The sequence below is a fragment of the Bradyrhizobium sp. CCBAU 51627 genome (assembly GCF_028128765.1).
Taxonomy (GTDB): domain Bacteria; phylum Pseudomonadota; class Alphaproteobacteria; order Rhizobiales; family Xanthobacteraceae; genus Bradyrhizobium.
In genome coordinates this window covers 1-56,722 of record NZ_LBJG01000083.1, presented here as the reverse complement: position 1 = coordinate 56,722, position 56,722 = coordinate 1, and the positions used below count along the sequence as shown (strand labels likewise).

Sequence of the window (56,722 nt, the reverse complement as noted above, 5' to 3'; positions counted from 1 at the left end):
TGGGCAGCATCCGGCTCTGCCCTGCTCGCGCGAATCAACCGACGAACCAGAAGAAGAATCTCACCGACGACAGAACAATGAAATAGACCCACCCCGCCATTGCGATCAGAGCAACGCTGAAGAAGATTCCTTCGTAGGCTCGCTCTCTTATCTTTGCGAGAGGCATGGCTGACAGCGCTTTTTGAAGCATCTCGATCTTCTGATCTGTTCGTATTGTTTGCGCGATCATAGCCGAACGAATTCGACGAACTCGTGACGCATCCACTCAGGAAATTCTTGCTGCTCGATGCGTGCCGCCACAGCATCATTCTTCAACCGACTTTGAATCCGCCTCTGTATTTCCTTGCCGAGCACGAAGCGGGACCTGGACGTGACGGCAAGCCAATCCCTCGATCGCGGGCCGGTATCGGCCCGGCACGGCCCGCAGAGCAGCAAAACCCCGGACTCATACGGAGCGTTGCGGCCGATTTTGTCCCGGTAAGGTTGAGAGGTTAGCTTAATCCGCGTTGTTTGTTGCGAAGTCTCACCGATCGCATATCCATCTTCGCACCGGGCTCCCCCAAGGCCCGGCCCCACCCGAGCAAAGCCGTCGAGCGACCTGGGTCCGCTGGGCGGCTTTGTTGTTGTGACGATGCGAGAGGATCATTTCGGTTATGGCACGCAAGCCCTGGTCGTTCAAGGAAGACCGCCGGCTCATGGAGCTGGCCAAATCTTCGACGTCAGTCGAAGAAGCGGCAAAACAGCTCGGGCGCTCGCCCGATGCGATCAAGCGCATGGCCCTGCGCCTCGGGCTGTCGCTCAAGTCCCGCGCTTCCAAGAAGAATTAACGCCAGACGCAAGTCTGCCGCGACAATCCGCGGACCTGTGCGCCTCCCGCCGGCAGGGACAGCCAGCTGCCGCGGTACGGCGCATCCGGACGCCTCAACGCTCTCGATCTCGCCACGCGCCGATGTTAAACTATCCGGCGACGATGATTGGACACTGTCCCGCCTTGCGGAGAACGGTCGCACAATTTGCCTCGCTATCCGCGTCATGGCCTGTTGGAGGATTGCACATGTTGTCCCGTGCCCTCGGCGTAGCATTGCTTCTGACTTTGCCCTCGATGGCCTCAGCGCAGGTTCCAGTGCGGTTCGGATTTCCGAACGGAGCGCCGTGGTGCGCATTTGGCTTCGACTGCAGATTCCTGAATTTTCGCGAATGCGCCGACTGGATCTATGATCCGGCGCACAACTGCCTGAAGAATCCGTATTTCGCGGCGCGCTACCCGACCGATGTCGACAAGGGCTGGTCCTACAACCGGCGTTGAACCTCGCGCCTAGCGGACGGCGCAACAGCAAGTCCGGTCAGGCACGAAACCATTTGTCCGGAACGCACCGTTCAGATCTACGCGTTTTAACGATGTTCTCGGCTTTCGGGAGCGGCGCCCTGGCCGAGCAGCTATGATGCCAAGATGCGCCGGAACCATCTCATCGCAGCAGCGGCCGTCTGCCTCGGTCTCATCGTCTATGCCACGCTTGCCAAGCTGGCGGGCAGACCGGTCCTCGTGGGCCATGCCGAGGCGTATTGGGTCGTCGTGATCGAACGATTCAGCGCCTACGCACTGCTGGGATTCCTGCTCTCCTTCCTGCTGCCGGGACGCCTCGGGCTGACTTGCACGCTCGTAGTCGCCGTCGCAGTCAGCCTCGAGCTATTGCAGGCGTTGACGCCCGACCGCGATCCAGCACTCATGGATGTGCTGCAAAAGGCGGCCGGCGGCACCGTCGGAGTCATCCTCGCCCAGACAATTCTGGCCTTTCTTCCGAGGCCGCCGTCCTGACGTGAGCTGCGCCCGATCGCGTCGTCGAGGCGATATGCGGATCAGTCCAACTGCCTACTTCGCCACCTGAGCGCGCAGTTGGCTGCCCGGATTGGCCGCGATGCTCCCGGACATCTGCCGATGGGTTTCGCGGAGAGCCGTGATCGCACGGTCGAGATCGAACTCGGTCTCGCGAAGGGTCTCGTAAAACCGCGCCATCAAGGCGGGATTCAGCTTGACGCGGGTGTTTCCATCGCGGCTCTTGCGGCGATCGAGCGACAGATGCAGGGCCTTCGCCCTGGCTTCAGCGGCGCTACAGCCGCTGAGTGTCGCGAATTCGTCATATGTCATCCAGATCTGAGGCATGTCCCTGTCCGCCTTTTGTTATGGGCCTCAACCTAGATTCCACATCTAAAAGCAAACTTGCCGCAGTGCGGTCGCCACATGCTTTCGCGACAACAGCGTCAACGCAAAGCTAAGGCGCGGGATCATCAGGACGCGGGAGGCCTGGAGGGCGCGAATGGAGGCCGCGGCCGCGAGCGGCCGTCGATCCCCTTGGGCAACTTGTCGGCGTTGAGCCTCACGATCCCGCGTTTGGGGCCGGCTGGAACGACTTCATCTTGGCTGTAGATCAGCGTCGCCTCGAAGCCGATTTCGGGCGCCTGCCTTGCCATGCCCGAGCATATCGCCATTGCGCCGCTGCTTGTGCCGGACAGATCGACCTCGACTTCATCAGGGCCGAACACGCTCGGGCTGCCCTCGGTATGCCGCTTCACGGTGAGGACGGCCGTGAAACGCTGCTGATCGACCTGATAGGAGCCGCCATAGGTGAAGAAGCTGTCGCTGCCAGAGATCCGTCCGTCGACCAACTCCACAAGGCCCGTGCCCTGAGCGCGCGCGGTCCTGAACCAGGCCACGTATTTGCCGTCTCTCAGCATGAAGAATATCCGTCGCAAATTGCAAACCTATTTGCGACCAACTCTGGGGCGCGACAATGACCGATGCGGCGCGCATTCGGCCAAGGTTAACGCCCGGCAAAATCAATTCGTCAAATTGCCGTCGCTGCACCGGCGACTTCGGCGGCAAACTCAAAATAGTTCTATGCCGTCATCCGCCGCCTCGATCGGCTCGACCGGACGCGCGGCAGCGGTCGATGCAAGCCCGAGGGATTGCAGAAATTCCCGATGAACGTTGCGCTCGCGCTCCATCGTGTAGCGCGCAAAGAGATCGTCGAGCAGTGCCTCATCCTGCGCCTGCGGTCGACGCGCGTCTGCACTTGCGGCCTCGAGCCGCGCAGCGACGGCAGGCAAGCTCGCGGAACTCCCATCGAGCGAGCTCATCAGGCCTTGCGCCGAATTCAACAGGCCTTCGAACTCCGCGCCTTCATCGACGAGCCGGTTCATCAACTTGCCGAGTCGCTCGTTGCCGGCCTCGACCTCGCGCAGCGCCTGGAGGATCTGCGGCTCGAGGTTGGCGAGCTGAGCGGGATCGCCCTGGACGCGGAGATGCTTCAATTCGTTGGCGGAGCGCTCGATGTCATCGAGGACCGGCCGCAGGCGTCCGGCGCCGGCCGAGACCTGGTCGGCGGTCGCCTTGAGCTCGTTGGCGATGACGACGAAGGCGCTACCGCGGCTGCCGAGATGGCTCGCCTTGAGGCCTGCGTTCATGCCGATCAGCGTGATATCGACCGTGGCTTCGGCCAGGCCCGCAATGGCCTGGCGGAATTTCGCCAGCGTATCCTCGACGACCGCCAGCGCCTCGTCGACCGAGCGGCCGGCGCTCTCGCAGGTGGCGATCAGGGTCGATGCCTGGGCCAACGTCTGCTTGACGCGATTCAGGAACGATGACGAGGAGCCGTCTTCGCCGCCGAACAGCGAGCGGCCGTGTCCGACGACGTTCCCTGCATCATTCAGGATCGCCGACAGCGCCCGGATGATCTGGCCGATATCGCCGCCGAACTCGCCTTGGGCATCCCTGAGCTGTGCCGCCTGCAGCCGGCGGATCGCATGCGCGCCGTCTTCGCTTGCGAGCGGTCCCGGAACGAGACTCGGCTCCGAGCCGGACGAAAGGCGCAGGCCATGACAGACATGTTCCAGGCGTTGCCGCGCGCTGTCACCGGCCTGCAAGGAAATGATTGCGCCGCCGACCGCCTCGGCGATCTTTCGCGTACTGCCGCTCGCGAGATCGGCGAGGTGGCTGCTCTTGCTGCGCTGGTCGTGCAGGCCGGAATAGGCCGCACCGAGTTCGGCGCTTTGCGCGGCCAGCAGATCGCCGTAGCGGCTCTCGAACTGCTTCTGCCGACCGGATGCGGCAGCGACCGCTTCCGACAGACGCTGCTGATCCCGCGCGCAACCCTCGATCGACGTCTGCACGGCCTTGCCGAGGTCGTAGGCTTCCTGAGTGAAAGCGAGAAAACCCTCGCGATCGCCGTCGAGCGACGCCGCCTCGATCCGCGCGCTGCGCGCGATGATGGTGATCATCTGGATATGCTTGAACAGAGGTTTCAGCAGCGCAGACGCCTCGGTCGTGTTCTTGCCGATCATCGCGAGCAGCGCACTCTCGGCCGGCAGCGCCCGCGCCAGCTCACTCAGCCGCGCCGCGATCTCCTGCAGCGCAGTTGCGGCTCCCTCGATCTCGGCGCCGGAGAGTTCCCTGGAAAGAGACGCAAGACCCTGATTCAGCTCCTTGAAGATGATGTGGCCGCGACCAAGTTCGTGGCCGACGCGCGCAAATACATCCTCGATGCGCGACGAGACGTCCTCGACCGCGGCGATCTCATCACTCAGCATGCTGGCGGGAGTGGCAGCCATCGCGATCAGCCCGCCGCCGCCGCGTGCCCGGCCTGGTACCAGTGCATGATCTCGCGCGGAATGTGATGCAGCGCAACCACCTTCTCGACCCCGCCATGCGCGATGGCTTCCTTGGGCATGCCGAACACCACGCAGCTCTCCTCGTCCTGCGCCCGGGTCGAGGCACCGAGCTTGCGCATCTCCAGCATGCCGCGCGCGCCGTCATCGCCCATGCCCGTCATGATGATCCCGAGCGCGTTGGCGCCGGCATGCTGGGCCGCGGAGCGAAACAGCACGTCGACGGAAGGGCGATGGCGCGAGACCGGCGGGCCATCCTTGATCGCGACCTGATAGCGCAGACCGATGCGCTGGAGCAGCATGTGGCGAGCGCCCGGCGCGATATACGCGCAGCCTGGCAACACCGGCTCACGATCCTCCGCCTCCTTGACGCGGATCTGGCAAATGCTGTCGAGACGCCTGGCGAAAGCGGCCGTGAAGCCCGCCGGCATATGCTGGACGATCAGAATGGGAGGGCAGTTCGCCGGCAGCATCTCCAGAACGTCATTGAGCGCTTCCGTACCGCCGGTCGATGCACCGATGCAGACGATGCCTTCGGTTGCCGGCCGGACCTTACCCTGCACCGGCGGCGGGATGATGGCGTCGGCCGTCAGCTTCTTCTCGATCACCCGTCGTTCCGTGCGCGGCCGTACCCGTGCGCGCGCCGCCGACTTCACGGATTCACGTAGTCGCGTGGAGCATTCGAGCAGCGCCTGCCGCGTATCGATCTTCGGCTTCGGCACGATGTCGACGGCGCCCGCCTCGAACGCCTCGAACATCACGTTCGACCCTTCCTCGGTGAGCGAGGAGCAGATGATCACCGGGATCGGGCGTTGCGCCATGATCTTGCGCAGGAACGTCATTCCGTCCATGCGCGGCATCTCGAGGTCAAGGATCATGACATCAGGGATTTCGTCCTGCAGGCGCCGCGCCGCCACGAACGGATCGGACGCCGTCGCCATCACCTCGATATCAGGATCCTCATTGAGAATGGTCTGAAGGATTTGGCGGACCGAGGCCGAGTCATCCACGATCAGCACCCGAACGTTTTCCTTGGGCATGTTGAGCGTGCCCCCAATCAGACCTGGAAAATGGTTGGCTGAACTTGCTTCAGACCCGGAACGGAGCTGTGAATCATGGATTCCGAGTGCCCAACCAGCAAATAGCCACCCGGTCGCAGATGGTTGCAGAGCTGCTCGACCACCTTCCGCTGCGTCGGCTTGTCGAAATAGATCAGCACGTTGCGGCAGAAGATCATGTCGACGTCCCGATCGACCGGATAGGACGAATCCATCAGGTTCATCCGCATGAAATGCGTCATGCGCCGCAATTCCGGCACCACCCGCACCTCACCGCGCGATTTGTCGCGCGACGACAGGAAATATCTCTTGACGAAATGCTCCGGCACCGGCGCGAGCACGTCACGGCTGTAGATCGCCGTCTTTGCCAGGCGCAGCACCGCGGTCGAGATATCGGTGCCGAGGATGCGGAACTCAAACCGCGACCCGCTTCGCGTCATGTCGTCCAGCACCATGGCCGCGGTATAGGCTTCCATGCCGGTCGAGCTTGCTGAGCTCCAGATCTTCAGGTTGGCGGTCCTGCGCTTGTGCGACTTCAGTAGCGCTGGGACGGCGGCCTCCCTCATGAACTCGAAATGCTGTGGCTCGCGGAAGAAATCGGTCTTGTTGGTCGTCACCACATCGATGAGATGGGTGAGTTCGACGTCGAAATGATCTGCCTCGAACAGATTCTCGACATACTCGTTGAGGTCGGAGAAATTCAACGCGCGCACACGCTTGTGCAGCCGCCCTTCCAGCATCAAGCGCTTGCCTTGCGGCAGCTTGATTCCGACCTGGCCCTCGATCAATTCGGCAATGGTGCGGAAATGACGGTCCGACAGATGCACGGCCATATCCTGAACGGCAGGCGTCATGGCCGCCTACCTGGGCCCGGAGCGACCGCCTGCACTGAATGTCGGGCCATACGGACCATTTCGATTCCTGCGCGTCTGCTGTAACCGAGACGGGTCGGTCTGGCCGAGAGGGCCAGGCCGATCCGTACGCTCCTAGCGCTGAAACTCGGCGTCCCGATCGTCCTCGCGATCGTTCAACTCGAAGGCAAAACCACCACCGCCGGCCGCCTTCGCCGCACGTGCCGGCTTGGCCTGCACCTTCCTGGCCGGACGATCCGCCGCCGCCATCTGCGCTGCCTTGGCGCGGAGCTGGGTCACCGCCCGGTCGGTCGGCGCTGCCGCCTGTTCCTTTCCGCTCTGCTCGATGCGGAAATAGGCGATCGTCGCCTGGAGCTGCTCGGCCTGCGAAGCCAGCTCTTCCGAAGTCGAGGACACCTGCTCGGAGGCGCTGGCGTTCTGCTGGCCGACCTTGTCGAGTTGCTGGATTGCCTGGTTGATCTGGGCCGAGCCGACGTCCTGCTCGCGGCAGGCCGCTGTGATCTCCTCGACCAGCTCCGCGGTCTTCTTGATATCGGGGACGAGCTTGGCCAGCATGGCACCGGCGTCCTGCGCGACCTTGACGGTTTCGCCTGACAGCGTGCCGATCTCGGCAGCGGCGGCCTGGCTTCGCTCGGCCAGCTTGCGGACCTCGGAGGCCACCACGGCAAAACCCTTGCCGTGCTCGCCGGCACGCGCGGCTTCGACGGCTGCGTTGAGCGCAAGCAGGTCGGTCTGCCGCGCGATCTCCTGCACGATGGTGATCTTTTCGGCGATCGTCTGCATCGCATTGACGGCACGTCCCACCGCCGCTCCGCTCGCTTCCGCATCCTTGGCGGATTGCGCGGCGATCTTCTCGGTCTGGTTGGCGTTGTCGGCATTCTGCTTCACGTTGGAGGCCATCTCTTCCATCGAGGAAGAGGCTTCCTCTGCAGACGAGGCCTGCTCCGTCGCTCCCTGCGAGAGCTGCTCGGCACTGGCCGAGAGCTCCTGGCTGCCGGCCGAGACGTTCTGCGCCGCGGTGAGAGCTTCCGAGACGATTTGCCGAAGTTTCTCGACCATGCGCTCGAGCGCGAGACCGAGCGTATCCTTGTCCGACAGTGGCGTGGCCTCGACGGTGAGATTGCCCTGCGCGATCGCATTGGCAACGGCGGCCGTCTTGTTCAAATTGACAGTCATCGCACTCAGCGACTTCAAGAGATCGCCGATCTCGTCGTTGCTGGACGCTTCGATCTTGTGACTGAGATCGCCAAGGGCAACCGCATCCGCCAGGCCGACGGCCTGTGTCAGAGAGCGGCTGATGTTGAGCGCGATCCAGATCGCGGCGACGACGGCAATGACCAGCGACGCAGCAACGAGGGCGAGCAAGGTGATGATCGCCTGGCTGCCTTCGACTTTGGCCGCCTCACTCTCCTCGGCCATCTGCTTCTTCACATAATTGATGTAGTCGTTTGCGGCGTTCAGCGCGGGCGTCGTGGCCGCGAGACCTTCTTTCATCGAGCGTTCGGCTGCCCTCGCCTTGTCCTGCTTGGCCGTCCTGAGCGTTTCGTCCTGCACCGTATTCGAATGGGCGTAGGCCGACGCGAATGCATCGATCATCTTCTTGCCGGCCTCACTCGCGCCGACATAGGCTTCGTCCTTGACCTTCAAGGCGCGTTCACGAAGCTGCCCGATCTGGCCAATAAAGTTGTTTTGATCGGCCTCAGTCGCCGCCAGGATCGCATTCTTCTCGGCTCGCACCTGGAGCAGAACGCTCTCCTGAAGCTCGGCGACTTTGGCAAGACGAGCCGCCCGCGCCGACAAGTGCCCCGTGGTGCCCACCGTGTCGTTGAGCTTCAGATAAGCAACGCCGCCGGCGACCATGGAAAGTAGGATGACGATGCCGAAGGCGCTCGCGAGTTTGGCTTTGACGGTAAATCTCATCTTGATCTCGTTGATTCGAATTGAGTTTGCTTGGGCCTGACCGCGCGTTATTCTTGTCGACTCAGGCGGCGCGCGATGTATCGGCGCCGCGCCCTTCCGGTATCTCGTCGTGGGCCATCAGCTTGGCCAGATCGAAGATGACGACGAACTTCTCGCCCTTGCGACCGATTCCGGCGGCATAGTCGGACTGCCATTGGCCGCCCACATCGGGCACGGGCTCGATCGCCTGCTCGTCGATATCGGTCACTTCGAACACGCAATCGGCGACGAAGCCGACGCCGACCAGACGGTCCTGCATCGGTACGTCGAGAATGATGATGCGCGTCGCTTCGGTCGCCGCCACATTTGGCAGCCCGAGCTTGGTCCTGAGGTCGACGATCGGATAGCCCGCGCCGCGCACGTCGATCATCCCGAGCAGGAAGCTCGGCGCGTGGGGAAGCCGCGAGATCGGCCGCATGTCGAGGATCTCGCGGACATTGCGGATGCTGATGCCGAAGGTCTCGCCGGCGAGCCCGAGCGTCAGATATTGAGAGGTTGCGGCCATTGCCAAGTCCCGGGTCAGTTGGGTTAAGCGGTGCTCAGCGTTGAAACTCGGCGTCGCGGTCGTCTTCGCCGTCATCCAGGTCGAAGGCAAAGCCGCCTCCTGCGCCCGCGACCTTCATCGCGCGCGCCGGCTTGCGCGCAGGCACGGGCTTCTTCGCGCCACGGTCGGCCGCCTGCATCTGTCCCGCCTTGTTGCGGAGCTGGGTGACTGCACGGTCGATCGGCGCGGAGGCAGCGCTCTCGCCACGGCCGGCTTGCTCGATTCGGAAGAACGAGATCGTCGACTGGAGTTGCTCGGCCTGAGAGGCGAGTTCTTCCGAGGTCGATGACACCTGCTCGGAAGCGCTGGCGTTCTGCTGGCCGACCTTGTCGAGCTGCTGGATCGCCTGGTTGATCTGGGCCGAACCGACGTCCTGCTCGCGGCAGGCCGCCGTGATTTCCCGGACCAGTTCGGCCGTCTTCTTGATGTCAGGCACCAGCTTCGACAGCATGCTGCCGGCATCCTGCGCGACCTTCACGGTCTCGCTCGACAGCGTGCCGATGTCGGCGGCCGCAGCCTGGCTCCGCTCGGCCAGCTTGCGCACCTCGGAAGCAACCACCGCAAAGCCCTTGCCGTGCTCGCCGGCGCGGGCAGCCTCGACTGCCGCGTTCAGGGCGAGCAGATCGGTCTGACGCGCGATCTCCTGCACGATGGTGATTTTCTCGGCGATGGTCTGCATCGCCTGGACCGCTCGGCCGACGGCGATGCCGCTGACTTCCGCATCCTTGGCCGACTGCGCCGCGATCTTCTCGGTCTGGTTGGCGTTATCGGCGTTCTGCTTCACGTTCGAGGCCATTTCCTCCATCGAGGAGGACGCCTCCTCGGCAGACGAGGCCTGCTCGGTCGCGCCCTGCGAGAGCTGCTCGGCGCTTGCGGAGAGCTCCTGGCTGCCGGCCGAGACGTTCTGCGCGGCAGTGAGCGCCTCCGCGACGATTTGCCGGAGCTTCCCGACCATGCCATTCAGCGACTTGACGAGATCGCCGACCTCGTCATTGCTGGTGACATTGATCGTCTGGCTGAGGTCGCCGCCCGCGACCGCACCAGCGAGGCTGACGGCACGTCCGAGCGCCCGGCTGATCGAGATCGAGATCCACAGCGCCGCGGCGATCGCAGCCGCAAGCGAGATTCCGATCAGGGTCATCAACATGAGCTGAGCCTGGTGGCCTTCTTCCTTCGACTGGACGGCTTGCTCGGCCATCTGCTTCTTGGTGTTTTGCACATAGGCGCCCATTGCTTCGAGCGCGTCCGCGACAACCTTGCGGCCTTCGTTCATCGAACGCTCGGTCGCTTTCGCCTTGTCGGTTCTCGCCAGGTTGATCGTCTCCTCCTGGTAGGCGTTCATCTTGCCGTAGACCGTCGAGAAGCCGTCCAGCAGCTTCTTGCCCGCTTCGCTGGCGAGAGCATAGACTTCATCCCGGCTCTTGATTGCGTCCTCGCGGCGCTTGACGGCGTCGGCGGCGAATTGTTGGGCCTCGGCATCATTGCCCAGAATGGCGTTTTTCTCCGCCCGCAGCTGCAGCAGGATGAGCTTTTCGATCTCGCCCGCCTTCTCCATTCGCTTGGCGCGCAGGACCATGCTGTCGGCAGTCGCCATCATGTCGCCGAGCTTCATGTAGGCGACGCCGCCGGCGACCATGGACAACACGATGACCAAGCCGAACGCGCTGGCCAGCTTTGCCTTGACCGTAAATCTCATCTTTCAGCCCCTGCCCCTAAGCCCCTCGCGGAGCCATGATCTCAATTCAGGATGCGTTCCATGTTGGGAACGATGACGAACTGTTCACGCCACTTCGCGATGAAACGGATGAACTCCGGCTTCCAGTGCATGCCGACGCGCGGCGTCTGCTGCACGTCGGTCTGCGAAATTTCCGTGACCTCGTAGACCTTATCGGCGGTGACGCCGACCAGGACGGGCTCGTTGTCGAGCTCGATCTCAATGACGACGATGCGCGTATCCGCAGAATCTTCGAGCTGCGGCATGCCGAAGCGGATGCGCAGGTCAGCAAGCGGAATGACGTTGCCGCGCACGTTGATCACGCTTGGAACGAAGGACCGGGCGCCCGCAACCTTGGTCACCGGCACAGGATCGATGATCTCGCGGACGAGGCCCGCGTCGAGTGCGAATTTCTCCTCGCCAAGGCCGATCATCACGACCTGCATCGCGTCGGCCTGGTGTTCCGTCGCCAAACCATCGCTCATCACGCCGCCTCGCTGATATGCTGCTTCTCGACTTTCGACTGCGCCAGCGCGATAAGCTGCGCCACGTCCAGGATCAGCGCCGCCGTCCCGTCGCCGAGAATGGTTGCCCCGGAGAAAATCGTGACGTCTGAATGCAGCTTGGAGAGCGACTTGATCACGGTCTGGTGGTTGCCAATGATCTGGTCGGCGACCAGGCCGACGTGAGTTTCGCCGGTCGAAATGATGATCGTCTTCTGGTGCTGATCAGGCGTACCCGAGGACGACATGAGCTCGCGCAGGCGGAGGAAGGGCACGAGGTTGCCACGCACGTTGAGGAAGTTGCGCCCGCGGGACCGCTCGTCCTCGGCAGTCAGCTCGATGCACTCCTCCACGGCCGACAGCGGAATGATGTAACGGCCTTCGCCGACGCGGATCAGAAGGCCCTCGATGATGGCGAGCGTCAGCGGCAGGCGCAGCGTCACCGTGGTGCCCTGCCCCGGTCGGGTCGACAAGTCGATCGAGCCGCGCATGTTCTCGATGGTGCGCTTGACCACGTCCATGCCGACGCCACGACCGGACAGCGCAGAAATGGTCTGCGCGGTCGAGAAGCCCGGATGGAACAGGAATTGGTGGATCTCGTGATCGGACAGCGCAGCACCCGGAGCGATCAGGCCCTGCTCTTCGGCCTTGGCGCGGATGCGGGCGGTATTAAGGCCCCCACCGTTGTCCTTCACGGTGACGAGCACCTGCGCACCGGAATGCACGGCCGCGAGCTCGATGCGGCCCTGCTCGGACTTGCCGTTGGCGGAACGGGTCGCAGTGTCTTCGATACCATGGTCGATGGCGTTGCGGATCAGGTGCACCAGCGGATCGGCCAGGCACTCGATCATGGTCTTGTCGAGCTCGGTATCCTCGCCCGAGGTGACGAATTCAACCGGCTTCGACAGGTCCCGCGACAGATCGTGCACCAAGCGGCGGAAGCGGCCGAACAGCGAGCCGATCGGCACCATGCGGGCGCCCATCGTGGTGTCGCGCAAGGACGAAGCGAGGCGCTCGATCTCTTCCGCGATCATCTTGATCGAGAGATCCGAACCCGCGGATGCGAGCTGGGTCAGGCGCGCTTGCGCGATCACGAGCTCGCCGACCCGGTCCATCAGCTCGTCGAGGCGCTCGGCCTGAACGCGGACGGTGGCGATGCCGCGATCGTCGCGCTTGGCTTCGGCCTTGGGTTCGATCTTAGGTTCGGTCTTGGCTTCGACTTTGACTTCGGGCTGAGCTTGCGGCCCGTGCTCCGCCTTTGCGACGAGCTGCTCGACAACGGGAGCCTCGACGGTCGGTGCCGGCATCTCGGCCGCCAGGGCGGGCTCCTCGTCGAGGAGCTGCAACAGCGGTGCCGGCACGGGTGCTTCGACATGCTCCAGCGGTGAAAGCGTCAGCTTCATCTCGTCCGAGACGAACATGAAGACGTCGTCGATCGCGGCCTTGTCGCAGGCCGCGTGCAGCTTGACGTCCCACTTCAGATAGCAGTCTTCCGGTTCCATCTCGTCGAGGAACGGAACGCCGTCGGTGATCGGCACGACGAAACAGGGGCCGAGCTTACAGAGATCTTCCAGCAGATCGAGCGGGTTCGAGCCGTTGCGCAGGATGTGGGATTCGAATTCCAGGAAGAGGTGCCAGCCAGCCTGCTTGCTCCCGCCGGGGGCCAGCGGCGGAGCCTCGGCGATCTCGACGACCGCCACAGCGGGCTGGTCGGAAGACACGAAGCGCTTGAGGTCGTCGAGGATGGCTTCACCGATGATATCGTCAGTCGACTGCGGATTCTCGATCAGCGCGCGAATATAATCCTTGGCGGCGAGCGCGACCGAGATCAACTCCTGGGTCGGCCTGATCTCGCCCTTGCGGACACGATCGAAGGCAGTCTCGAATTCGTGGGTGAAGGAGGCGACCTTGTCGAAGCCGAACATGGCGCCGGAGCCCTTGATGGTATGCAGGGCGCGAAACGCGGAATCGACCAGTTCGCGGTCGTCGGGACGCTGACCGAGGTCGAGCAGGGCTCCTTCCAGAACCTCGAACAGCTCGCTCGCTTCCTGTCGGAATATCTCGGTCGGGTCCATCGCGCTCATGCGCGCACCAGTTTTGCGACGACGGCGAGCAGTTGCTCGGGCTTGAACGGCTTTGTGATCCAGCCGGTGGCCCCGGCGCTCTTGGCTTCCTGCTTCACCGTGTCGTTGGATTCGGTGGTCAGGAACACGATGGGCATGCCGACGGCGCTCGGCAGCTTGCGAAGCGCCTTGATCAGCTCCAGCCCGTTCATGACGGGCATATTGAGATCAGTGATCACGAGATCGAGCTTGCCGGCCTGCGCCTTGGCGAGGCCCTGCGCCCCGTCACCGGCCTCGATCACGCTATGACCGGCCGGCTCGAGCACGACCTTGATCATCTGCCGGATGCTGGGAGAATCGTCGACGGTGAGGATCGTGGCCATTAGACGCCATCTTTCTTTTGCGGAAAGTGCTGACCAATCATTGCCTCGCTGGCGAAGCCGGCGCGGCGAAGGGTGTTGCGCAGAGACTGGGAGAACGATGTGAGCACCACCGGGCGGCCCCGGGCCTCACCGGTCTTGGCGGTCGACAGCAGAAGTTGAATCGAGGTCACGTCGGCCTTGTCGACGCTTGAGCAATCGATCTCGAGTCGGTCCTGCCGGCCGAAGGCTTCGCGGATCAGGTCGTAGACATTGCGGATCGCAGCGATGCTGCAATCTGCAGGCAGCCGTAGGGACCACTTCGGCTCAGTGACATCAGACGACATTCGCCCCCCAAATTGACTGGAAGCTCCGCTGCCCCCAACGGCGCGAATCCCACACGACGACTATCCGGGTCCGAGAGTATGCAAACCCCTAATGGAATGCTCCGTACAACTACGGGTCACAATCCTTATAACTTCGCGCGTGCATGCAAACGTGCATGACCCGCTCAAATCTCATGCATGGCGTGCAGCGTCGAGGCCGTTTGCCGCGGCGGGACATTTGCTCCGCGTTAAATCGCGCGGGCTATTCATTGGGATCACGCCTCGCCATCCGAACGAGTCCGGTCGCCGATGCTGGCCCAAGCGCTTCTGGTTGATGACAGCCGCTCCGTCCTCAACTTCCTGAAACGTCATATCGAAGCGGAAAGCCTCGTCGAGGCCACCACATTCCTCGACCCGGTCGAGGCGCTGGCTTGCGCGCGCGAGCGCGTATTCGACCTCGTGCTTGTCGACTATGAAATGCCGCACATGGATGGCATCAGCTTCATCCGCGCGCTTCGTACGCTACCGGCCTGCACCGATATTCCGATCGCGATGATCACGTCGCGACAGACCGACGACATCAAGATGGAAGCGCTGCAGGCGGGTGCAACCGATTTCCTGCCCAAGGCACCGCAGAGCATCGAGATGACGGTGCGTTTGCGGAATTTGATTCAGCTTGGTGCAGCCGTACGCAAGCTCAACGATCGCGCTGCGCATCTGGCCAGCGAGGTCGCTGCCGCGACACGGAAACTCGGCGAGCGCGAGGAGGAGATCATCCTGCGGCTCGCGCTCGCGGTCGAGTACCGCGACAACGACACCGGCGAGCACACGCTCCGGGTCGCCCGCTACAGCCGGATCATCGCCGAACAGCTCGGTCTCCCCGCCCGGCTCTGCCGCGACATCTATCTGGCCGCCCCGCTGCACGATGTCGGCAAGGTCGCCATTCCCGACGACATCCTGCTCAAGCCGGGCAAGCTGACCGAGGACGAGATGGCCGTGATTCGCACCCATGCGACGATCGGCGAAAAGATCCTGGCCGATTCCAGCTGCGAGCTGATCCAGCTCGGTGCACAAATTGCCGCGGGCCATCACGAGCGCTGGGACGGCACCGGCTATCCAAACGGCCTTAAGGCGGACGAGATCCCGGTCGCGGCGCGCGTGGTCGCGGTCGCCGACGTGTTCGACGCCCTGACGACGCGACGACCATACAAAGAGCCGATGCCGCTGGAATTGGCGCGTGACCATCTAATCGAGAACCGGGGACGGCAGTTCGATCCGGCCTGCGTCGAGGCCTTTCTGTCGCGCTGGGATGAGGTGCTGGGCATCGCCGCCCGGCCGAGCACGACGCTATTTCAGAAATCAGAGGCTGCCTCGCACTCTCTATAATATGAGGACATAATATGAGGACCGCCGGGAGCCGTCCGGACCAAGGCGGCCCGCCGGAGACCACCGCGGTCTGATATGCGCATGCATTCACGGTTTGCCGAGCCGCCGTTTTCTGCCATCAACGGTTTGAACCTGTTCCTGCTTGGGTGCACCAATACCAAGAGTGATTCTGATCACACTTCCTTGGGCCGTCTTCTGCTAGGCTCGCGCCGGGGCGAGGATCGGTCGCATATCGTTCGAACTGGATAAGAAAATCATGAGAAGCCTGATCGGCGCCATCGTGGGCGTCCTTTGCCTGAGCGCGCCAGCCGTCGCGCAGACACCCGCTGCCATCGTCGAGGATGTGCAGGGCAAGGTCGAGGGCATCGAATTCATGGACTATGTGGCGCCCGGCAAGATCATCAAGCTTGGCCCCAAGGCCGGTATCACGCTCAGCTACCTGAAATCCTGCCTGCGCGAGACCATCACCGAAGGCGTCGTGCTGGTCGGCACGGAGCAGAGCACGGTGCAGCTCGGCAACGTCCAGCGCGTCAAGGTGCCGTGCGATGGCAACGCCGCCCAACTCTCCGAGCGCGAGGCGAACCAGAGCGCAGCAACCACGTTCCGCAGCATGCGAGCCGATACCAACACCAAACTGCCGACGATCTACGGCGTCGCCCCGCTGATCCAGGCCAAGAGCGGCAGCACGCTGGTGATTGAACGCACCGACGGCAAGGAGCCAACGATCACACTTCCGCTCAAGAACGACATCATGGTCGCCAGAAAATTCTACGACCTTTCGAAAGCCGGCAAGTCTCTGACCCCGGGCGGCAGCTATCTCGCGAAGCTCGGAAACAAGCGCTACACCTTCCAGGTCGACGCCAGCGCGACCGCGTCGCCGACCCCGATCGTCGGTCGCCTGCTGCGGCTTGAATAGACCCACGGCAGCAACGATGCGGCGGATCGGCAGACGGGACATCGTTGCGGCGATCCTGATTGCACTCGTCACTGGCGCGGCTCTCACGTCTCCGCCGCTCCAGAGACTGCAGGGTCTCTCGCTGGACATACTCACGGCTTTGCGCTGGGAGCTGGCTGGCGACCGCCGCGACCCCGCGACATCGCCGGTTGTCGTCGTCGCGATTGACGGGGAGACCTACGAGACCCCGCCCTTCAAGGGGTCGCCGACGCAGACCTGGACCCGTGAGATCGGGCGGGTGCTCGGCAGCATCACGGATGGCGGCGCCAAGGTCATCGGATTCGACGTCATCTTTCCGAGCTCGATCGAGCAGTCGGAAATTCCCTTCGGCGATGCGTCATTCGGCAGCCGCGTGAGAGGATTTGACCGGGACTATCTGATCGCACTCAGGCGGCTCTCCGACGGCGGCAAGCTCCTGCTCGGCGAGATTCTCAGCAACGACCATCCGGACAGGCCCGATCGCGCGCAACAGTTGGCGGTGAGGAACAACATCCGCTCCCTCAACGTCCATACCGACGCCGACAACGTGATCCGGCGAATGCCGCTCAGCTTTTCCGTCGAGGGACAGCCGGTGCCCACAATGGCCGTCGAACTCGCGGCACGCTCGCTCGATGCAAGGCCCGAAACCGGACCGAGCGGCGTGACGAAGCTGTCGGACTATGCGATCCCGAGCGCGGTCCCCAACACGCTCACGCTCAACTTCCGCGGCATGGGCCGCGACATCCCGACCTATTCCTTCGCCGATTTGCGCGCCTGCGTCGAAAAAGCAGATATCGACTTCTTCCGCCGCGCCTTCGACGGCAAGATCGTGTTGCTCGGCAGCCTCCTTACCTTCGATGATCGCAAGCTCACCTCAATGCATTTGGGCCGCGGATATGACGGAACGCCGGCGGCGCGATGCGCCCTGCCCGCTCCCGCGCGCGCCGCGCGAGCGGCACGCAGCTCGGTCGCCGGCGTCTTCGTCCATGCCACGGCCATACGAAATCTGCTCGAGCATGATGCCATCACCGAGATCGGCTTCCCGCTGCGGCTTGTTCTGACGATCATGTTCGCGGCCATCATTGCCGCTGTCGCCTGCCTGCTCGCTCCGACCGGCGCGGCGCTCACCTGGCTTGGGCTCACCCTCGTCTACGCCGCTGTGGCTGTCGGCATGTTCGTGCACGCCATCGCACTTCCCCTGGCCGAGCCGGTGCTTGCAGGCCTTGCAGCCCTCGCAATGATGATCGGTTACCGCTTCGTGATCGCCGACCGCGAGGAGCGCTTCCTGCGCAAGAGCTTTGCGTTCTATCTCGCGCCGGAGGTGATCGACAGCATGGTCGCCTCCGGCAAGATGCCCGCGCTCGGCGGCGAGATGCGCAACATCACCATGTTCTTCTCGGACCTCAGCGGCTTTTCCTCGATTGCCGAGAAGATGACGCCGGCCGAACTGGTCGCACTGATGAACGAATATCTCTCCGCCATGACCGACATCATCGAAAGCCATGGTGGCTATGTCGACAAGTATATCGGCGATTCCATCGTCGCGATGTTCGGTGCGCCGGCCGATGATCCCGATCACGCCCGGAACGCGGTCGCCGCCGCGCTGCAATGCCGCGACCGGCTTGACGAGCTCAACGACAGCCATCCCGCGTTTCGGGGCCGCGGCCTTGCCCACCGCATCGGGCTGAACAGCGGCGAAGCCGTGGTCGGCAATATCGGCTCGCGCCGACGCTTCAACTACACCGTCATGAGTGACACCGTAAACCTCGCCTCACGGCTCGAAGGTGCCAACAAATATTTTGGCACCGTGATCCTGGCGTCCGAGATGACCGTGAACCAGAGCGGCGGCGTCTACGCCTGGCGCGAACTGGACCTGGTCAGGGTGCACGGTCGCGACGAGCCGATCAGGGTGTACGAGCCGCTCGCGGAGAAGGACCAGGAGACCCAGGACCAAGGCATCCGCGCGGCGAACTACGCCAAAGGACTTGCGTACTGGCGTGCGCGCGACTTCGCAAAAGCCGCCGAGCAGTTCGAAAGCATCGCCGGCGATGATCCGCCGTCGCGATATTTCGCCAGACGTGCGCGGACACTGACGGCCAATCCACCGCCGTCCGACTGGACGCCGGTAAACACGCTGGAAGGAAAGTAGCCGTCTCGCCTCCTTCCCCGGAGTATCCTTCCCTGGAGGAGCGCGACAGCAAGGCCGCCGTTCAGAACGGCAGCCCCACATAGTTCTCCGCGAGCAACCGCTGTGCCGTCTCGGACGACAACAGGTACTCCAGCTCGGTCTGCTGGAGCCGGTCTTCGTACTCGGAACGGTCGGGGAAGCGATGCAGCATCATCGTCATCCACCACGAGAAGCGCTGCGCCTTCCAGATCCGCGCCAGCGCCTTGGCGGAATAGCCCTTGAGCCCTGAATCGTCGCCTTGCTGATAATGCGCGAGCATCGCGTGATAGAGATAATAGATGTCGGACGCTGCACTGTTCAGCCCGCGCGCGCCGGTCGGCGGCACGATGTGGGCGGCATCGCCGGCGAGGAACAGGCGGCCATAGCTCATCGGCTCGGCGACGAAACTGCGCAGCGGCGCGATGCTCTTTTCGATCGAGGGACCGGTGATCAGTCGCGCGGCGACCTCGTCCGGCAAGCGACGCTTCAGCTCGGCCCAGAACGCATCGTCCGACCAGTCCTCGACCTTGTCGGTGAGGGGCACCTGGACGTAGTACCGGCTCAGCACCTGTGAGCGCAGCGAGCAGAGCGCGAAACCACGTTCGTGCTTCACATAGATCAGCTCCGGAGAGACCGGCTTGGTGCGCGACAGCACGCCTAACCAGCCGAACGGATAGACCTTCTCATATTCGCGCAGCACGTCCTTCGGGATCGATTTGCGGCTGACGCCGTGGAAGCCGTCGGCGCCGACGATGTAGTCGCAATCAATGCGGATGGTCTCGCCGTTTGCCCGATACGTCACGTAGGGCCGATCCGAGGTCAGATCATGCGGTGTCACGTCTTCGGCATTGTGCACCACAGCGCCGCCGAGACGGTCGCGCGCCTCGTAGAGGTCGCGCGTCAACTCGGTCTGGCCATAGACCAGCACCGAATTGCCACCGGAATGCTTGTGCAGATCGATATGGGAGAGCACGCCATCATGAGCGATCTCGAATCCATTGTGGATCTCACCCTCGCGGTCCATCCGCTCGCCGCATTGCGCCTCGCGCATCAGTTCGGCGAAGCCGTGCTCGAGCACGCCGGCACGGATGCGGGCCAGCACGTGGTCGCGGCTGTATTTTTCCAACACGACCGTGTCGATGCCCTTCAGGTGCAAGAGCTGGGACAACAGCAGCCCGGACGGTCCACCACCGATGATACAGACCTGAACTTTCATTTTTCCGTCCTCCCGTCTGCACTTTTTTGCAGATTTCGCAGCTCGGACCGATGGAGGCTTCCGCCATTGTCTTGTACTATTCGAACATGAGAACCACAGCCCCCATTCCGGCCATCCGGGTCTACAATCTGTTCGGCGAGGCCAGCGACCTGCCCGATGTCGTCCATTGCGAGACGATCGCGTCCCGCTCGGTGCTGCATGACTGGAACCTTGCCGTGCACCGGCATGCCCGGCTGCACCAGGTGCTTCTGATCGAGCGCGGCGGCGGCGAAGCGACGCTCGACGGACGCGTCGTGCCCTTGAAACCGATGCAGGTCGTCAACGTGCCGGTTGGCCATGTCCACGGCTTCCGTTTCATTCCAGGAACCCAGGGCTGGGTGCTGACCATCGCTGCGGAAATCCTGGACGAGGCGCTGCTTGCCGCCGAGGGGCTGCGCGGCGTGCTATCTCGATCGGCGGTGGCGCGCGGCACGGCGCAGATCCGCGCCACCATGAAGCAGATCTTCGCCGAGCATGCCGCACGCGATTTCGGCCGTGCGCATGTGCTGCGCGCATTGTCGGCGGCCATGATCGGCCTCGTGGCACGTGCGCTCACGGGCGAGAGCGGCGGCGTCGGCAACGCAGAGTCAAACCTATTCCGTCGTTTCGAGGCCCTGCTCGAACAGCATCATCTGGAGCGCTGGACCGTGGCGGACTACGCGAAGGCGCTCGCGATCACGCCGACGCATCTCAACCGCGTCACGCGCGCGGCGACCGGCGATACCGCCTCGCACCTGATCCTGAACCGGCTGATCCGCGAAGCGCGGCGCAACCTCGTCTATACCAATCTGCCCGTCTCGACGATCGCCTACGCACTCGGCTTCGAGGACCCCGCTTATTTCAGCCGGATCTACTCCGCAGCCACCGGGCTATCGCCGCGCGCCTTTCGCGCACAACTCCATGGCGGGGACTAGCGCGTTACTCTCGTGCCGCCTCACGCCCAGGCTCTGCGGACACATCCTCCGGATGCCTCTTTTCGTAGTGCAGGAACAGATCCAGTAACGCCAGAAACACGATGACGATGCCGAAACCAATGCTCAGATGCATCGCGCGCGTATGCGGAAATCCGAGCAGCCAAGGCGAGACAATCAGCCAGACGCCCATCAGGACGTTGATCCACTCCTCCCAGTCCTGGTAGGCAATGATGGCCGCCAGCGAGAGCACGACGATGATTGCGCTCGTGATCCAGAGGTCGATCTTGCCCTGGCTGTTCGTCAGCTTGAACAGCCACGGCGATATAAAGAGAACCGCAGCGAGAAATAGATTGTAGACGTCAGGGGCGGTTTCGCGCTCTTTCAGCCTGCTCATGATACCCTCCGCGTGGAACCTGTCGAAGCAAAGATCCAGAAGCGATTTGGTTCCCGACCGGCCGAGGTCCCCTGTCTAGACTTTGGTCTCACTCATGCGTCGAAGCGGTGGCGACAACAGAAACGGCCCCGTCGTCGGACGGGGCCGCTTCATTGCAGACGGGATCAATCAGACGTCGAAGAACACCGTCTCCTCCGGCCCCTGCAGATTGATCGTGAAGGAATACACGATCTTGCCGGCACGCTCGCCACGTCTTGCGATCAGGGTCGCCCGTCGTACCGGCTGCTCGATCAGGTTGAGCACCGGGTCGGCGGCGTTGGCGGCTTCTTCATCCGAGAAATAGAGGCGCGTGTTCAATCCGATGTTGATGCCACGCGCAACGATCCAGACGTTGACGTGCGGGGCGCATTTGCGACCCGCCTTGTCGATGATCGCGCCGGGCTTGATTGTCTCGAAAGTCACCAGCCCGCTCTCGAAATCGGAACCCGCGCGGCCCCAGCCGCGGAAGTCCTGGTCCAGCGCGCCGGCTGAGCGATCGGCCGGATGGTTGTAGCGGCCGGCCGCATTGGCCTGCCAGATCTCCAGCAGCACGTCGCGCAGCGGCGTGCCGGTGCCGTCGAGCACCCTGCCTTCGAGCGTGATGCGTTCGCCTTGCGTGTTCGGCGTCACCAGCACATTGGAAAAGTTCTTCTCGAAGATATCGAATCCGGCCATGGCCGGGATCAGGCCGATATGGACATAGGGCCCGGCGGTCTGCGAGGCGGTTTCCTTGAGATAGTTGAGCGGCTGCGGCATGGATCTTAGTTCCCCGCGGTACGATTTTCGAAATAGGTGGAGCGCTGGCCGCGCAGGACGATATCGAAGCGGTAGGCGAGCGAGTCGAACGGCGTCGAGGCGTTGAGGTCGAGTGGCGCCACGAGGCGGTCGAGCGCGTCCTTGTCCGGGATCGTCGTCAGGATCGGGCAGACCGGGATCAGCGGGTCGCCTTCGAAATACATCTGCGTGATCAGCCGCTGCGCGAAGCCCGAGCCGAACACCGAGAAATGGATGTGAGCCGGGCGCCAGCTGTTGACGTAGTTGCGCCAGGGATAAGGCCCCGGCTTCACGGTGCGGAAATAATAGTAGCCGGTGTCGTCCGTCAGCGCGCGGCCGCAGCCGCCGAAATTGGGATCGATCGGCGCAAGATACGTATCCTTCTTGTGCCGGTAGCGGCCGCCGGCATTGGCCTGCCAGAACTCGACCAGCGTGTTCGGCACGCCGCGACCGGTCTCGTCCAGCACACGGCCATGGACGATGATGCGCTCGCCGACGGGATCGCCGTCCTTGGCGTAGTTGCGGATCAGATCATTGTCCAGCGGGCCGAGATCGTTGTGACCGAACACCGGTCCCGTGAACTCGGAGACCGAATTCTCCAGCGACAGCAGCGACTGGCGCGGGGAACGCAGCACTGAGGATTTGTAGCCGGGCGCGTGCGCCGGCGGATGGATCGAGCGGTCGCGCTGGAAGAAGCCGCCGTCGCGCGGCGTGAACGGCTCGGGGCGATTGAGGCGGGGGTCCTGCAAGGCTGGCGCCTGGGCATTCATCGGCGGTGTCTCTCCCTGTGACCGCGACCGGTCCTGGCGCGGCGTGTTGGCGGGATCATGGGCCGGCCTATTCCACAAATAAATAGATCAATTATAATGCATAGCATGAAGGAAATCGATCATTTGGCCCTTGATGGCCATGCCCTCGAACTGTTCCTCGCCGTGCTCGAGGAGGGCTCGGTGACATCGGCCGCCACGCGTCTCGGCCTGACGCAGTCGGCGGTCAGCCACGGACTGAACAAGCTGCGGCGGATCGCCGGCGATCCACTGTTCGCGAAATCCGGCCGCGGCATCGTCGCGACCGCCCATGCCCAGGCGCTGGCCGCGAAGGCGCGCGCGCTGATCGACGAGATGCGCAGCTTCGCCGGCGGCGTCACCTTCGAACCGGCAAGCGCACAGCTTTCGCTGACGATCGCCGCCAACGATTTCCAGCGCGACCTGCTGTTGCCGCGCTTCTTCGGACATGTCGCCGCGCAAGTGAAGAGCCTGAACCTGCGCGTGATTCCATCGCAATCGCCCTCGCCGGCCATGCTGCGCGAGAATCGCTGCGACCTCCTGATCACGCCGCTGCCGCCTGTTGGCATCGACATCGTGCAGAAGCGGCTGCTGAGCGATCATTACGTCTGCTATTTCGACCACAAGGCGCGCGCCGCACCAGCGGGCCGCAGCGCCTACCTCGCCGCGCGTCACATCACCGTGGTCTACACCGATAACGAGCGGCTCGACTTCGACCGCCGGCTTGCTGCGAACGGCCTCCACCGCGACATCGCCATCTCCGTGCCGAGCTTCTCCGGTGTGCCGTCCTTCCTGCGCGGCTCGCAGATGCTGGCGAGCATGCCGAGTCTGCTCGCATCCGCCGTCATGCGTGGCTTCGCACATGCGCGGATTCCGCTGGCCTCACGCACGCGGACGCTGGCCGAACTGCCGATGTTCATGGTCTGGCACCAGCGCTATCAGAAGGACCCTGCGCATCGCTGGATCAGGAGCCAGCTCGAGACGGTCGCAGCGACGGCCGCTGGCGGCTGAACCGGGACTCGGCAAAGGCTGCGGCCGATCCGGCCACACGGGCGATGTCCTGTCCTGCCCGAAACCCACTGGTTGCGCGCGGGCGGCCACGCTAGAATTGGCCTATGACAGTGACCGACATTGCGAGCCGAACCTACAATCACAGCTGGCGGCTGGATCCCATCATCCGCAGCCTGCTCGATACCGACTTCTATAAGCTATTGATGTTGAATATGATTCGGGATGACTATCCGGATCAACAGGTCACCTTTTCGGTCATCAACCGCTCGCGCCATGTCCGCCTCGCCGAGATCATCGACGAGGGCGAGCTCCGCGCCCAGCTCGACCACGCCAGGACCATTCGCTTCTCCAAGAAGGAGCTGATCTGGCTCGCCGGTAACACCTTCTACGGCAAGACCCACATGTTTTCAGCGGACTTCATCCGCTGGCTCGCCGAATTCCGCCTTCCCGAATACGAGCTGCGCAAGGTCGAGGGCCAGTACGAGCTGCATTTCCACGGGCCGTGGACCCACACCACGATGTGGGAGATTCCGGCGCTCGCCATCCTCAACGAATTGCGCTCACGTTCGGCGATGAAGGGCCGCGGCCGCTTCGAGCTCGACGTGCTCTATGCCCGCGCCAAGGCCAAGCTGTGGACCAAGGTGGAGCGGCTGCGCAAACTGGAGAATTTGCGGTTGTCCGACTTCGGCACCCGCCGCCGCCACGGCTTTCTCTGGCAGCGCTGGTGTGTGGAAGCCGTGAAGGAAGGCCTTGGCCCGTCCTTCATCGGCACCTCCAACGTGCTGCTTGCGATGGACAACGATCTCGAAGCGATCGGCACCAATGCGCACGAGCTGCCGATGGTCGCGGCTGCGCTCGCGAGGGACGACGAGGAATTGCGCTGGGCGCCCTATCGCATCCTCGATCAGTGGCGCCAGACCTATGGCGGCAATCTGCTGATCGCGCTGCCGGACGCCTTCGGCACCAAGGCTTTCCTGCGCGATGCGCCGGAATGGGTGGCTGACTGGACCGGCTTCCGCCCCGACAGCGCGCCGCCGATCCAGGCCGGCGAGGAGATCGTTGCCTGGTGGCAAAAGAAAGGTCGCAATCCCAAGGACAAGCTGCTCGTGTTCTCCGACGCGATGGATGTCGGCTCGATCGAACAGACCTACCACCATTTCGCAGGCCGCGTGCGACTCTCGTTCGGCTGGGGGACCAACCTCACCAACGACTTCGTCGGCTGCGCGCCGGACGGCTCGTTCAATCTCGATCCCATCTCGCTGGTCTGCAAGGTGTCGTCGGTCGATGGCCGTCCGGCCGTCAAGCTCTCCGACAATCCGGAGAAGGCGACCGGCATGCCCTCGGAGATCGAGCGGTACTTGCGCGTGTTCGGCGATGCCGGCCGCGTGCGCCAGCCGGTGCTGGTTTAGCCGCAAGCCCAATCCTCTCGATCGCGTAAATCGCAAAGGTCGGATTCGCCGCATGGGCGCGCCGGTTCCGGCTGAGTCGCATTTGCTGCGATCTGCGCGCATCTGCTTCATGGCGCGTTCACCCTGCGCCACGGTCGCTCGACCATCTCTGGTCGAGTTAAGCAGCGTTTCAACCAGGTTCGCGTTATGAGCGGAACGCTCCGCTGGGATCGTTGAGTGATTTGGGGAACGCAGGGTGTTTCGCAGAACAACAACGTCGGCGAAGGAACGCAGCTTCCTTCACGTGATCAAGCTTGTCTCGCCGTTCGTGATGGTCGTCGTGCTCCAGGCGGCGATCGCCGGATTCAGCCTGGAGGTGATGTCATCGGTTCGCGCCTATGTCGCAGGCGAGGCGATGTGGTCGCGCTCACAGAAGAACGCGGTCTACTTCCTCAATCTTTATCTGCATTCGGGCGATGCCAAGCAGTTCGCACGATACCGGACCTCGCTCGCCGTCCCCATCGGCGACGAATATGCAAGATGGGCGCTCGAGGGCGATCCGGTCGACGTCGAGCTCGCCCGCGTCGGCTTCCTGCAAGGCGGCAACCACCCGGACGATGTTCCAGGCCTGATCTGGCTGTTCTGCTATTTCAATCAGGTCAACTTTCTCAAGGAAGCGATTCGGGAGTGGGCTGCCACCGATCCGGTGCTGCTGGAGCTCAGCGTCTTCGGCGAAGTCATCCGGAGTGAACTGAAGGACGGCCCCGTCGGGGACAGCAAGCGCCTGCAACTGCTGTCGTCGCGGCTTTCGGAGCTGAACAGGCAATTCACGGGACATGCCGAGCGGTTCTCGACCGTCCTCGGCGAAGGCTCCCGAACCATCAAACTGACGCTGACATGGCTGAACATCGCGACCGCGGCGACCTTGATCTTGCTCCTGATCTGGCACACACGGCGACTGGTGCTGCAAAGGCTGGCTTTCGAGGACGCGTTGCATGCGGAGAAGGATCGCCTCGCCTTTCAGGCCTCGCATGACTGGCTGACCGGAATCGCCAACCGGCGTGCCTTCGAAGCCCGCCTGCAAATTGAGCTCGATGGTCGCGGTGAAGACTCGCTCGGCCTGATCCTGCTCGACCTCGACCAATTCAAGACCGTCAACGACAGCTGCGGTCATCTCGCCGGCGACCGGCTGCTGCGCGAGGTCGCGCAATTTTTGCAGCAGGACCGGCGGCCGCGCGATCTGGTCGCCCGGCTCGGCGGTGACGAATTCGGCCTGATCCTGCCGCAATGTCCGTCATACGATGCCGTCGATATTGCCGAGCGCCTGCGGCGGTCGCTCGAACTGTTCAGCTTCGCCTGGGACGATCGCTGCTTTGCTGTGACCGGCAGCATCGGCGTCACCTGCATTTCCGACGGCAATATCACACTCGAAGAAGCGATGCGCCGGGCGGATGCCGCCTGCTATCGCGCCAAGGAAAAGGGGCGCAACCGGGTTCAAGTCGACAACGGGAAACCGGACGTCGTTCTCGCCGCCGCAAGGCCGCGCGAAGCCGCCCGCGCGTGACGGCGACGAAATGAATCTCGCTGTCCGCGGTCGAGAGCATTGCGACCGCCCTTTGGCCGCGGGCCGCCTCGGTCGCCGCGTCGATCCCCGACCAGCGCAAGGGCGAGTGCATCGTACTGCTGACGACGGAAAAGAACGCCGAGCGCAGTGTGATGCAAGCCCAAGCCAAATCGATCGGCGTCTCCGAGCTGACCGTGCCCGTAACGATCATCATCGTCGACAAGGTGCCGCTGCTCGGCACCGGCAAGACCGATTGCGTCACGGCAACGGCGATGGCCCGCGAGCAGGCGGCTTCGCCGGAGCGCGAGGTTGGGTAACGGTGAACCAGGCTGTCGCACCGGCGTATACGCACGATGCGGCGGCGTGGAGCTGCTGAGAGTGACCTCAAGAGCCGGCTTCGCCGCGCCGCTCCTGCGCGTACCGAACCAGCGCTGCGAAACGATAGATGCCGTGCACGAACTTGCCGTAGGGCATGGTGATGAACAGCGCGAAGACTGCACCGAGATGCAGCGCCAGCAGCGGCCCCATGATGGCGGTCTCGCGCAAGATGAGAAGCAGCATGCCGGTGAGGCCGGTGAGGAACAGCATGGCGATGAAGCCGACATCCATGCCGTAGCTGATCTCGTCAAGCAGTGCCGGATCGCGTCGCATCTTCGCCACGAACAGGCCGATCGGACCGACCATGAGACCGACGCCGCCGAGCGTGCCAAGCACGACCGGCAGATCCCACCACGGATACGGCGCCTCGCGGCCGAGCAGGTAATGATAGAGCGTAGCCACCGAAGTTGCGGCAAAGCACAGCAGGAATCCGTAGAACGTCAGGTGATGGAAAAGCTTGCGCCTGTCAGTCGGCTTGTCGTCCTCATTGTAACAACCGACGCCGCCGCCATGCAGATAGCGCAGTTCGCCGGCATCGCGGATCGCCTGGAAGATCGAGCCGCCGTCGGCGTGCCCACCGATCGGCGTACCGATGTCACGCCAGAACGCGCGCACGCTCATCACCAGCACGAAGATCGCGTAGAGAAACGCAGCGCTGAACAGCGCAGCCATCGCATTATGCGGCATCAGCTTGTAGAAAGCGCCGGGGCCGGTATGTGCACCCAACAACACGCCACGGTCGTTCAGCGCGGCGAAGCCCAGGATGAAGGCTGCCATGCTGAGCGCGGCGACAATGCTGATGACCAGCCCGTTGCGCGCGAAGGCGCCTGACAGCGCCTTTGGCCAGGCATAGGACGCATACGACTCGGCGCGCGCGACCGCGAGCGTCTTCGGAACATTCACGTTGAATTCGTGAGGCGGCGAGAATTGGCAATCGACGTAACAAGCGCCGCAGGCATGGCAGAGATTGGCGAGATAGTTGAGATCGCCATCGGAGAAAGCGCGACGCATCTCCATGGCCGGAAACACCGCGCAAAGACCCTCGCAATAGCGGCAGGAATTACAGACCGTCATCAGACGGTCGGCTTCGTCGAGGATCCTAGTTCCGTGCATGTTTCGCCGCTTCCCGTCCTGCGATCCGCCCGAACACACTGCCGATGGTCATGCCCATGCCGGCGGCATAGCCCTTGCCGAGCACGTTGCCAGCCATGATCTCGCCGGCCGCGAACATGTTGGCCGATAGCTTGCCGTCCGCCATCAACATCCGCGCTTCCTTGTTCACGCGCGTACCGAGATAGGTAAAGGTGATGCCCGGCCGCACCGGATAGGCCAGATATGGCGGCGTCTCGATCTTGCGCGCCCAGTGCGTCTTCGGCGGCGTGATGCCTTCGGTGCGACAATCGTCGAGGATGGTGTGATCGAACGTGCCCGGCCGTACCGCGGCGTTGAACTCGGTGATGGTCTTTTCCAGGGCCGCCGGATCGAGTTCGAGTTTGCCGGCAAGCTCAGCGATGGTCTGCCCGGCAATCGGCGGAAACAGCGTCGGCATGAAGCTGGTGACGACGGTCGAGTCGAAGATGATGTAGGCGATCTGGTCGGGCTGCGCCGCGACCAGCCGGCCCCAGATCGCATAACGCTTCGGCCAGATATCCTCGCCCTCGTCGTAGAAGCGCTGGGCGTGCTTGTTGACGACGATACCGAACACCACGGAATCGTGGCGCGTGATGATGCCGCCGTCGAATTTCGGCGCGCGGGCGTCGATCGCGACCGCGTGGCACTGGGTCGGGTCGCCGACCTCCTGTACGCCTTTGTCGAGCAGCATCTTTAGGATCGACCCGCGATTATAGGGCGTGCCGCGGATCAGGAAATTGTCGGCAGCCTCGCCCCAATATCGCTTGAGCCATTCGATGTTGGCCTCGAACCCGCCGGCCGCGGCGACCAGCGAAGTCGCGCGAATCTCGGTCTCGCCATTGATCGGCCGCTCGAGTCGCGCGGCGAGGAACATGCCGTTCTCGACAACGAGCTCGGTCACCTTGGCATCGTATTCGACATCCACGCCGAGGCGCTCGGCGGTCAGATACAGCGCATTGAGCATCGCACGGCCGCCGCCGAGGAAGAAGGAGTTGGTGCGGCCGAGACTCAACGTGCCGCCGAGCGAGGGCTGCCAGCGAACGCCCTGCTCCATGATCCAGTTCAGGATCTCCTTGGACTCGCGGATCATGTGGCGGGCAAGCACCTCATCGGTCTGCCCGCCAGTGACGCGGAGCAGGTCCTCCCAGAACTCCTCCTCGGTGTAAGGACCGGTGAGGATTTCGGTGGCGGCGTCATGGGCGCAGCGCATGTTGCGGGTGTGGCGCGTGTTGCCGCCGCGATAGAATTTCGGCGCGCCTTCGAGCACAAGCACTGAAGCGCCGCCCCGTCGGGCGCTGATCGCCGCGCACAGAGCGGCGTTCCCGCCGCCGATCACCAGCACGTCGTATTTGCTTCTCATGCCGTCTGTCCGTTACGACGAAGTCGGAGACATTCTTCCCCGCCAGCGGCCGGCGTCAACCAGCTTCGCTGTTGCGTACTATTGTATACAAAGATATACAGATACGGCGCAAGCGGCATCTCTACATGGGCAGGATGCGTCGAGGGACCATGGCCAGACGTCCGGCAAAGAGAGGCGGATCAATCACTCGCGGCGGCGGTGTCGCGCTGGGCGAGGCGGTGTTTCGCTCGCTCTGCGAGGCGCTTCAGGCCGGCAGCTACCGCGCGGGCGACCGCCTGCGCGAGGAGGAAGTCGCCCAGCGACTGAGGGTCAGCCGCACGCCGGTGCGGGAGGCGCTGGGCCGGCTCGCGGCGCGAGGCTTCGTCGAGCCCGCCGGCGGCCGCGGATTGATCGTCCGCAGCCTCGACATCTCGGAGGTGCTCGAGCTCTATGCGATGCGCGAGATCTTGGAAGGCGCCGCCGCGCGTCTTGCCGCCGAGCATGCCTCTGCCCCCGAGATCGAGGCGCTTGGGGATATCGAACAGGCATTCGCGGAAGCATCCGAGACCGATGCCACCGAGATGGCAAAGCTCAACCGCGCATTCCACGAAACAATCTGCCGTGCCGCCCGCAATCGCTATCTCGACAACGCCTCGAGCGAATTGCAGGACTGGATCGCCCTGCTCGGCCCGACCACCTTCACCGTGACGGGCCGCCCCTTAACCAGCCACGGCGAGCACCATGCCATCATCGAGGCGATCGCCGCGCGCGACGGCGACAAGGCTGAACGACTCGCGCGCGCACACATCCGCGAGGCGCTGCGCTGCCGGCTCAAGCTGCTGCAGAAGCAGTAGGACGTGCGCTCATGAACGTCAACTTCCGCGGGTCAAGCGGAAGTCGCTCCGTTTGGTCGGCATCGACTGCTTATGTGAAGAGTTTCGGATGCCGGCCCAATGATTGAGAGTGCCGCGGGCCGGCGTCCGAAAGCCTCCAAGGGAGGAAACCGCGGGAGGGGATACGTTGGTGGTCACCATGTTCGGACAACTCAAGTACCCGGCATTCGCCTGCCATGCTTATTGGGCGAGCGCGCCGCGCTGCTCCGATGGTCCCGGGTTGAGAATCGCGCCATTGACTTTGCCAACACCGTCGCGAGTAAAGGCAATCCGCGTATGGTCGCCGCCCTGAACGTAGAATTCATCCCTCGAAAGAACCGCCATGGGCGTCGGTTGGCCCCTGTCAAAATCAAGTATCGACCAGCCACCTATTGCTTCAACGACCAATTGGCCATTCGCGAGACGGACTCGGAGCTGGACGCTGTGTGCGGGGACCGCCTCCCGGGTAAAGCTGACGATGAACGGATCACTCCGCTTTTGGCGAATGATCTTGAGCTCGATCCCCGTATAGGCCGGACCTGAAATTCGGTGAAGTGCTGCTTCCAGGGTGACACCCCTGATCGATGCTCCGCCGACAGCCGTGATGAGGTCTCCTGCGAGGACGCCCGCCTTCGCGGCGGGGCCTGCGTCGGCCAATTTGATCACCCTTAGGCCGCCTGTTTCCGCGGTAACGGACTCGAACCCGATCCAGCCGTTACCGTCGGCGACCAAGATCTGCCTATCCAGCGAACTTGTCGACCCGCCGAAATCGTAGCGCCCGACATATTCGGCGAGGTTTTCGGAATTTTCTTGCGCTGACGCGACGGGAATAGAGGCTTCAGGAACCTTCAACGCCGTGTACGGCAGACGCCGGATGGCATTGAAATAGAATCCGTTCTCACTGTACTGGCTTCGCTGCATCATCATGACGAGGATCAGCTTCTGCGCCGGGTCGACCGAGAAGAACGTGCCCCAGCTTCCCTGCCAGTTGAAGCTGCCAACCGCGCCGGGAATCACGCTGAAGTCCGGATCGGTGCGGACAGCGAAACCGAGCCCCCATCCCGTTCCGAAAGCCGGGCCGACCTCGTGTCCTGCGATGTGCATGTCGGGCGGCAGCGAGTTCGTCGTCATCAGCCCGACGGTTTCAGGTTTCAGGATGCGCACGCCGTCAAGTTCGCCGCCGTTGAGCAGCATCTGGCAGAAGCGCAGAAAATCAGGAACCGTGGAGACGATGCCTCCGCCGCCCGAGAAGAACGTCTGCGGCTTGCCGACATCGCCATCCGAAAGGGGTTGGGGCTGCGCGCCCGGCAAGGCGACGAGACGGGCAAGCTTGTCCTGCGGTACCGAGAAGCCGCTATCGACCATGCGCAGCGGCGCGAAGAGGCGGCTTTGGAGAAACTGATCGAAGGGCTGGCCCGACACGACTTCGATGACTCGGCCGAGCACGTCGTAGCCGATGGCATATTCCCAGACTTCGCCCGGCTGGTGCAGAAGCGGGAGTGTGCCGAGGCTCGTGACGAAAGCGCCGACGGGCTTGTCGTGCCGAAGCGGAGCTCTGGCGCCGTAAAGCAAATGTACCGCCGCATTTCCAAATCCGGGATCGGCGTAATCCTCCATGGGGTAAACAAGACCGGACGTGTTGCGCAGAAGGTCCCGGATGGTCATCGCGCGCTTCGCCGGTTCAAAAACCTTCTGCGCAAGATCCAGAAGGATCGGATCGCCGGTGGCCGGATCCTTCTTGACGACCCGCATGTCCTTGAGTTCCGGCAGGTACTGCGCCACGGGAGCATCGAGGTCGAGCTTGCCTTCATCGACCAGCATCATGGTGGCGACGCTGGTGATCTGCTTGGACATCGATCCGATGCGAAAGATCGAATCCGGCCGCATCGGCGTTTTCCTGTCATGGTCCTCGAAGCCGGTGGCCTGCAAATAGGCGAGCTTGCCGCGCCGGGCTAACCCCACGACAAAACCGGAGGGATCGCCTTTTTCGCTCTGCGCCTCGAACCAGGAGGTCATGCGCGCCAAGCGCCGCGCCGAAAAGCCGAGACTGTCGGGATCGCCGACGGTCTGCAAATCGTCGGCGAGCGCAGTACCCGCCAGACAGACCATGATTGCAGCCATGCACGATGCCTGGATTATCTTCATTGGGAGACCCTTCAGACGATCCTAAACCGGGATGATCAGAGCGAAGAGCTCGGACGCACGTCACAACCTGAGGTATAGTCAGACGCTCACGTCAACGCAATGCCACTTCCGGATTGTGCTGTAGCCGACCTTGGTACACTGCCCGCCCACCGTCAGCATTTGTGAACAGGAGCGGACCTCCGCCGAAACACGAGCGACGGTGATACCGGTGCGCGTGAAACATGCGGCCTGCTATTGCAAAAGCCCGGAGGGAGCGGTCAGCGTGGCGATTGCCGGAAATATCGCCAGGCGCCGCACGCCGATCTCTCGCTTTGCCTCAAGGGCCGTCAGGCAATCACGTCCGCCACGACCGCCTTCACGACATCCCGCACATCGGCAGGCTTCATCCGCACCTGCAGGCCCCGCTGGCCGCCATTGAGATAAACCAGCTCATGCGCAAGCGCGCTCTGCTCGATCACGGTGCGGACCAGCTTGCGCTGCGCGAACGGGCTGATGCCGCCGACCTTGTAGCCGGTCAGGCGCTCGGCCTCAGGCGGCTTCATCATCTGTGCCGACTTTCCGCTCGCGGCAGCGGCGAGCTTCTTCATCGAGACCTCCTGGTCGGACGGGACGATCACGCAGACCGGCTTGCCGTCCACGAGCGCCATCAGCGTTTTGAGGACGCGCGCCGGATCTTCGCCGAGGGCCGCCGCCGCCTGCAGGCCGACGCTTTCGGCATCGGGATCGTAGTCGTAGGTGTGGACGCTGAAGGCGACACCGGCGGACGTGAGCGCGCGGGTGGCAGGGGTGACTTTGGACATGGCTAGGTTTACCGCCATCGCCACGAGCGGCGAAACCGGGCGTTGTTGGTGATCATGTACCAATACAGGTGTTTTGCCCGACGCCGCAAGGAATTTTCGGCGATACCGAAAATTCCTCAAGACTTTCAACCCCAATTCTACTGTGCATGGGGTTGTTTTACGCGGATTGTTACTCCGCCGCGTCCCGCATCTCCGCGCGTTCGGCGCGCGCGGCGCAGAACTTGAACTCCGGGATCTTGCCGAACGGATCGAGCGCCGGGTTGGTCAGCAGGTTCGCCGCCGCCTCCGCGTAGCAGAACGGCATGAACACCATGTTTTCCGGCACGTCACGGTCGGAGCGGACCTTGACCTCGATGGCGCCGCGGCGGGTCTCGAGGCGGATGAAATCGCCGGGCACCAGCTTCTTCCTGCGCATGTCCTTCGGCGACATGAACGCAACCGCCTCCGGCTCGATCTGGTCCAGCACCTGCGCGCGTCGCGTCATCGAGCCGGTGTGCCAGTGCTCCAGCACGCGGCCGGTCGAGAGCACCATCGGATATTCGTCGTCGGGCACTTCGTCCGGCGGAATGACATGGGCCGGCACGATCTTGCCGCGGCCGCTTGCGGTCGGGAATCCCGTCGTGAAGATGATCTCGTTGCCGGGCTTGTTCGGATCATCGGCCGGATAGGTCACGGCGCCTTCACGCACCAGTCGTTCCCAGCTGATGTTCTTCAGCGACGGCATCAGCTCGGCCATCTCGGTGTAGACATCGCCCGGACCGGCATAATTCCACGGCAGCCCCATGCGCTTGCCGATCTCCTGGATGATCCAGAGATCCTGCCGCGCATCGCCGGGCGGCTTGATGACCTGACGCGCGAGCTGCACGCGGCGGTCGGTGTTGGTGAAGGAGCCGTCCTTCTCGGCAAAGGCCGAGGCCGGCAGGATCACATCGGCGTGGAACGCGGTCTCCGTGACGAAGAGATCCTGCACCACGAGATGATCGAGCATCGCGAGCGCCTGGCGCGCATGCTGCAGATCGGGATCGGACATCGCAGGGTTCTCACCCTCGATATACATGCCGTTGATCTCGCCGGCATGGATCGCATTCATGATCTCGACCACGGTGAGACCACGGACAGGATCGAGGTCCTGCTGCCACAGCTTCTCGAAGGCACCGCGCATGTCGTCGCGGCCGACCGGCTGATAGTCCGGCAGGAACATCGGGATCAGGCCGGCGTCGGAGGCGCCTTGCACGTTGTTCTGGCCGCGCAGCGGATGCAGGCCGGTGCCGGGACGGCCGACCTGGCCGGTGATCAGCGCCAGCGCAATCAGGCAGCGCGCATTGTCGGTGCCGTGGACGTGCTGGCTGATCCCCATGCCCCAGAAGATGATCGACGATTTCGCGCGGGCGTAGGTGCGGGCGACTTCGCGCAGGGTCTGCGCGGGGATGCCGCAGATCGCCTCCATCTTCTCCGGCGTGAACTCCTTGATCTTCTCCTTGAGGTCCTCGAACCCTTCGGTGTAGCCGGCGATGTACTGGTCGTCGGTCAGGCCCTCGGTGATGATCGTGTTGATCATCGCGTTCAACATGGCGACGTCGGAGCCGGGCTTGAACTGCAGATGCTTGGTCGCATGACGCGACAGCGCCTGCCGGCGCGGATCCATCACGAACAGTTTGGCGCCGTTCTGCTTGACCGCGTTCTTGATGAAGGTCGCCGCGACCGGATGGTTCACGGTCGGGTTGGCGCCGATCACCCAGATCACCTCGGCATCCATCGCCGCCGAGAACGGCGCCGACACCGCGCCCGAGCTCAGACCTTCGAACAGCGCCGCCACCGACGAGGCGTGGCACAGCCGGGTGCAATGGTCGACATTGTTCGAGCCGAAACCGGTGCGCACCAGCTTCTGGAACAGATAGGCCTCTTCGTTCGAGCCCTTGGCCGAGCCGAAACCGGCGAGCGCCTTTACACCCTTCTCGTCACGGATCTTGACGAGACCTTTGGCGGCGATGTCGAGCGCTTCATCCCAGCTCGCTTCACGAAAATGCGTGAAGGGATTGGCCGGATCGACCTGGTCGTTGGCATCCTTCTTCGCGTTCGGCAGACGTACCAACGGCTTTGTCAGGCGATGCGGGTGGTGAATGTAGTCGAAGCCGAAGCGGCCCTTCACACAAAGACGATTGTGATTGGCGGGGCCGTCGCGGCCCTCGGCATAGATCACCTTCTCGTCCTTGACCTCGTAGGTGACCTGGCAGCCGACGCCGCAGAACGGGCAGAGCGAGTCCACCTTCCTGTCGGGGTAGGTCACGCGGGTCTGCTTGTCGTCGAGCATCACGGCCGGCATCAGCGCACCGGTCGGACAGGCCTGCACGCATTCGCCGCAGGCCACACAAGTGGACTCGCCCATGGGGTCGTCGAAGTCGAACACGATCTTGGCGCCGGCGTTCCGATAGGCCATGCCGATGACGTCATTGACCTGGACCTCGCGGCAGGCGCGCACGCAGAGACCGCACTGGATGCAGGCATCGAGATTGACCCGCATCGCCGGATGGCTGGCATCGGTCGCCCAGCGCTCGGCGGCGGGGAAGCGGCTCTCGGTGACACCAGTGGTTTCGGCCCAATGCCAGAACTTGGAATCCGGATCGTGGCTGGTTTCGCGCGCCGGCTGGTCGGCAACCAGCAGCTCCATCACCATCTTCTGCGCGGCAGTCGCGCGGGCCGACTCGGTCTTGACCTTCATGCCGACCGACGGCGTGCGCTTGCAGGACGCCGCCAGCACGCGCTCGCCCTCGATCTCGACCATGCAGGCGCGGCAATTGCCGTCGGGCCGATAGTCGGGCGCCGGCGAATAGCACAGATGCGGAATTTCGCGGCCCTGGCGTTTGGCGACCTGCCAGATCGTCTCGCCGGGCTTGGCTTCGACCTGCTTGCCGTCGAGCTCAAACGTAATCTTCGTCATTCGGCCGCTTCCTTGAACTCGTCAGGGAAATATTTGATCACGGAAGACAGCGGATTCGATGCCGCCTGTCCGAGCCCGCAGATCGAGGCATCGCGCATCGCCTGGCTCAATTCTTCCAGCAGGGCACGGTTCCAGACCGGCTTCTGCATCAGCAGCGCCGCTTTCTGGGTTCCGACGCGGCACGGCGTGCACTGGCCGCAGCTCTCGTCCTCGAAGAACTTCATCAGATTCACTGCCGCCGCGCGCACGCTGTCCTTCTGCGACAGGATCACGATCGCCGCCGAGCCGATGAAGCAGCCGTATTTCTCCAGCGTGCCGAAATCGAGCGGGATATCGTCCATCGACGCCGGCAGGATACCGCCGGACGCGCCGCCCGGCAGGTAAGCGTAGAACTGATGGCCATCGGCCATGCCGCCGCAATATTCGTCGATCAGTTCGCGCACGGTGATGCCCGCCGGCGCGAGCTTCATGCCGGGATCCTTGACGCGCCCGGAGACCGAGTAGCTGCGCAGGCCATGACGCTCGTGGCGGCCATTGCCCTTCCACCAATCCGCGCCCTTCTCGACGATGTCGCGTACCCACCACAACGTCTCGATGTTGTTGATCAAGGTCGGCAGGCCGAACAGGCCGACCTGGAACGGGTACGGCGGCTTGTGCCGGGGCAGGCCGCGCTTGCCCTCGATGCTCTCGAGCAGCGAGGACTCTTCCCCGCAGATATAGGCGCCAGCGCCGCGGCGCATGTGCAGCGTCGGGCCGCCTGCGGGCAGCTTTGCGATCTCGCGTGTCAGGATTTCGCGCGAGGCCGGATATTCGTCGCGCAGATAGATGTACACCTCGGAGGCCTGCACCACATGCGCGCCGATCAGCATGCCTTCGATAAAGCGATGCGGATCGCTTTCGAGATAGACGCGGTCCTTGAACGTGCCGGGCTCGCCCTCGTCGCCGTTGATCGCCATCAGTCGCGGACCGGGCTCCCCTAGCACCGCGCGCCATTTGCGGCCCGTCGGGAAACCGGCACCGCCGAGGCCGCGCAGGGAGGCGTCATCGAGCGCCTTCAGCAGATCGTCTTTCGAGAACTCACCCGAGCGCAGGCGGCTCAGCAGCTTGTAGCCGCCCCCGGCGACATAGCTGTCGTAATCGACATATCTGGGCAGATGCACGTGGGTGTCGCCGGCTTTCGCGGCCGCCATGACATTGACCACGGTCGCGTGGTCGACGAAGTTGTGGCCGACTTCCGCAGCCGGCCCGGTGTCACAGCGGCCAACGCACGGCGCACGCACGACACGGATGCCGGGACCGGATGCGCTCTGCAAATCCGCGAGCAGCTTTTCGCCGCCGAGCATCGCGCAAGTCAGTGAATCGCAGACGCGGATCGTCAACGGCGCGATGTCGGGCTCGCCTTCCTTCACCACGTCGAAATGCGCGTAGAAGGTCGCGGTCTCGAACACTTCGGCGAAAGCGAGCTTCATCTCGTCGGCGAGCGCGGCCAGGTGCGCGGCCGAGATCTGGTGATATTTGTCCTGGATCAGGTGGAGATATTCGATCAGCAGATCGCGCCGCCGCGGGCGATCGCCGAGCAACTGCTCGATTTCGTGCGCGGCGGTCGGATCGACCTGCCGCCCCTTGGGCGTCGGCTTGGCGCGCCGACGCCCCTCGCCCGGATGCTCGAACTCGCGAACCTGGTGCACGTCATGGCTCATCAAATGGCCTCGTTTCCTCGTAAGAGGATCGACTCGAAATATTGGCATACCAGATGCCAATAATTGAGCCTATCGGTCAACTCAAAATGCGGTCAGGGCGGGGCGCTCACGCGCTCCGCCCCGCCATGGAACCCGGTAACCACGATTTCTGCGACCTAACGAACCGAACGCCAACGGCGTCCTACCCGTTACTTGAACAGCTTCATCGCATTGTCGATGGTCTGCAACACGCCCCATAGAAGGGGAATGCCGACGAAGCCCCAAGCGAGGGCAACCTTCAGTTTCATCGAGCTGTCCTGATTTGTGGTCTGCATGGTCCTGCCCCCTTACGCGCCCACCGGCTTTCCTATGGCGGCGACATCCGCCTCGGCTTCCTCGGTCTCGTGGTCCCTCATATGATAGCGTTCATGAACGGCCGTGATCAGGAAGTTGCAGACGAAGCCGATCACGAGCAACCCCGCCATGATGTACATCGTGGTGTTGTAGGCCTGCGCCTTCGCGACGCCGTGGTCGATCTGGTATTGCCGGATGTAGTTCACGAGCACCGGACCGAACACGCCGGCCGCCGACCACGCCGTCAGGAGCACGCCGTGAATCGCTCCCACATAGCGCGTGCCGAACATGTCTTTCAGATAGGCGGGAACCGTCGCAAATCCTCCGCCATACATGCTCATGATGATGACGAAGCAGAGCACGAACAGTGCAACGCTGCCTGTCGCGCCGGTCCAGGGCACCGCGATATACAGCACGGTTCCCAACACGAAGAAGCAGAAGTAGGTGTTCTTGCGTCCGATGACGTCTGAAATCGAAGCCCAGAAGAAGCGACCGAGCATGTTGAACAGGCTCAAGAGACCGACAAAGCCCGCAGCCGCGAGTGCCGTAACGTGGCCCGGAAACATCTCCTGGCTCATCGCCGATGCCTGTCCGAGAACGCCGATGCCGGCGGTCACGTTGAGGCAGAGGACACACCAGATCAGCCAGAACTGCGGCGTCTTGATCGCATCATAAACATAGACGTGCTTGGTAGTGATCAGCTTCTGAGAGACCGCCGGCGGCGTATAGCCTTCAGGCTTCCAGCCCGGTGCCGGGATGCGGACGATCGCCGCGCCAACCATCATGAAGCAGAAATAGATGACGCCGAGCGCAATGAAGGCCTCCGCTACGCCGACATGCGTCGGAGTCGAGAATTTCTGCATCAGCCAGACCGAGAGCGGCGAGGCGATAAAGGCGCCTCCGCCAAAGCCCATAATCGCCATTCCCGTGGCCATGCCGGGACGATCCGGGAACCACTTGATCAGCGTGGACACGGGGGAAATGTAACCGAGTCCCAGTCCACAGCCGCCGAGAACGCCATAGCCAAAATAGATCAGCCACAGGCTATGGGAATAGACGCCCACCGCCGACAGGAGGAAGCCACCGCTCCAGCACAGTCCGGCGGTGAACATTGCGCGTCGCGGTCCCCCTTCTTCCACCCAGCGTCCGAACACCGCCGCGGACAGACCTAGAAACACGATGGCGATCGAGAAAATCCAGCCCAGATCGGTCAGCTTCCAATCGTCCGGTGCCGACTGGGTAATGCCGATCAGCTTGGTCATCGGAAGATTGAACACGCTGAGAGCGTAAGCCTGACCGATGCACAAATGAATACACAGCGCCGCAGGAGGAACCATCCACCGACTGAAGCCGGGCTCCGCAACAGTATGCTGACGATCAAGAAACGATAGAGCGCCCATCAAACTCCTCCCCTGCAGCCGCCCTTCTAAGCAAGCTGCCGCTAGATCCTGTTCCTCAGCCCATGCATTGCAGCTTTGTCCCCGCTGCTCCGCACAATCATCCGACACGCGCCAGGATCGTCACACGCATCTGAAAAGTTAACCCCTCAAACGGGGCTCTATGCCCGATACGATGTGCAGGCTTCGCGCGTGGCCCGCTGGTCCGCGTATCGTAGACGAGACTCAACCTCCGCGCCCGTGCGGACAAAGTCAATTGGGGCAGAAGCAGTGATCGATGTCGATAGATAAAAGGTCGGTATCAGCGCGGTCACGCGCGCTTAAGAACGCAGCGCAGCATTGGCGCCGTCTATCGAGCCATTCGCTTTTTCTATCAAGAACACGATGCGCACGTCATTGCGCTCGGTGATCTCCACCGTGTCGCCGGTCTCGCGGATCAGGTTCGGGATATCAATCACCGACAACGGATCGGTGCAGTGCACTTCGAGCTGATCGCCCGGCCGCAGTGGTTTCAGCGCCTTGCGTGTCTTCAAAGCCGGCAGCGGGCATTTGAGCCCGGTGAGGTCGAGCGTCGTTCGGGTCATGATTGCAACATGGCGGGAGGGAGCGAGTGCGTCAACGCAAGGGCTCAGATCACGTCTGCATAGGACAGGAAACCTACGCTCTCGCCCGGCTCGACGCGCGTGATATCTTCGCCCAGCTCAATCAGCCCGTCGGTCTCCACCAACGACGAGAGCAGCCCGGCGCCTTCGCGCGGAAACTTGACCGCTTCCAGCGTACCATCCTGAGCGCGGCGCAAGGAAGCGCGCACATATTCACGCCGGCCCGGCTTCTTCTTGTAGGTAAAGGCCGCGCGCAGCGGGATCGGCAACAGTGGTTCCGGCAAACTGCCGGCGAGCGCGAGCACCGTAGGCCGCACCACATGGACGAAAGTGACGAAACTTGCGACGGGGTTACCGGGCAGTCCGATCAGTGGCGTGCCGTTGATGATGCCCATCGCCACCGGCCGGCCGGGCTTGATCGCCATCCGCCACAGCACGAGTGAGCCAACGCTTTCGACCGCCGCCTTGACGTGGTCTTCCTCCCCGGTCGAAACACCGCCCGTGGTCAAGATCAGATCATGGTGGCCTGCAACCCGCTTCAATCCGCTCGCGAGCGAGGTCCGTTCGTCGCGCAGGATGCCGAGATCCGAGACTTCGCAGCCCAGACGGCGCAGCATCGCCATCAGCATGAAGCGATTGGAGTCGAACAGCTGCGAGGCCGCACGCGGCTCACCGGGCGAGGCGAGTTCGTCGCCGGTCGAGAACACAGCAACGCGGATGCGCCTGACGACGTCAAGCCGCGTCAGTCCGAAGGCCGCGGCAAGCGCAACGTGCTGCGGCCGCAGTCGCTGACCGGCGCGCAGGGCAATCTGTCCTACCGGGATGTCCTCTCCTGCCGGACGAACATTGGCACCCTGCTTCAGCCCGGAGGGCAGCACGACCTTGCCTGATTCATCGATGCGGACATCTTCCTGCATGAAGACGGTCTCGGCGCCCGGCGGCATCGGCGCGCCCGTGAAGATGCGCGCGGTGTGGCCGGGCTTGATCGGCGCTTGAGCAAGGCCGCCGGCCTGGATGCGGCCGTCGAGCGGGAATGCCTGTTCTGTCTTCTCGGGGAGGTCGGCATTGCCGACGGCGTAGCCATCGACAGCCGAGTTGGTGAAAGGCGGCAACGGCAGCGGCGCCGCGATATCGTGCGCCAACACGCGCCCGTCGCCCTCGACCAGCGTCACCGCCTCGATATCGGCGACCGCGCTGACGCGGGCCGCGATCAGACCAACGGCCTCGTCGACCGACATCATCGGTCCACCGAAAGCAAAACAATCATCCGACAGTTGCGCCATGGTGCCTCGTCAGCGCATCGCTGCGCTTATTGCAACCACTTTCTCGATAGGCATCGCTGCACGCAACAGCAATGCCGCTACGGCCTGGATATCGTCCAGATGGACGGTCGGCAACCGGGTTTCAACCGCACCGTCGGTCGCAATCCCGACAATGCCAGGATCATCAGGAAACAGCAGCGGCTTGCCGTTGGCGGCGCGATGCACCTCGATCTTGCAGTGCAGCTCCCGCTTGAAGCCTTCGACCACCACGAGATCGACCGCGGACAATTTGCTCAAAAGTTCCGGAAGCCGCGGCTCGGCCGCACCACGCAGCTCGTGCATCAAGGCCCAGCGGTTCGACGACGCCACCAGAACCTCGGCCGCACCGGCCTCGCGATGACGCCAGGAATCCTTGCCGGGCACGTCGACGTCGAACCGGTGATGCGCATGCTTTATCACGGAGACGCGCACGCCCTGCGCGTTGAAATGCGGGATCAGCCGCGTCAGCAGCGTCGTCTTGCCCGCACCGCTCCAGCCTGCAAGGCCGATGACTTTCATTCCAGGTCTCTTTCCGCAACCAGCGTCGCCAATGGAACTACTGTCCCCCTCCCCGTCATTGCGAGCGGAGCGAAGCAATCCAGACCGCCGCCCGTGGAAAGATTCTGGATTGCTTCGCGCGCGCGCAAAGACGAGCGGAAGCATTTTGCCCATTCCTTGCCATGCTTATATCGGCTTGACCCGAATGTCATGCTAACGTCGCCACCATGATGAAGATCGACAAAGCCCCGGTGCCCCTGATCGTCCCGAATCCCGAAGACCCGCGCCTGACCCAGAGCGTGACCGGGACCGACCAGACCGGCGCCAAGGTCGAGATCAAGGTGCCGATGGAACGGCCGCTGACGCTCTACCTGAATGCGCAGGAGATCGTCACGATGATGACGATCGGCGACTATCCGGAATATCTGGCACTCGGCTACCTGCTGAACCAGAACATGCTGAAATATAATGACGCGGTCACCGAGGTCGAATACGACAATGACCTTCAGGTCGTCGTCGTGCGCACCGAGCACCACACCAATTTCGAGGCCAAGCTGAAGAAGCGGACGCAGACCTCGGGCTGCGCGCAGGGCACCGCCTTCGGCGATCTGCTGGAAGAGGTCGAGAGTGTCGCGCTGCCCAAGGCCGAGCTGCGCACCTCCTGGCTGTACCAGATGACGCAGACCATCAACACCATGCCCTCGCTTTATCTCGAGGCCGGCGCGATCCACGGCTGCGTGCTGTGCAAGGCGGGCGAGCCGCTCTGCTACACCGAGGATGTCGGGCGCCACAACGCCGTCGACAAGATCGCGGGCTGGATGTACCGCCACGGCGTCGATGCCTCCGACAAGATCCTCTACACCACGGGTCGGCTCACCTCGGAGATGGTGATCAAGACGGTGCGGATGGGGATTCCGATCCTGGTGTCGCGCTCCGGGTTCACCGCCTGGGGCGTCGATCTCGCAAGACAAGTAGGCCTGACGCTGGTCGGTCGTACGCGCGGAAAACGCTTCATCGCGCTCGCGGGCGAGGAACGGATCGTCTACGATCAGAATCTTGCTTACGTCGAAGAGGAATCGGCGAAGCACAAGCGTAAGGGCGAAGGTGGTGACGACTAGTATGCCGGCAACAAATGTTCCGCCGACTCTTGGCGTGCTGCTCGCCGGCGGCCTCGCACGCCGGATGGGCGGCGGCGACAAGCCGATGCGAACCATCGGCGGACGCACCATCCTGGAGCGCGTGATCGCGCGCCTCTCGCCTCAGTGCGACGGGTTGATCCTCAATGCGAATGGTGATCCCGCACGGTTTGCCCCGTTCGGCTTACGGGTGGTCGCCGATGACGTACCCGGCTTTCCCGGCCCGCTCGCAGGCGTTCTTGCCGCTCTCGACTGGACTGCAAGACACTGCCCGGACATCGATTGGGTGCTCAGCGCCGCCGGCGATTGCCCGTTCCTGCCGCGCGATCTCGTCGCGCGCCTTCACGAGGCACGAGCCCGGGAGAATGCCCAGCTCGCAGTTGCCGCATCCGGCGGCCAGTCGCATCCGGTGATTGGCCTGTGGTGCGTCGCCTTGCGTAACGAACTACGTCACGCCCTGGTCGTCGAAGATCTCCGCAAGATCGACCGCTGGACCGCACGCTATCCGCTCGCGACGGTGACATGGCCGGCCGAGCCGCTCGATCCGTTCTTTAACGCCAACACGGTCGAGGACATCGCCGAGGCCGACCGGCTGGCGGCGCTGGATGACGCCGCCTGAGCCGCTTTGCGATTTTGGAACCGCGTCGAGAAGCTGCGGCTACCGGAGCTCATGGAAACCTGAACCGGATGAGGGATGGCGACCACTGATCGGGACATGCCCCGGGATCAGCCATGGCCGACTCTCTCTTGAATGCCATATCCGCCGTCGTCGCGCAGCTTGGATGCCGCATCGCCCGCCGTCTTACGCGGGCCGGAAGCCCGCATGCGCGAGTGCGGCGCGCGCCTCTTGCGAACCAAGGGCATCAAGAAAAGCCTGCACGGCCGGACGCTGCTTGCGCGCTGTCACCAGCGCAAAGTCATAATGCTCTTCCGCAAACGGAATGAAACCGAGGCCGACCGCATGGGCGACCGGCGCAATGGTCATGCCCCAATCGGCGCGGTGCTGCGCGACGGCCGCTGCAACCGCATTGTGCGAGCGCGGCTGGTTCCAGTACCCCTCCGGGCGTGCACCGCCGAGCAGACGGTCGATCAGGATGCGCGTGCCGGCGCCCTGGTTACGGTTGACCATGATGCAGGCGGGATCGGCGAGTGCAGCTGCAACCGCCTCCTTTGCGCCGAGGCCGTCAAAGCGCTTGTCGCCCTTGCGGAAGACGATGCCCTGCATTCGCCGCCAGCCTGGCACAAGCTCGAGCCCCTCGACCAAATATGGCGTGTTGTAGGTCTCGGTCTTGTCGTCGAACAGATGAATCGGCGCGAAATCGCATTCGCCGCGCTTCGCGGCTGCAAGCCCGCCGAGACTGCCGACCGCAATCGAGCGTACCGTCAGCCCCCCATGCGAGAGTTGCGCAGTGACGAGATCGAGGCCGGTGCAATGACTGCCGACGATGACGAGATCTGGCACGCGCACATGCGGTGTGAACAGCGTCACCTCGGCTTCCGTCCCCGCCGGCATCTGGTCTGCGAGGGCGTCGATGCGCAGAAAGCCGTCGGCCTGCGCGAAGGATGTGATCGCGCCGGAGCCTTTGCCGGAGGGATAGGCGATCAGGCTGTCCCTGCCCTCGACCAGCGCGACCATGACGAATTCGGTGCGGCCGAGTTCGGACGCGATACGCACCGGCACGACCGCGCTCACCTTGGCATCCGAGCGCGGCGGCAGACCAGCCAACCTGCGCAACACGGGCACGATCATATCGTGGAAAGTGAACATCGCCGAGGTCGGAAAGCCCGGCAGGATCACCACTGGCCTGTCGTCGCACACCGCAAGGCACAGCGGCTTGCCGGGCTTGAGCGCCACGCCATGCGCGATGATGCCGGGTTGGCCGAGCCTGCCAATAATGCGATGGGACAGATCGCCCGCGCCCTTCGACGTACCGCCGGAGAGCACCAGCATATCGGCAACCGCCAGCGCACCGCGCATGGCGGCTTCGAGCTTGGCTTCGTGGTCGGGAATGGCACCGAGGAAAATCGCCTCGCCGCCATTCTCATCGATCGCGGCTGCGACGATGGCGCCATTGGTGTCGTAAATTGCGGCCGGCGCAAGCGCCTCTCCGGGCTGCGCCAGTTCGTCGCCGGTGGAGATTACCGCGACACGGGGCTTCCGCACAACATTCACCTCGGCGATACCGCACGCCGCCAGCATGCCGATCTCGCGCGAGCCGATGATCGTGCCGGCGCGCAGCAGCGCCTCGCCGCGCGCGATGTCGGAGCCTGCATAGGACACGAATTGGCCCGGCGAGACCGCGCGACGAACATCAATCGCGTGCAAGCCGGCCGGCTGGGTGTGCTCGACCATGACCACCGCATCGGCACCACGCGGCAGCGGGCCGCCGGTGGCGATCGGCGTTGCAGTTCGTGCCGCCACCTGCAGCGTCGGCGCGGTGCCGCAGTGAATTGTCTCACGGTTCAGCACGAGCCGTACAGGCGCACCTTCAGCAGCCGCTGAAAGGTCCCCCGAGCGCACGGCAAAGCCGTCGACGTTGGAGCGGTCGAATGGCGGCACGTCGATCGGAGCGGTGATGTCCTCGGCAAGGGCTGCGCCGAGCGCATCGGCAAGCCTGCGCCGCTCGCTTGGGATCGCACGGGGAAACAGAGCCGCCTCGAAACGCGCCAGCGCGTCCTCGCGCGAGAGGATCTTTAAAAATTGCTCCTGCTCAAGCGCCCTGTGGTCTGGCGGCGTTGGGATCATCGTCATGCCCGGAACCCATATCATTCCCGCATCAGATAAGCATCGGCCGGCTCGCCCGCTGCAAATCCTTCGTGGCTGGCGGGAATGAGCAGCCATGCATCCGCACGGGCGATGGCGTGAAGCGGCCATTCGCCCACGGCAAGCGGGATCCATGTTTTATGTTCCTCGACCAGCAGCGCGATCTCGGCAATGCCGACGGTGGAGGCGATCTTGTACCCAAGCGGCAAGGTCACCGTGCGGCGCGACTGCCGCGCCGACAATCGATCGACGAGCGGAAGCGCCAGCGCAAGCCAGACCGCGAGCGCCTGACCGGGCGAGCCGGGCAAAGCGACGACAGGAACTTTTCCGAGCCGCCCGGCGGCTGCCGTGCGACCGGGCTGGAGCGCAAGACCATGGGCGAGCTGCGCCCCGCACTGAACCAGCGCCGCGATGGCGGCATCCGCCCGTCCGACGCCACTGCCGCCGGTCGTCAGCAGGAGATCGCAAGAGGAGACATCGAGCGCCTCCGCGATCGATGCCGCGTCGCGCGATCCGGCTTCATGTGCGCTCACATCGAGTCCCGCCGCGCGCGCGATGTCGGCGATCATGTGTATCGTCGCGGTCGCGCCCGGGACATTGACGATACGCAGCCGCGGTCGCCTGACACTCAGCCTGTCCGCACCCGCAACGCGCGCGAGCAGCAGAGCTGCCGGGTCGACGGGATATCCCGCTGTGGCTGCCGGGGCATTTTCTGCGATGTCGCTGCCGCTACGCGCGACGCCCTGTCCTGGAACGCCCTCCGCCAGCACCAGGACGAGCGGGCCCGATACCTCGACCGCCCCGGCATCGAGCACGCAGTCGCATTCCGTCGGCATGGTGTCGCCGACCTCGACCCACACTGGGAGCTCGGTCAAAGGCACTGGCGTATAAGAGGACGCGCCGACGAGATCGTTCGCGCGCAAAGCCCAGCCGTCCGCTGCGGCGATGTCGCGCGGCGGGCAGGCCGGCAGCAACTGCATGCCCGCCGCGATACAGCCGGCCGCGGCGGCCAGTGGCAATTCGACCGGCGTGACCGGGGCAAGGCCGTGCAGCAGCGCAGCGAGCGCGGTGTCGAGCGGCGTCAGCGAGGGCGGGAGGCGCTGGGTCATGCCTGATGATGGATCATGCATTGCGCGGCTTGGCAACCGCTGGTGTCTCGGCCGTCATCCGCCCGACTTGCCAGCATTCGGAAAGAACACCTGTTGCCCGTCGACCTTGTAGCCGGCGATCGCCGCCTGCCCCTCCGGCGAGATCAACCAGTCGATGAAGGCCAGGCCCAGCTCCTTCTTGACGTTCGGATGCTTCTCCGAATTCACCAGCATCACGCCGTACTGGTTGAGCAGCCGCTTGTCGCCCTCGACGACAATATCGAGACCACCGCGGTTCTTGAAGGCGATCCAGCTGGCGCGGTCCGCGAGCACATAGGCGTTCGCCGCGCGTGCAGCGTCGAGGGCAGCGATCATGCCCCGCCCGCTCTCGCGATACCAGGCGCCCTTGGCGCTGGCGATGTCGATGCCGGCAACGATCCAGAGCGCGAGCTCCGCCGCGTGGGTACCTGAACGATCGCCGCGCGTCACGAACGGCGCGCCCTTGGCCTCGATCGCCTTCAGCGCCGTCGCGATGTCCTTGCCTTTCACGGCCGCCGGATCGCTCTTCGGTCCGATCAACACATAGTCATTGTACATCACGTCGAACCTCTTCGCGCCAAAACCGTCGGCGACGAATTTCTCCTCCTGCGGCCGCGCATGCATCAGCACCACATCGGCCTCGCCTCTGCGCGCCCCGTTGAGCACCTCGTCGGCGCGCCGCGCGATCACGGTCACTTCGATAGCGGTCTTGTCGCGGAAAATCGGCAGCAGATAGTCCAGCAGGCCCGACTCTTGCGTCGCCGTCGTTGTGGCGAGGACGATACTGCGGTCCTCAGCGGATGAGGCCGCAACGGCCGCCGTGAGGCCGCAGGACAGCGCGAATGCAACGGACAGGCGGCCCATCTCAGGTTCCCATTGGCTATGACGCGATCATGATGATGATCGATTGCGCCGCACTCGTGACGCGATTGCCCATCGGACGCGTCTTTCGGGAAATCTCGGCAATGGGCCCCAGCGCCACGCCGAGTCCAATCGACAAGTCGGCGCGCGCGCCCTTCAAGATCGTTCACCAAAGCAGAAAACGCGCGCGCGGATGTGTTGCAAAGCAGCGAGATCATCGGGCATGGTTCCCGCGGACAAAAACTGAAATGCAGAATTCCACCCGCGTGAACATCAAAAAGAAGCAAGAATTTGCATAGGAATGCAGGATGGAATTCCTGACGACCAGCGAAGCCGCTGACTATCTCCGCTTAGGCGAACGAAAGCTCTACGAACTCGTCACCAATGGCGCGATCCCCTGCACCAAGGTAACCGGCAAATGGCTCTTCCCGCGACACGAACTCGATCTCTGGGTGCTGTCGGGCATGGCGCGACCGGCCGGCATGCTGACCCCAGAGCCGCCGCCGGTCGTGGGCGGCAGTCAGGACGAGCTTCTGGATTGGAGCTTGCGCGAATCCGGCTCCGGCCTGGGGTCGATGACCGAAGGCAGTGCGCGCGGGCTCGAGCGTCTGCAACGCGACGAGGTGATGGCGGTCGCAGTGCACTTCCACAGCCTCGACGCCGAAGGCAATCTCGCCTCCGATGCCTGCGTGACGGCACTGCGGGACGCGCCGGATTTGCATGATGCGGTGCTTGTCGCCTTCGTGCGCCGCGAGCAGGGTTTCGTGCTGCCGCCGGGCAATCCCAAGCGGCTGCGCAGTCTTGCCGACGTGCTCGCACTCGGCGCCCGGATGGCGACGCGGCAACAGGGCACCGGCGCGCAGCTGCTGCTCGACGTGCTGCTGACGCGCGCGGGCGCCTCGATGCGAGATCTGCGGCGCGTCGAGACGCCGGCCCTCACCGGGCCGGATCTTGCGGAGGTGGTCCGCGCCGGCCAGGCCGATTGTGGCGTGGCGCCGCGCGCGGCGGCACGCTCGGCGGGGCTCGATTTCGTGCCGCTGGTCTGGGAGAATCTCGACCTCGCAATGCGGCGGCGCAGCTATTTCCGCCCTCCGATCCAGGCCTTGATCCGGTTTCTCAGCGAACGGCGGCTGCGCCAGCGCGCCGAGGAGCTGACCGGCTACGATCCCCTGCCTGCCGGACAGATCCGCTTCGCCGCCTGAGATTGACGCCTGCCCCTGAATAGTTGCAAAAGAAACCAATTCAGCCGGGCCGTACCCGGCACATGCAACTTTCGGCCAACGCGCCGGATCAGGGAGGACAAGCGTGAATCCAAAAAGATTTGGACTACCGGCCGCGGCTGCCTTGGCCGCGGCGCTGCTGTCGGGCACCGCAGTGGCCCAGGTGTCCGACGACGTCGTCAAGATCGGCGTGCTCACCGACATGAACGGCCCCGCCTCCGCGCCCACCGGCCAGGGTTCGGTGACGGCGGCGCAGATGGCGATCGACGATTTCGGCGGCACCGTGCTCGGCAAGCCGATCAGCATCGTGGTCGGCGACCACCAGCTCAAGGCCGACATCGGCGCGGGAATCGCGCGGCGCTGGTACGACGTCGAGCAGGTCGACCTGATCGTCGACGTGCCGGTCTCGGCCGTCGGCCTTGCGGTGCAGAACATCGCCAACGAGAAGAAGCGGCTGTTCATCACCCATTCCACCGGCACCGCGGATTTCCATGGCAAGTTCTGCTCGCCTTATGCGATCCAGTGGGTGTTCGACACCCGCGCGCTCGCGGTCGGCACCGCGGATGCCGTGATCAAGCGCGGCGGCAACAGCTGGTTCTTCATCACCGACGACTACGCTTTCGGCCATTCGCTGGAGCGTGACGCTTCGAGCGTCATCACTGCCAATGGCGGCAAGGTGCTGGGCTCGGTGAGGCCGCCGCTCGCGACGCCCGACCTCTCCTCCTTCGTGCTGCAGGCGCAGGCCTCCAAGGCCAAGATCATCGGCATTGCCGCAGGTCCTCCGAACAACATGAACGAGATCAAGACCGGCTCGGAGTTCGGCGTGTTCAAGGGCGGCCAGCAGATGGCGGCACTGCTGGCGCTGATCACCGACATCCACGGGCTCGGCCTGCAGGCGGCCCAGGGTCTGTTGCTGACGACTTCTTTCTACTGGGACATGGACGACAAGACCCGCGCATGGTCGAAGCGCTATTTCGCCAAGATGAACAAGATGCCGACGATGTGGCAGGCCGGCGTCTATTCCAGCGTGATGCACTATCTCAACGCCATCAAGGCTGTTGGCACCGACGATCCGCTCAAGGTCGCCGCGAAGATGCGCGAGACGCCGGTCGAGGATTTCTTCGCCCGCAACGGCAAGCTTCGCGACGACAATCTGATCGTGCACGACCTCTGGCTGGTGCAGGTGAAGACGCCGGAGGAAAGCAAATATCCGTGGGATTATTACAAGATCCTCAGCACGATTTCCGGCGACAAGGCGTTTGGGCCGCCGGACCCGGCATGTGCGATGGTGAAGAAGTGACGGCGTGACGGTCGCTTCCGGCGACCGTCACTTCACCACGCCGAGATGGCGAATTTCATGGTCGGTCCGGCTGCCCCTTCCGTCAACATCGACTTGAGGCGATGTAGGCAGCGGGCGGATTTTGTGAAAGCATGCGCTCCAACAATAAGGCAACGGGAGGCGTCATGTTGCGGATTTTGCGGAACGGTGTTTTCGGGCTGGTCTTGCTGTCAGGTCTCTTCGCCGCCGCCCCTCCCGCCTCCGCCGCCTACCCCGACCGCCCCGTGCACTGGCTGATCGGCTTTGCCGCCGGCGGGCCGGTCGACATCGTCGCCCGCATCATGGCGCAATGGCTGTCGGACCATCTCGGCCAGCAGTTCATCGTCGAGAACCGCACCGGCTCCGGCGGCAACATCGCGGCCGCCGCCGCGATCAACGCAGCCCCCGACGGTTACACGCTGCTGTTCGTCGCGCCCAACAACGCGATCTCGACCTCGCTCTACAAGAAGCTGCCGTTCGACTTCCTGCGCGACACCACCCCGGTCGCGAGCATCATGCAGCTCACCAACATGCTGGTCGTCTCCAACGCGTTTCCCGCCAAGACGGTCCAGGAGTTCATCGACTATTGCAAGGCCAATCCCGGCAAGATCTCGTTCGCCTCGTCCGGCAACGGCACCTCGGTGCACATGTCGGCCGAACTGTTCAAGGCGATGACCAAGTGCGACATGGTGCATGTGCCCTATCGCGGATCGGCGATCGCCTTCCCCGACATCATCTCCAACAAGGTGCAGCTGATCTTCGACAACCTGCCCTCGGCGCTGGAGCAGGCCAAGGGCGGTAGCGTCCGCGCGCTCGGGGTGACCTCGCCGCAACGCTGGCCGAGCGTGGCCGACGTGCCGGCGATCGCCGAGACGGTGCCCGGCTTCGAATCGGTCGGCTTCTACGGCATCTCCGCGCCGAAGGGCACGCCGCCCGAAGTGGTCGAGATCCTCAACAAGGCCGTCGGCGAAGCGCTGAAGGACCCGAAGCTGGTGGCGCGCCTCGCGGAGACCGGCGGCATCCCCAAGCCGATGACGCCAGCCGAGTTCGGCAAGCTGGTCACGGACGAGACCGAGAAGTGGCGGAAGGTCGTGGAGTTCGCCGGCGTCTCGGTGGACTAGGCGACGGCCCGGCCACCATCCATTCGCCGGCAAGACGGGGGACCTCGTGGTCCCCTCGCCTCAAAAGTCGAAAACAACCCCATGCACAGTAGAAAAGCAGCATGATTTCAGCAGGTTACGTCAGCGAAAATTGGCACTCCGCGCAGCCGGTTGACTTGTCGGGCAAAACAGGCGCATAAGGGCATCATCGCGGAATTCGGAAATTAGAAAATCATCACCGACGCGGCGCCGGCGTGTTCGGCTCGCCCGTCCCGGCATTGCACCCCCGCCTCCATCCCTGTAAACGAACCGCGCACCGTTGCCAGCCCGCGCGTTCCCGCGGGGCCGCCTCGCGGCGGGGCCTGTAGCTCAATGGTTAGAGCCGGCCGCTCATAACGGTCTGGTTGCAGGTTCGAGTCCTGCCGGGCCCACCAATGAAATCAAGGACTTACAATAGGTTTTATTTCCACGGAAATTTGGGGCACAACTTGGGGCACAACCCTTGTTCTCCAAATGTTTAACACGCTCAAGTAGTTCCCTTTCTCTTTTGAACTCTTTGATCGCGCCGTATTGCGCGGCTTTTTTCTCGCGTAACTCTTATGAGCCGCTGAAGGTCAGACTCGCCGTTCCGATCTTCGCGATCGGGCAGGACATCACACTGAGAGGGCGTTTCATGGGACCGAATGGTCCTTGATGGGACCTTGCACAGCTCGCGCATCCGTTCGATCGCAGCAAGGGTGGTGAACTGCTTGTTGGCGATCAGCTCGACCTCCAAGCGCCCTTTCTCAATTTCCTTTCGGAGTCCTTTGACCGTCAATCCCCCGGCGGGAAAAGCCAACTTCAGAGCGACGTCCAATCTTAAAGGGGTATCGCGAAAGATCTTTGCCGTCTTCTCATCCATTGCAGCTCTCACCTGCGGAAGGTTTGGATACTATAGTCTGTAGCTCTTTAGTGTTCGAGGCAAGACTATGAGGCGTGAAAAAGCCGAACGCGCCCTTCGGAAAAATCATTGCAAACCTGAGAAACGCTGCCGGGCTCTCTCAGGAGGAGTTGGCTGAGCGGGCAAAAATTCACCGAACATATGTGAGCCAGATCGAGCGCGGACTTAAGTCTCCCACCCTCGTGATGCTCTTTCGGTTAGCGCAAGCACTCAATACGACGCCGAGCAAAATCTTGAAGCAAGTCGAGACCGATATTGGAGTGAATTAAGTAGCCACGTCGGGAAGGCTCGCTGCACACACACCGCCGCTCGCGAGAACTACGCTTTTTATACAACCGAGATTTGCGATCATCGAAATTTCCATTACTATGCTGCTGCCTCGCATCACCGGCTGACCAAATGTCCATAAAAATTGACCTTGGAAACCAGGTCCGACAGACCGTTCTTCCTCAGTGGAAGCCACTTTTGCCGCTGTTCGAGGCGGTTATGAACTCCTTCCAAGCAATTAAGGACGCGAAGCTCCCCAAGGGCGCCGGAATAGTAACCGTCGGAGTTTCTCGGGAGACTGGCACCTTTCTGAAGGAAGAGAACCCGCCGATCGTCGGATTTGAAGTAACAGACAACGGGATCGGACTCGACGACGAGAACTTTGATTCCTTCAACACAGCATTCTCGCGCCGCAAGGTGCTCTATGGTGGAAAGGGTCTCGGACGCTTCACATGGCTAAAAGCGTTCGACGGGGCAAAGATCAATAGTACGTTCCGTGCTGACGACGTACTGCTTTCGCGCTCGTACATGTTCGACGAAAGATACACCCTCGACACAGCCGGCCTACCAAAAAAAGTGGAATCTGGAGGCCCCGGCACCACGATCACGCTCTCCGGCCTCAAGCGCAGCTACAAAGAAAAGATTCCACGCTCGATCGACGTGATCGTTCAGAAGCTCATCGAGCACTTCATTCTCGTGTTCATCGAGCCCGACTGCCCGCGCGTCTACGTCATCGACCAGGGCCAGAGATACGACATCAACGAGATCTTCGAGAGAGACTATAAAGCGAGTTCATCAAAGCATGAATTCGCGATTGGGGACACGACCTTCACTCTTCACGGATTTCGTCTGCCGACGTCGCGAACGACAAAGCATAAGCTCGTGTACGCCGCTGACCAACGCGGCGTTATTAGTGACAAGTTAGAGGACTATGTTCCAAATCTCGGCGCTCGGCTCGAGGACGAAAACGGCGAAGCGTTCTTCTACCTGGCGATCGTGCAGAGTCCTTATCTGAGCGCCCACGTAAATATTGGTCGCACAGACTTCGACTTTAGCGCCGCCGACGATGCAGACGCAGAGCCGTCGCTGTTCGACACCGCAGAGTTGATCCCCCGCGCTCAGATTCGCGAGCGCGCTCTCGAATTTGTGGAGAAGGATCTAGAAAACATCATCGCGTCAATCAACACCGAGAAAATGGACAAGATCCGGCGCTATGTTGCATCGGATGCACCTCAGTATCGCATCCTCCTTAGAAACGCGGACAAATTCATCAACAAGCTCTCGCCTTCTCCCTCGCGCAACGAGATCGAAACAGCGCTCCATCGAGAACTCCATCAGCGTGAGACCGAACTCAAACGTGAAGGAAGCCGCATCATCAAAGAGGCGGATAAAATCGACGACTACGAAGAGTACCATCGTCGCTTCACTCAGTTCCTTGATGAATACAACGAGTTGGGCGTCTCGGCGCTAGCGCAGTACGTCGGCCACCGCAAAATCATCATCGAGTTCCTCGAGCGTGCAATTTCGCTGCCTCCCGATGAGGGTGCGCGATATCCGCTCGAAGAAGTTGTTCATAAGCTCGTTTTTCCGATGCAAACCACGAACAACGATATTCCTTACAACGAGCAGAACCTTTGGATGATCGATGAGCGACTGACCTATCACTCGTTCATCGCATCAGATAAGCAGTTGCGTTCGCTTGACATGCTGAAAACTAAGTCGGCTCAGCGGGGGGACATTGTGGCGTTTGATGAGAAAATACTCTTCTCCGACACAAACCCGGCCGAACATCCAATAAACTCAATCACCACGATTGAATTCAAACGCCCTGGGCGTGACGACTACGACGAGACCGACAATCCTCTGTCGCAAGCATTCAAGCTAATCGAGGAAATCCGCAGCGGGGAATTCCAGATCAAGGGGCGTCCTGTTCCAGTATCCAATAAGGATATCCCGGCAACTGTCTATTGTGTATGCGATCTGACACCGACGTTTCGCCGCGCGCTCAAGGATCGCGATGCCTTCGTGACGCCCGACAATCAAGGGTACTACGGCTTTCATCGTGGCTTTAACGCGTACTACGAAGTGATCGATTACACTAAAATGCTGCGCGACGCTAAAAACCGGAACCGGATCTTCTTCGAGAAACTGAATCTGGTGAGTAATCACTGAGAGGATTCCGTTCTTGATATCAGCACCGCCGCTGCTGAGATGCCAAACGCACGCAGGAGCAGGCAGGTGCGCACGAATAGATCGAGGAACGCCCGATGCGCTTTCAGGTCATACCAAATGGAAACCGAACGCCTACCGAAGGTCAGGACGTCGGCTACCTCTGGACCGATAATTGGGATGATTGGTTCGAGTTCAGCACCCTGTACGTACTGACCTACTTCGACGGCGAGGGGGTAAAGCATGACATCGGCGGCGTTAAAATCGGGCAGTTTGACATGGCCGCCAAACAGCGGCGACCTAACCTTCCCGCACAATTTCCACGGCTCGGGCCGGCGTTTTTCTCGCTCGGTCAGGACTCAGACTACTACGAAGCAATTAAAAAGCTCGACGCCGACATCGCGAGCGAGTTGCTCGCGTCGCTAAACGATATCGTTGCGGACGAGGAGCTTTATCAGAGGGCGCGCGAGGAAAAGGTTACTGGCACGTCACTGATGCGATCCGTGAGCGAGCGAACGCTCATAGGTCAGTTCCGCCGAATTGTCGCTGGCGGCGCGCGCTTGACAGAGTATACATTCCGCTATCAGGGCCCAGCTCAGATCGACCCCGAGTTCGCACCTCTCTCGCTCGTTTTCGAGGTCGTCCCATCCTCCAAACCGCCCAGCAATATTCAAGTAATCATTGGACGTAACGGCGTAGGGAAGTCTCATCTTCTAAACGCCATGTCCCGTGCCTTTGTCGAAGGGGAGGACATCGATAAAAATGGGAAGTTCTTTGACGAAGGTGATGAGCTCGACGAGCAACTCGAAAGCCCCTTCGCAAATATTGTATCGGTGACATTCTCTGCCTTCGACGACTTCCCCATCGTAAGAAAATCAAAAAACGCCACGAAAGGGATTCGCTACACTAATGTAGGTCTCCGCAAGCGAATTCGTCAGACAGGAGATGATGGCGGCGACGAGTTTGTTACGTTGACTCAGCAACCCAACGAACTGGCGCATGATTTCATAGCGAGCGCGAAAGCGTGTGCATCCGGCCAACAGCGCCGCGAGCGATGGCGACGAGCACTTCGAACTCTTGAATCAGATCCGATCTTCGAGGAGACCGATGCAACATCTCTGCTTGACCTTGATGCAGAGGAACTCGCAAGGGCAGCGAGGCTACTTTTTCGAAAACTTAGTTCAGGGCACAAAATTGTACTTCTAACCATCACCAAGCTCGTCGAGAGCGTTGAAGAGCGCACCTTGGTGCTAATGGATGAGCCCGAAGCACATTTGCATCCGCCACTTCTTGCTGCACTTATCCGCGCCGTCTCGGACCTCCTCATCAACCGCAACGGCGTTGCCATCGTTGCCACGCACTCTCCCGTGGTTTTGCAAGAAGTTCCGCGCGGTTGTGTGTGGAAGCTTCGACGCAATGGCGGCGGCGCCACCATCGAGCGCCCGGAGATCGAAACGTTTGCAGAAAACGTTGGCCGCTTGACGCACGAAGTTTTTGGCCTCGAAGTGACTCGGTCCGGTTTCTACAAAATGATCGCCGAGGCAATCGCGGCTAACGATGATTTTGAAGACGTGATCGACAAGTTCGATCGTGAGATCGGACTCGAAGGTCGCGCTCTGATCAGTCGTCCGTGAAGAACTCTGGCTTCAGGCTGGAATGGCCTGAAGCGCGGCGGTGAGAGCCGAGAGGATTTGGCGCAGCAACAGGCTGAGCCA

Annotated in this window: 52 protein-coding genes, 1 tRNA gene and 1 pseudogene; 22 read left to right on the top strand and 32 right to left on the bottom strand. The window is 62.8% G+C overall.

Features of this window, described 5'->3' with window-relative positions; genetic code table 11:
* Positions 1–34 precede the first annotated feature (34 nt).
* On the bottom strand, positions 35–190 hold the full coding sequence (locus XH88_RS29320) for a hypothetical protein (RefSeq protein WP_271671701.1): 156 nt from the start codon (positions 188–190) through the stop codon (positions 35–37).
* Between the two features lie 463 nt (positions 191–653).
* On the opposite strand from XH88_RS29320, the gene XH88_RS29315 reads away from it, so the two are divergent.
* The 3 genes from XH88_RS29315 (at position 654) to XH88_RS29305 (ending at position 1,816) form a co-directional block, all read left to right on the top strand.
* Positions 654–827 (top strand): hypothetical protein, encoded by a 174-nt coding sequence (locus tag XH88_RS29315; protein WP_271671700.1) that lies wholly within the window; start codon positions 654–656, stop codon positions 825–827.
* 227 nt (positions 828–1,054) lie between these two features.
* The gene (locus tag XH88_RS29310) at positions 1,055–1,306 is read left to right on the top strand and encodes a hypothetical protein (RefSeq protein WP_271671699.1); all 252 of its coding nucleotides are present in this window, start codon (positions 1,055–1,057) and stop codon (positions 1,304–1,306) included.
* Between the two features lie 144 nt (positions 1,307–1,450).
* A complete protein-coding gene (locus XH88_RS29305) occupies positions 1,451–1,816 on the top strand; it encodes a VanZ family protein (RefSeq protein WP_271671698.1) in 366 nt (121 codons plus the stop codon).
* A 54-nt stretch (positions 1,817–1,870) separates the two neighbouring features.
* Here XH88_RS29305 and XH88_RS29300 read toward each other — a convergent pair whose 3' ends face one another.
* From XH88_RS29300 to XH88_RS29245, 12 genes are all read right to left on the bottom strand, one after another.
* On the bottom strand, positions 1,871–2,161 hold the full coding sequence (locus XH88_RS29300; protein ID WP_271671697.1) for a hypothetical protein: 291 nt from the start codon (positions 2,159–2,161) through the stop codon (positions 1,871–1,873).
* 125 nt (positions 2,162–2,286) lie between these two features.
* On the bottom strand, positions 2,287–2,733 hold the full coding sequence (locus XH88_RS29295) for a hypothetical protein (protein WP_271671696.1): 447 nt from the start codon (positions 2,731–2,733) through the stop codon (positions 2,287–2,289).
* Between the two features lie 150 nt (positions 2,734–2,883).
* A complete protein-coding gene (locus XH88_RS29290) occupies positions 2,884–4,605 on the bottom strand; it encodes a chemotaxis protein (RefSeq protein ID WP_271671695.1) in 1,722 nt (573 codons plus the stop codon).
* A gap of 5 nt (positions 4,606–4,610) precedes the next feature.
* On the bottom strand, positions 4,611–5,702 hold the full coding sequence (locus XH88_RS29285; RefSeq protein ID WP_271671694.1) for a protein-glutamate methylesterase/protein-glutamine glutaminase: 1,092 nt from the start codon (positions 5,700–5,702) through the stop codon (positions 4,611–4,613).
* A 17-nt stretch (positions 5,703–5,719) separates the two neighbouring features.
* The gene (locus XH88_RS29280) at positions 5,720–6,574 is read right to left on the bottom strand and encodes a CheR family methyltransferase (RefSeq protein ID WP_271671693.1); all 855 of its coding nucleotides are present in this window, start codon (positions 6,572–6,574) and stop codon (positions 5,720–5,722) included.
* Between the two features lie 132 nt (positions 6,575–6,706).
* Positions 6,707–8,512 (bottom strand): methyl-accepting chemotaxis protein, encoded by a 1,806-nt coding sequence (locus tag XH88_RS29275; protein ID WP_271671692.1) that lies wholly within the window; start codon positions 8,510–8,512, stop codon positions 6,707–6,709.
* Positions 8,513–8,573: 61 nt separating this feature from the next.
* Positions 8,574–9,056: a chemotaxis protein CheW gene (locus XH88_RS29270; protein ID WP_271671691.1), complete on the bottom strand. Its 483-nt coding sequence runs from the start codon at positions 9,054–9,056 to the stop codon at positions 8,574–8,576.
* A gap of 34 nt (positions 9,057–9,090) precedes the next feature.
* Complete coding sequence (locus tag XH88_RS29265; protein WP_271671690.1) at positions 9,091–10,791, bottom strand: methyl-accepting chemotaxis protein; 1,701 nt, start codon at positions 10,789–10,791, stop codon at positions 9,091–9,093.
* A 41-nt stretch (positions 10,792–10,832) separates the two neighbouring features.
* Complete coding sequence (locus XH88_RS29260; protein WP_271671689.1) at positions 10,833–11,294, bottom strand: chemotaxis protein CheW; 462 nt, start codon at positions 11,292–11,294, stop codon at positions 10,833–10,835.
* Complete coding sequence (locus XH88_RS29255) at positions 11,294–13,396, bottom strand: chemotaxis protein CheA (protein WP_271671688.1); 2,103 nt, start codon at positions 13,394–13,396, stop codon at positions 11,294–11,296. Before XH88_RS29255 ends, XH88_RS29260 begins: the two co-directional genes overlap by 1 nt.
* A complete protein-coding gene (locus tag XH88_RS29250; protein WP_092300982.1) occupies positions 13,393–13,758 on the bottom strand; it encodes a response regulator in 366 nt (121 codons plus the stop codon). Before XH88_RS29250 ends, XH88_RS29255 begins: the two co-directional genes overlap by 4 nt.
* Entirely contained in the window at positions 13,758–14,081 is a 324-nt protein-coding gene (locus XH88_RS29245) for an STAS domain-containing protein (protein ID WP_271671687.1), read from the bottom strand. The genes XH88_RS29250 and XH88_RS29245 overlap by 1 nt, the downstream gene beginning before the upstream one ends.
* Positions 14,082–14,369: 288 nt before the next feature.
* On the opposite strand from XH88_RS29245, the gene XH88_RS29240 reads away from it, so the two are divergent.
* The 3 genes from XH88_RS29240 (at position 14,370) to XH88_RS29230 (ending at position 18,529) form a co-directional block, all read left to right on the top strand.
* Positions 14,370–15,446 carry an HD domain-containing phosphohydrolase gene (locus XH88_RS29240; protein ID WP_271671686.1) on the top strand — a complete coding sequence of 359 codons (1,077 nt, stop codon included), beginning with the start codon at positions 14,370–14,372 and terminating at the stop codon, positions 15,444–15,446.
* 256 nt (positions 15,447–15,702) lie between these two features.
* Complete coding sequence (locus XH88_RS29235) at positions 15,703–16,362, top strand: hypothetical protein (protein ID WP_271671685.1); 660 nt, start codon at positions 15,703–15,705, stop codon at positions 16,360–16,362.
* A gap of 16 nt (positions 16,363–16,378) precedes the next feature.
* Complete coding sequence (locus tag XH88_RS29230; RefSeq protein ID WP_271671684.1) at positions 16,379–18,529, top strand: adenylate/guanylate cyclase domain-containing protein; 2,151 nt, start codon at positions 16,379–16,381, stop codon at positions 18,527–18,529.
* A gap of 61 nt (positions 18,530–18,590) precedes the next feature.
* Here the strand turns inward: XH88_RS29230 and pobA are convergent, their stop codons facing one another.
* Positions 18,591–19,763 (bottom strand): 4-hydroxybenzoate 3-monooxygenase, encoded by a 1,173-nt coding sequence (gene pobA / locus XH88_RS29225; protein ID WP_271671683.1) that lies wholly within the window; start codon positions 19,761–19,763, stop codon positions 18,591–18,593.
* 50 nt (positions 19,764–19,813) lie between these two features.
* Here pobA and XH88_RS29220 point away from each other — a divergent pair, with 50 nt between their 5' ends.
* Positions 19,814–20,716: a helix-turn-helix domain-containing protein gene (locus XH88_RS29220; protein WP_271671682.1), complete on the top strand. Its 903-nt coding sequence runs from the start codon at positions 19,814–19,816 to the stop codon at positions 20,714–20,716.
* Between the two features lie 4 nt (positions 20,717–20,720).
* On the opposite strand, the gene XH88_RS29215 is transcribed toward XH88_RS29220, so the two are convergent.
* The 3 genes from XH88_RS29215 to pcaH form a co-directional block, all read right to left on the bottom strand.
* Complete coding sequence (locus XH88_RS29215) at positions 20,721–21,110, bottom strand: SPW repeat protein (protein ID WP_271671681.1); 390 nt, start codon at positions 21,108–21,110, stop codon at positions 20,721–20,723.
* 168 nt (positions 21,111–21,278) lie between these two features.
* Positions 21,279–21,905, bottom strand: coding sequence for a protocatechuate 3,4-dioxygenase subunit alpha (gene pcaG / locus XH88_RS29210; protein WP_271671680.1), 627 nt, complete (start codon positions 21,903–21,905; stop codon positions 21,279–21,281).
* 5 nt (positions 21,906–21,910) lie between these two features.
* Entirely contained in the window at positions 21,911–22,693 is a 783-nt protein-coding gene (pcaH, locus tag XH88_RS29205; protein ID WP_271671679.1) for a protocatechuate 3,4-dioxygenase subunit beta, read from the bottom strand.
* 96 nt (positions 22,694–22,789) lie between these two features.
* Here pcaH and XH88_RS29200 point away from each other — a divergent pair, with 96 nt between their 5' ends.
* The 4 genes and pseudogenes from XH88_RS29200 to XH88_RS29185 all read left to right on the top strand — a co-directional run.
* Positions 22,790–23,719: a LysR family transcriptional regulator gene (locus XH88_RS29200; RefSeq protein ID WP_271671678.1), complete on the top strand. Its 930-nt coding sequence runs from the start codon at positions 22,790–22,792 to the stop codon at positions 23,717–23,719.
* A 104-nt stretch (positions 23,720–23,823) separates the two neighbouring features.
* Positions 23,824–25,128, top strand: a complete 1,305-nt coding sequence (gene pncB, locus XH88_RS29195) for a nicotinate phosphoribosyltransferase (RefSeq protein WP_271671677.1) — start codon at positions 23,824–23,826, stop codon at positions 25,126–25,128.
* A gap of 235 nt (positions 25,129–25,363) precedes the next feature.
* Positions 25,364–26,671, top strand: coding sequence for a GGDEF domain-containing protein (locus XH88_RS29190; RefSeq protein WP_271671676.1), 1,308 nt, complete (start codon positions 25,364–25,366; stop codon positions 26,669–26,671).
* A pseudogene (locus XH88_RS29185) lies at positions 26,643–26,988 on the top strand (hypothetical protein); the annotation flags it as partial. The gene XH88_RS29190 and the pseudogene XH88_RS29185, both read left to right, overlap by 29 nt.
* A gap of 67 nt (positions 26,989–27,055) precedes the next feature.
* Here XH88_RS29185 and tcuB read toward each other — a convergent pair.
* Together tcuB and tcuA are read right to left on the bottom strand one after the other, a co-directional pair.
* Complete coding sequence (gene tcuB, locus XH88_RS29180; protein ID WP_271671675.1) at positions 27,056–28,162, bottom strand: tricarballylate utilization 4Fe-4S protein TcuB; 1,107 nt, start codon at positions 28,160–28,162, stop codon at positions 27,056–27,058.
* Positions 28,149–29,540, bottom strand: coding sequence for an FAD-dependent tricarballylate dehydrogenase TcuA (gene tcuA / locus XH88_RS29175; RefSeq protein WP_271671674.1), 1,392 nt, complete (start codon positions 29,538–29,540; stop codon positions 28,149–28,151). Before tcuA ends, tcuB begins: the two co-directional genes overlap by 14 nt.
* Before the next feature lie 149 nt (positions 29,541–29,689).
* Here tcuA and XH88_RS29170 point away from each other — a divergent pair, with 149 nt between their 5' ends.
* Positions 29,690–30,373, top strand: coding sequence for a GntR family transcriptional regulator (locus XH88_RS29170; protein ID WP_271671673.1), 684 nt, complete (start codon positions 29,690–29,692; stop codon positions 30,371–30,373).
* 219 nt (positions 30,374–30,592) lie between these two features.
* Here XH88_RS29170 and XH88_RS29165 read toward each other — a convergent pair whose 3' ends face one another.
* From XH88_RS29165 to mobB, 9 genes are all read right to left on the bottom strand, one after another.
* Positions 30,593–32,464, bottom strand: a complete 1,872-nt coding sequence (locus tag XH88_RS29165; RefSeq protein ID WP_271671672.1) for a serine hydrolase — start codon at positions 32,462–32,464, stop codon at positions 30,593–30,595.
* Between the two features lie 398 nt (positions 32,465–32,862).
* Complete coding sequence (ybaK, locus tag XH88_RS29160) at positions 32,863–33,336, bottom strand: Cys-tRNA(Pro) deacylase (RefSeq protein WP_271671671.1); 474 nt, start codon at positions 33,334–33,336, stop codon at positions 32,863–32,865.
* A gap of 169 nt (positions 33,337–33,505) precedes the next feature.
* A complete protein-coding gene (gene fdhF, locus XH88_RS29155) occupies positions 33,506–36,274 on the bottom strand; it encodes a formate dehydrogenase subunit alpha (RefSeq protein ID WP_271671670.1) in 2,769 nt (922 codons plus the stop codon).
* A complete protein-coding gene (locus XH88_RS29150; protein WP_271671669.1) occupies positions 36,271–37,974 on the bottom strand; it encodes an NADH-ubiquinone oxidoreductase-F iron-sulfur binding region domain-containing protein in 1,704 nt (567 codons plus the stop codon). The genes fdhF and XH88_RS29150 overlap by 4 nt, the downstream gene beginning before the upstream one ends.
* A 188-nt stretch (positions 37,975–38,162) precedes the next feature.
* On the bottom strand, positions 38,163–38,261 hold the full coding sequence (locus tag XH88_RS39305; protein ID WP_442868490.1) for an MFS transporter small subunit: 99 nt from the start codon (positions 38,259–38,261) through the stop codon (positions 38,163–38,165).
* A 39-nt stretch (positions 38,262–38,300) separates the two neighbouring features.
* Entirely contained in the window at positions 38,301–39,707 is a 1,407-nt protein-coding gene (locus XH88_RS29145; RefSeq protein WP_271671668.1) for an L-lactate MFS transporter, read from the bottom strand.
* 317 nt (positions 39,708–40,024) lie between these two features.
* Positions 40,025–40,288 carry a sulfurtransferase TusA family protein gene (locus tag XH88_RS29140; RefSeq protein ID WP_271671667.1) on the bottom strand — a complete coding sequence of 88 codons (264 nt, stop codon included), beginning with the start codon at positions 40,286–40,288 and terminating at the stop codon, positions 40,025–40,027.
* 44 nt (positions 40,289–40,332) lie between these two features.
* A complete protein-coding gene (locus tag XH88_RS29135; protein WP_271671666.1) occupies positions 40,333–41,589 on the bottom strand; it encodes a molybdopterin molybdotransferase MoeA in 1,257 nt (418 codons plus the stop codon).
* Between the two features lie 9 nt (positions 41,590–41,598).
* Entirely contained in the window at positions 41,599–42,126 is a 528-nt protein-coding gene (gene mobB, locus XH88_RS29130; protein ID WP_271671665.1) for a molybdopterin-guanine dinucleotide biosynthesis protein B, read from the bottom strand.
* A gap of 206 nt (positions 42,127–42,332) precedes the next feature.
* Between mobB and fdhD the strand changes: the two genes are divergently transcribed.
* Together fdhD and mobA are read left to right on the top strand one after the other, a co-directional pair.
* Positions 42,333–43,223: a formate dehydrogenase accessory sulfurtransferase FdhD gene (gene fdhD / locus XH88_RS29125; RefSeq protein ID WP_271671664.1), complete on the top strand. Its 891-nt coding sequence runs from the start codon at positions 42,333–42,335 to the stop codon at positions 43,221–43,223.
* A 1-nt stretch (position 43,224) separates the two neighbouring features.
* Positions 43,225–43,860 (top strand): molybdenum cofactor guanylyltransferase MobA, encoded by a 636-nt coding sequence (gene mobA, locus XH88_RS29120; RefSeq protein WP_271671663.1) that lies wholly within the window; start codon positions 43,225–43,227, stop codon positions 43,858–43,860.
* Between the two features lie 183 nt (positions 43,861–44,043).
* On the opposite strand, the gene XH88_RS29115 is transcribed toward mobA, so the two are convergent.
* The 3 genes from XH88_RS29115 to XH88_RS29105 are packed head-to-tail and all read right to left on the bottom strand — an operon-like array spanning position 44,044 to position 47,996.
* On the bottom strand, positions 44,044–45,993 hold the full coding sequence (locus XH88_RS29115; protein ID WP_271671662.1) for a molybdopterin biosynthesis protein: 1,950 nt from the start codon (positions 45,991–45,993) through the stop codon (positions 44,044–44,046).
* 14 nt (positions 45,994–46,007) lie between these two features.
* Positions 46,008–47,114, bottom strand: coding sequence for a molybdopterin-binding protein (locus XH88_RS29110; RefSeq protein ID WP_271671661.1), 1,107 nt, complete (start codon positions 47,112–47,114; stop codon positions 46,008–46,010).
* 54 nt (positions 47,115–47,168) lie between these two features.
* On the bottom strand, positions 47,169–47,996 hold the full coding sequence (locus XH88_RS29105) for a substrate-binding domain-containing protein (protein WP_271671660.1): 828 nt from the start codon (positions 47,994–47,996) through the stop codon (positions 47,169–47,171).
* A 29-nt stretch (positions 47,997–48,025) separates the two neighbouring features.
* Between XH88_RS29105 and XH88_RS29100 the strand changes: the two genes are divergently transcribed.
* The 5 genes from XH88_RS29100 (at position 48,026) to XH88_RS29080 (ending at position 52,065) form a co-directional block, all read left to right on the top strand.
* A complete protein-coding gene (locus XH88_RS29100; RefSeq protein ID WP_271671659.1) occupies positions 48,026–48,292 on the top strand; it encodes a hypothetical protein in 267 nt (88 codons plus the stop codon).
* Positions 48,293–48,301: 9 nt separating this feature from the next.
* The gene (locus XH88_RS29095) at positions 48,302–49,195 is read left to right on the top strand and encodes a helix-turn-helix transcriptional regulator (protein ID WP_271671658.1); all 894 of its coding nucleotides are present in this window, start codon (positions 48,302–48,304) and stop codon (positions 49,193–49,195) included.
* Positions 49,196–49,298: 103 nt separating this feature from the next.
* The gene (locus XH88_RS29090; protein ID WP_271671657.1) at positions 49,299–50,513 is read left to right on the top strand and encodes an ABC transporter substrate-binding protein; all 1,215 of its coding nucleotides are present in this window, start codon (positions 49,299–49,301) and stop codon (positions 50,511–50,513) included.
* Between the two features lie 164 nt (positions 50,514–50,677).
* A complete protein-coding gene (locus XH88_RS29085; RefSeq protein WP_271671656.1) occupies positions 50,678–51,652 on the top strand; it encodes a Bug family tripartite tricarboxylate transporter substrate binding protein in 975 nt (324 codons plus the stop codon).
* Positions 51,653–51,989: 337 nt separating this feature from the next.
* A tRNA-Ile gene (locus XH88_RS29080) sits at positions 51,990–52,065 on the top strand.
* A 92-nt stretch (positions 52,066–52,157) separates the two neighbouring features.
* Here XH88_RS29080 and XH88_RS29075 read toward each other — a convergent pair.
* The gene (locus tag XH88_RS29075; RefSeq protein ID WP_271671655.1) at positions 52,158–52,532 is read right to left on the bottom strand and encodes an excisionase; all 375 of its coding nucleotides are present in this window, start codon (positions 52,530–52,532) and stop codon (positions 52,158–52,160) included.
* A gap of 74 nt (positions 52,533–52,606) precedes the next feature.
* Here XH88_RS29075 and XH88_RS29070 point away from each other — a divergent pair, with 74 nt between their 5' ends.
* From XH88_RS29070 to XH88_RS29060, 3 genes are all read left to right on the top strand, one after another.
* Entirely contained in the window at positions 52,607–52,840 is a 234-nt protein-coding gene (locus XH88_RS29070; protein ID WP_271671654.1) for a helix-turn-helix domain-containing protein, read from the top strand.
* Positions 52,841–53,036: 196 nt separating this feature from the next.
* Positions 53,037–55,010: a hypothetical protein gene (locus tag XH88_RS29065; protein WP_271671653.1), complete on the top strand. Its 1,974-nt coding sequence runs from the start codon at positions 53,037–53,039 to the stop codon at positions 55,008–55,010.
* 95 nt (positions 55,011–55,105) lie between these two features.
* Positions 55,106–56,641, top strand: a complete 1,536-nt coding sequence (locus XH88_RS29060) for an ATP-dependent nuclease (RefSeq protein ID WP_271671652.1) — start codon at positions 55,106–55,108, stop codon at positions 56,639–56,641.
* The last annotated feature ends 81 nt before the right edge of the window (positions 56,642–56,722 follow it).

What these genes read in the sequence shown, in the direction of transcription:
- XH88_RS29230 (WP_271671684.1), top strand. Translation starts at nt 16,379, where the DNA reads ATGCGGCGGATCGGCAGACGGGACATCGTTGCGGCGATCCTGATTGCA.
- XH88_RS29270 (WP_271671691.1), bottom strand. Translation starts at nt 9,056, where the DNA reads ATGGCCGCAACCTCTCAATATCTGACGCTCGGGCTCGCCGGCGAGACC.
- XH88_RS29170 (WP_271671673.1), top strand. Translation starts at nt 29,690, where the DNA reads ATGGCCAGACGTCCGGCAAAGAGAGGCGGATCAATCACTCGCGGCGGC.
- pncB (WP_271671677.1), top strand. Translation starts at nt 23,824, where the DNA reads ATGACAGTGACCGACATTGCGAGCCGAACCTACAATCACAGCTGGCGG.
- XH88_RS29150 (WP_271671669.1), bottom strand. Translation starts at nt 37,974, where the DNA reads ATGAGCCATGACGTGCACCAGGTTCGCGAGTTCGAGCATCCGGGCGAG.
- XH88_RS29095 (WP_271671658.1), top strand. Translation starts at nt 48,302, where the DNA reads ATGGAATTCCTGACGACCAGCGAAGCCGCTGACTATCTCCGCTTAGGC.
- XH88_RS29295 (WP_271671696.1), bottom strand. Translation starts at nt 2,733, where the DNA reads ATGCTGAGAGACGGCAAATACGTGGCCTGGTTCAGGACCGCGCGCGCT.
- XH88_RS29250 (WP_092300982.1), bottom strand. Translation starts at nt 13,758, where the DNA reads ATGGCCACGATCCTCACCGTCGACGATTCTCCCAGCATCCGGCAGATG.
- XH88_RS29305 (WP_271671698.1), top strand. Translation starts at nt 1,451, where the DNA reads ATGCGCCGGAACCATCTCATCGCAGCAGCGGCCGTCTGCCTCGGTCTC.
- XH88_RS29235 (WP_271671685.1), top strand. Translation starts at nt 15,703, where the DNA reads ATGAGAAGCCTGATCGGCGCCATCGTGGGCGTCCTTTGCCTGAGCGCG.
- XH88_RS29275 (WP_271671692.1), bottom strand. Translation starts at nt 8,512, where the DNA reads ATGAGATTTACCGTCAAAGCCAAACTCGCGAGCGCCTTCGGCATCGTC.
- ybaK (WP_271671671.1), bottom strand. Translation starts at nt 33,336, where the DNA reads ATGTCCAAAGTCACCCCTGCCACCCGCGCGCTCACGTCCGCCGGTGTC.
- XH88_RS29265 (WP_271671690.1), bottom strand. Translation starts at nt 10,791, where the DNA reads ATGAGATTTACGGTCAAGGCAAAGCTGGCCAGCGCGTTCGGCTTGGTC.
- mobA (WP_271671663.1), top strand. Translation starts at nt 43,225, where the DNA reads ATGCCGGCAACAAATGTTCCGCCGACTCTTGGCGTGCTGCTCGCCGGC.
- XH88_RS29260 (WP_271671689.1), bottom strand. Translation starts at nt 11,294, where the DNA reads ATGAGCGATGGTTTGGCGACGGAACACCAGGCCGACGCGATGCAGGTC.
- XH88_RS29215 (WP_271671681.1), bottom strand. Translation starts at nt 21,110, where the DNA reads ATGAGCAGGCTGAAAGAGCGCGAAACCGCCCCTGACGTCTACAATCTA.
- XH88_RS29200 (WP_271671678.1), top strand. Translation starts at nt 22,790, where the DNA reads ATGCATAGCATGAAGGAAATCGATCATTTGGCCCTTGATGGCCATGCC.
- pcaH (WP_271671679.1), bottom strand. Translation starts at nt 22,693, where the DNA reads ATGAATGCCCAGGCGCCAGCCTTGCAGGACCCCCGCCTCAATCGCCCC.
- XH88_RS29245 (WP_271671687.1), bottom strand. Translation starts at nt 14,081, where the DNA reads ATGTCGTCTGATGTCACTGAGCCGAAGTGGTCCCTACGGCTGCCTGCA.
- fdhF (WP_271671670.1), bottom strand. Translation starts at nt 36,274, where the DNA reads ATGACGAAGATTACGTTTGAGCTCGACGGCAAGCAGGTCGAAGCCAAG.
- XH88_RS29240 (WP_271671686.1), top strand. Translation starts at nt 14,370, where the DNA reads ATGCTGGCCCAAGCGCTTCTGGTTGATGACAGCCGCTCCGTCCTCAAC.
- pobA (WP_271671683.1), bottom strand. Translation starts at nt 19,763, where the DNA reads ATGAAAGTTCAGGTCTGTATCATCGGTGGTGGACCGTCCGGGCTGCTG.
- XH88_RS29320 (WP_271671701.1), bottom strand. Translation starts at nt 190, where the DNA reads ATGCTTCAAAAAGCGCTGTCAGCCATGCCTCTCGCAAAGATAAGAGAG.
- XH88_RS29105 (WP_271671660.1), bottom strand. Translation starts at nt 47,996, where the DNA reads ATGGGCCGCCTGTCCGTTGCATTCGCGCTGTCCTGCGGCCTCACGGCG.
- mobB (WP_271671665.1), bottom strand. Translation starts at nt 42,126, where the DNA reads ATGAAAGTCATCGGCCTTGCAGGCTGGAGCGGTGCGGGCAAGACGACG.
- XH88_RS29060 (WP_271671652.1), top strand. Translation starts at nt 55,106, where the DNA reads ATGCGCTTTCAGGTCATACCAAATGGAAACCGAACGCCTACCGAAGGT.
- fdhD (WP_271671664.1), top strand. Translation starts at nt 42,333, where the DNA reads ATGATGAAGATCGACAAAGCCCCGGTGCCCCTGATCGTCCCGAATCCC.
- XH88_RS29280 (WP_271671693.1), bottom strand. Translation starts at nt 6,574, where the DNA reads ATGACGCCTGCCGTTCAGGATATGGCCGTGCATCTGTCGGACCGTCAT.
- XH88_RS29220 (WP_271671682.1), top strand. Translation starts at nt 19,814, where the DNA reads ATGGAGGCTTCCGCCATTGTCTTGTACTATTCGAACATGAGAACCACA.
- XH88_RS29085 (WP_271671656.1), top strand. Translation starts at nt 50,678, where the DNA reads ATGTTGCGGATTTTGCGGAACGGTGTTTTCGGGCTGGTCTTGCTGTCA.
- XH88_RS29110 (WP_271671661.1), bottom strand. Translation starts at nt 47,114, where the DNA reads ATGACCCAGCGCCTCCCGCCCTCGCTGACGCCGCTCGACACCGCGCTC.
- XH88_RS29100 (WP_271671659.1), top strand. Translation starts at nt 48,026, where the DNA reads ATGATGATGATCGATTGCGCCGCACTCGTGACGCGATTGCCCATCGGA.
- XH88_RS29075 (WP_271671655.1), bottom strand. Translation starts at nt 52,532, where the DNA reads ATGGATGAGAAGACGGCAAAGATCTTTCGCGATACCCCTTTAAGATTG.
- XH88_RS29315 (WP_271671700.1), top strand. Translation starts at nt 654, where the DNA reads ATGGCACGCAAGCCCTGGTCGTTCAAGGAAGACCGCCGGCTCATGGAG.
- XH88_RS29255 (WP_271671688.1), bottom strand. Translation starts at nt 13,396, where the DNA reads ATGAGCGCGATGGACCCGACCGAGATATTCCGACAGGAAGCGAGCGAG.
- XH88_RS29285 (WP_271671694.1), bottom strand. Translation starts at nt 5,702, where the DNA reads ATGCCCAAGGAAAACGTTCGGGTGCTGATCGTGGATGACTCGGCCTCG.
- XH88_RS29140 (WP_271671667.1), bottom strand. Translation starts at nt 40,288, where the DNA reads ATGACCCGAACGACGCTCGACCTCACCGGGCTCAAATGCCCGCTGCCG.
- XH88_RS29300 (WP_271671697.1), bottom strand. Translation starts at nt 2,161, where the DNA reads ATGCCTCAGATCTGGATGACATATGACGAATTCGCGACACTCAGCGGC.
- XH88_RS39305 (WP_442868490.1), bottom strand. Translation starts at nt 38,261, where the DNA reads ATGAAACTGAAGGTTGCCCTCGCTTGGGGCTTCGTCGGCATTCCCCTT.
- tcuB (WP_271671675.1), bottom strand. Translation starts at nt 28,162, where the DNA reads ATGCACGGAACTAGGATCCTCGACGAAGCCGACCGTCTGATGACGGTC.
- XH88_RS29115 (WP_271671662.1), bottom strand. Translation starts at nt 45,993, where the DNA reads ATGACGATGATCCCAACGCCGCCAGACCACAGGGCGCTTGAGCAGGAG.
- XH88_RS29135 (WP_271671666.1), bottom strand. Translation starts at nt 41,589, where the DNA reads ATGGCGCAACTGTCGGATGATTGTTTTGCTTTCGGTGGACCGATGATG.
- XH88_RS29310 (WP_271671699.1), top strand. Translation starts at nt 1,055, where the DNA reads ATGTTGTCCCGTGCCCTCGGCGTAGCATTGCTTCTGACTTTGCCCTCG.
- pcaG (WP_271671680.1), bottom strand. Translation starts at nt 21,905, where the DNA reads ATGCCGCAGCCGCTCAACTATCTCAAGGAAACCGCCTCGCAGACCGCC.
- tcuA (WP_271671674.1), bottom strand. Translation starts at nt 29,540, where the DNA reads ATGAGAAGCAAATACGACGTGCTGGTGATCGGCGGCGGGAACGCCGCT.
- XH88_RS29290 (WP_271671695.1), bottom strand. Translation starts at nt 4,605, where the DNA reads ATGGCTGCCACTCCCGCCAGCATGCTGAGTGATGAGATCGCCGCGGTC.
- XH88_RS29145 (WP_271671668.1), bottom strand. Translation starts at nt 39,707, where the DNA reads ATGGGCGCTCTATCGTTTCTTGATCGTCAGCATACTGTTGCGGAGCCC.